General features: G+C 42.6%; 60 protein-coding genes and 1 other annotated feature (2 of these 61 running past the window's edge). Of the genes, 11 read left to right on the top strand and 49 right to left on the bottom strand.

Annotated elements, in window-relative coordinates:
• The 5 genes from J7E35_RS07030 to J7E35_RS07010 all read right to left on the bottom strand — a co-directional run.
• Nucleotides 1-314: the 5' portion of a 5-formyltetrahydrofolate cyclo-ligase gene (locus J7E35_RS07030; RefSeq protein WP_214778307.1), read on the bottom strand. It extends 256 nt beyond the left edge of the window; only the first 314 of its 570 coding nucleotides appear in the window; the start codon lies at nt 312-314; its stop codon lies off the left edge, out of view.
• Between the two features lie 157 nt (nt 315-471).
• Nucleotides 472-621 carry a 50S ribosomal protein L33 gene (gene rpmG, locus J7E35_RS07025; RefSeq protein ID WP_192470885.1) on the bottom strand — a complete coding sequence of 50 codons (150 nt, stop codon included), beginning with the start codon at nt 619-621 and terminating at the stop codon, nt 472-474.
• A 56-nt stretch (nt 622-677) separates the two neighbouring features.
• Entirely contained in the window at nt 678-1310 is a 633-nt protein-coding gene (locus tag J7E35_RS07020) for a hypothetical protein (RefSeq protein WP_214778305.1), read from the bottom strand.
• Nucleotides 1307-2521 (bottom strand): glycosyltransferase family 4 protein, encoded by a 1215-nt coding sequence (locus J7E35_RS07015; RefSeq protein WP_214778303.1) that lies wholly within the window; start codon nt 2519-2521, stop codon nt 1307-1309. The genes J7E35_RS07020 and J7E35_RS07015 overlap by 4 nt, the downstream gene beginning before the upstream one ends.
• On the bottom strand, nt 2518-2961 hold the full coding sequence (locus J7E35_RS07010; protein ID WP_214778301.1) for a DUF4912 domain-containing protein: 444 nt from the start codon (nt 2959-2961) through the stop codon (nt 2518-2520). Before J7E35_RS07010 ends, J7E35_RS07015 begins: the two co-directional genes overlap by 4 nt.
• A 329-nt stretch (nt 2962-3290) precedes the next feature.
• On the opposite strand from J7E35_RS07010, the gene J7E35_RS07005 reads away from it, so the two are divergent.
• Both J7E35_RS07005 and J7E35_RS07000 read left to right on the top strand, forming a co-directional pair.
• Complete coding sequence (locus J7E35_RS07005; RefSeq protein ID WP_192470881.1) at nt 3291-3665, top strand: hypothetical protein; 375 nt, start codon at nt 3291-3293, stop codon at nt 3663-3665.
• Nucleotides 3662-4141, top strand: coding sequence for a hypothetical protein (locus tag J7E35_RS07000; protein WP_214778299.1), 480 nt, complete (start codon nt 3662-3664; stop codon nt 4139-4141). Before J7E35_RS07005 ends, J7E35_RS07000 begins: the two co-directional genes overlap by 4 nt.
• Before the next feature lie 72 nt (nt 4142-4213).
• Here J7E35_RS07000 and phoU read toward each other — a convergent pair whose 3' ends face one another.
• The 8 genes from phoU to J7E35_RS06960 all read right to left on the bottom strand — a co-directional run bounded on the left by phoU (nt 4214) and on the right by J7E35_RS06960 (nt 13463).
• On the bottom strand, nt 4214-4873 hold the full coding sequence (phoU, locus tag J7E35_RS06995; protein ID WP_214778297.1) for a phosphate signaling complex protein PhoU: 660 nt from the start codon (nt 4871-4873) through the stop codon (nt 4214-4216).
• A 38-nt stretch (nt 4874-4911) separates the two neighbouring features.
• Nucleotides 4912-5685 carry a phosphate ABC transporter ATP-binding protein PstB gene (pstB, locus tag J7E35_RS06990; protein ID WP_251009402.1) on the bottom strand — a complete coding sequence of 258 codons (774 nt, stop codon included), beginning with the start codon at nt 5683-5685 and terminating at the stop codon, nt 4912-4914.
• A 63-nt stretch (nt 5686-5748) separates the two neighbouring features.
• Nucleotides 5749-6633, bottom strand: coding sequence for a phosphate ABC transporter permease PstA (gene pstA / locus J7E35_RS06985; RefSeq protein ID WP_214778293.1), 885 nt, complete (start codon nt 6631-6633; stop codon nt 5749-5751).
• Nucleotide 6634: 1 nt separating this feature from the next.
• A complete protein-coding gene (gene pstC, locus J7E35_RS06980; RefSeq protein ID WP_214778291.1) occupies nt 6635-7609 on the bottom strand; it encodes a phosphate ABC transporter permease subunit PstC in 975 nt (324 codons plus the stop codon).
• Between the two features lie 115 nt (nt 7610-7724).
• Nucleotides 7725-8678, bottom strand: coding sequence for a PstS family phosphate ABC transporter substrate-binding protein (locus J7E35_RS06975; RefSeq protein ID WP_214778289.1), 954 nt, complete (start codon nt 8676-8678; stop codon nt 7725-7727).
• Between the two features lie 220 nt (nt 8679-8898).
• A complete protein-coding gene (locus tag J7E35_RS06970; RefSeq protein ID WP_483297193.1) occupies nt 8899-11031 on the bottom strand; it encodes a peptidoglycan D,D-transpeptidase FtsI family protein in 2133 nt (710 codons plus the stop codon).
• A gap of 456 nt (nt 11032-11487) precedes the next feature.
• Entirely contained in the window at nt 11488-12708 is a 1221-nt protein-coding gene (locus J7E35_RS06965; RefSeq protein ID WP_214778287.1) for an MFS transporter, read from the bottom strand.
• Nucleotides 12709-12854: 146 nt separating this feature from the next.
• The gene (locus tag J7E35_RS06960) at nt 12855-13463 is read right to left on the bottom strand and encodes a superoxide dismutase (RefSeq protein WP_214778285.1); all 609 of its coding nucleotides are present in this window, start codon (nt 13461-13463) and stop codon (nt 12855-12857) included.
• Nucleotides 13464-13898: 435 nt separating this feature from the next.
• On the opposite strand from J7E35_RS06960, the gene J7E35_RS06955 reads away from it, so the two are divergent.
• Nucleotides 13899-14591, top strand: coding sequence for a Crp/Fnr family transcriptional regulator (locus J7E35_RS06955; protein WP_251009385.1), 693 nt, complete (start codon nt 13899-13901; stop codon nt 14589-14591).
• Nucleotides 14592-14786: 195 nt separating this feature from the next.
• Here the strand turns inward: J7E35_RS06955 and J7E35_RS06950 are convergent, their stop codons facing one another.
• Nucleotides 14787-15266, bottom strand: coding sequence for a DUF456 domain-containing protein (locus J7E35_RS06950; RefSeq protein WP_214778281.1), 480 nt, complete (start codon nt 15264-15266; stop codon nt 14787-14789).
• 65 nt (nt 15267-15331) lie between these two features.
• Nucleotides 15332-16963 carry a Na/Pi cotransporter family protein gene (locus J7E35_RS06945; RefSeq protein WP_214778279.1) on the bottom strand — a complete coding sequence of 544 codons (1632 nt, stop codon included), beginning with the start codon at nt 16961-16963 and terminating at the stop codon, nt 15332-15334.
• Between the two features lie 219 nt (nt 16964-17182).
• On the opposite strand from J7E35_RS06945, the gene J7E35_RS06940 reads away from it, so the two are divergent.
• The 3 genes from J7E35_RS06940 to ispG all read left to right on the top strand — a co-directional run bounded on the left by J7E35_RS06940 (nt 17183) and on the right by ispG (nt 19742).
• A complete protein-coding gene (locus J7E35_RS06940; protein WP_214778276.1) occupies nt 17183-17959 on the top strand; it encodes a DUF1189 domain-containing protein in 777 nt (258 codons plus the stop codon).
• 217 nt (nt 17960-18176) lie between these two features.
• On the top strand, nt 18177-18527 hold the full coding sequence (locus J7E35_RS06935; protein WP_214778274.1) for a LysM peptidoglycan-binding domain-containing protein: 351 nt from the start codon (nt 18177-18179) through the stop codon (nt 18525-18527).
• Nucleotides 18528-18653: 126 nt separating this feature from the next.
• Entirely contained in the window at nt 18654-19742 is a 1089-nt protein-coding gene (gene ispG, locus J7E35_RS06930) for a flavodoxin-dependent (E)-4-hydroxy-3-methylbut-2-enyl-diphosphate synthase (RefSeq protein WP_353049971.1), read from the top strand.
• Between the two features lie 51 nt (nt 19743-19793).
• Here the strand turns inward: ispG and J7E35_RS23215 are convergent, their stop codons facing one another.
• Complete coding sequence (locus J7E35_RS23215; RefSeq protein WP_353049967.1) at nt 19794-20348, bottom strand: DUF4190 domain-containing protein; 555 nt, start codon at nt 20346-20348, stop codon at nt 19794-19796.
• A gap of 219 nt (nt 20349-20567) precedes the next feature.
• On the opposite strand from J7E35_RS23215, the gene J7E35_RS06920 reads away from it, so the two are divergent.
• The gene (locus J7E35_RS06920; protein WP_214778269.1) at nt 20568-21137 is read left to right on the top strand and encodes a 5' nucleotidase, NT5C type; all 570 of its coding nucleotides are present in this window, start codon (nt 20568-20570) and stop codon (nt 21135-21137) included.
• Between the two features lie 55 nt (nt 21138-21192).
• Here the strand turns inward: J7E35_RS06920 and zur are convergent, their stop codons facing one another.
• The 3 genes from zur to J7E35_RS06905 are packed head-to-tail and all read right to left on the bottom strand — an operon-like array spanning nt 21193 to nt 23245.
• A complete protein-coding gene (gene zur, locus J7E35_RS06915; protein WP_214778268.1) occupies nt 21193-21606 on the bottom strand; it encodes a zinc uptake transcriptional repressor Zur in 414 nt (137 codons plus the stop codon).
• Nucleotides 21607-21618: 12 nt separating this feature from the next.
• Entirely contained in the window at nt 21619-22461 is an 843-nt protein-coding gene (locus J7E35_RS06910; protein ID WP_214778267.1) for a metal ABC transporter permease, read from the bottom strand.
• On the bottom strand, nt 22454-23245 hold the full coding sequence (locus tag J7E35_RS06905) for a metal ABC transporter ATP-binding protein (protein WP_214778266.1): 792 nt from the start codon (nt 23243-23245) through the stop codon (nt 22454-22456). The genes J7E35_RS06910 and J7E35_RS06905 overlap by 8 nt, the downstream gene beginning before the upstream one ends.
• Before the next feature lie 151 nt (nt 23246-23396).
• Between J7E35_RS06905 and J7E35_RS06900 the strand changes: the two genes are divergently transcribed.
• Nucleotides 23397-23651, top strand: coding sequence for a DUF2624 domain-containing protein (locus J7E35_RS06900; protein ID WP_192470862.1), 255 nt, complete (start codon nt 23397-23399; stop codon nt 23649-23651).
• 216 nt (nt 23652-23867) lie between these two features.
• Here the strand turns inward: J7E35_RS06900 and J7E35_RS06895 are convergent, their stop codons facing one another.
• Both J7E35_RS06895 and J7E35_RS06890 read right to left on the bottom strand, forming a co-directional pair.
• Entirely contained in the window at nt 23868-24758 is an 891-nt protein-coding gene (locus J7E35_RS06895; protein WP_214778265.1) for a deoxyribonuclease IV, read from the bottom strand.
• 23 nt (nt 24759-24781) lie between these two features.
• The gene (locus tag J7E35_RS06890) at nt 24782-26098 is read right to left on the bottom strand and encodes a DEAD/DEAH box helicase (protein WP_214778264.1); all 1317 of its coding nucleotides are present in this window, start codon (nt 26096-26098) and stop codon (nt 24782-24784) included.
• A 323-nt stretch (nt 26099-26421) separates the two neighbouring features.
• Here J7E35_RS06890 and J7E35_RS06885 point away from each other — a divergent pair, with 323 nt between their 5' ends.
• Complete coding sequence (locus tag J7E35_RS06885; protein WP_251040803.1) at nt 26422-26967, top strand: YqfQ family protein; 546 nt, start codon at nt 26422-26424, stop codon at nt 26965-26967.
• 237 nt (nt 26968-27204) lie between these two features.
• Nucleotides 27205-28158 (top strand): 4-hydroxy-3-methylbut-2-enyl diphosphate reductase, encoded by a 954-nt coding sequence (locus J7E35_RS06880; RefSeq protein WP_214778262.1) that lies wholly within the window; start codon nt 27205-27207, stop codon nt 28156-28158.
• Nucleotides 28159-28234: 76 nt separating this feature from the next.
• Here J7E35_RS06880 and J7E35_RS06875 read toward each other — a convergent pair whose 3' ends face one another.
• From J7E35_RS06875 to rpsU, 26 genes are all read right to left on the bottom strand, one after another.
• Nucleotides 28235-29350, bottom strand: a complete 1116-nt coding sequence (locus J7E35_RS06875) for a Nif3-like dinuclear metal center hexameric protein (RefSeq protein ID WP_214778260.1) — start codon at nt 29348-29350, stop codon at nt 28235-28237.
• The gene (locus J7E35_RS06870; RefSeq protein ID WP_214778251.1) at nt 29347-30057 is read right to left on the bottom strand and encodes a tRNA (adenine(22)-N(1))-methyltransferase; all 711 of its coding nucleotides are present in this window, start codon (nt 30055-30057) and stop codon (nt 29347-29349) included. The genes J7E35_RS06875 and J7E35_RS06870 overlap by 4 nt, the downstream gene beginning before the upstream one ends.
• A 275-nt stretch (nt 30058-30332) precedes the next feature.
• Nucleotides 30333-30698 (bottom strand): cytochrome c550, encoded by a 366-nt coding sequence (gene cccA / locus J7E35_RS06865; RefSeq protein WP_214778249.1) that lies wholly within the window; start codon nt 30696-30698, stop codon nt 30333-30335.
• 187 nt (nt 30699-30885) lie between these two features.
• Nucleotides 30886-32025, bottom strand: a complete 1140-nt coding sequence (locus tag J7E35_RS06860) for an acyl-CoA dehydrogenase family protein (RefSeq protein ID WP_214778247.1) — start codon at nt 32023-32025, stop codon at nt 30886-30888.
• 98 nt (nt 32026-32123) lie between these two features.
• A complete protein-coding gene (locus J7E35_RS06855) occupies nt 32124-32558 on the bottom strand; it encodes a hypothetical protein (protein WP_214778245.1) in 435 nt (144 codons plus the stop codon).
• 196 nt (nt 32559-32754) lie between these two features.
• The gene (rpoD, locus tag J7E35_RS06850; protein ID WP_192470854.1) at nt 32755-33885 is read right to left on the bottom strand and encodes an RNA polymerase sigma factor RpoD; all 1131 of its coding nucleotides are present in this window, start codon (nt 33883-33885) and stop codon (nt 32755-32757) included.
• 43 nt (nt 33886-33928) lie between these two features.
• A complete protein-coding gene (dnaG, locus tag J7E35_RS06845; protein ID WP_214778243.1) occupies nt 33929-35734 on the bottom strand; it encodes a DNA primase in 1806 nt (601 codons plus the stop codon).
• Nucleotides 35735-35749: 15 nt separating this feature from the next.
• Nucleotides 35750-36157, bottom strand: coding sequence for a DUF188 domain-containing protein (locus J7E35_RS06840; protein ID WP_353050341.1), 408 nt, complete (start codon nt 36155-36157; stop codon nt 35750-35752).
• A 518-nt stretch (nt 36158-36675) separates the two neighbouring features.
• Nucleotides 36676-37491 (bottom strand): pyruvate, water dikinase regulatory protein, encoded by an 816-nt coding sequence (locus J7E35_RS06835; protein WP_214778241.1) that lies wholly within the window; start codon nt 37489-37491, stop codon nt 36676-36678.
• Between the two features lie 30 nt (nt 37492-37521).
• Nucleotides 37522-38151 (bottom strand): transcriptional regulator CcpN, encoded by a 630-nt coding sequence (ccpN, locus tag J7E35_RS06830; protein ID WP_214778239.1) that lies wholly within the window; start codon nt 38149-38151, stop codon nt 37522-37524.
• Nucleotides 38152-38472: 321 nt separating this feature from the next.
• Entirely contained in the window at nt 38473-40548 is a 2076-nt protein-coding gene (glyS, locus tag J7E35_RS06825) for a glycine--tRNA ligase subunit beta (protein WP_214778237.1), read from the bottom strand.
• Nucleotides 40541-41431: a glycine--tRNA ligase subunit alpha gene (gene glyQ, locus J7E35_RS06820; RefSeq protein WP_192470851.1), complete on the bottom strand. Its 891-nt coding sequence runs from the start codon at nt 41429-41431 to the stop codon at nt 40541-40543. The genes glyS and glyQ overlap by 8 nt, the downstream gene beginning before the upstream one ends.
• Nucleotides 41432-41584: 153 nt before the next feature.
• Nucleotides 41585-41756, bottom strand: a binding site (T-box leader).
• Between the two features lie 98 nt (nt 41757-41854).
• Nucleotides 41855-42607 carry a DNA repair protein RecO gene (gene recO / locus J7E35_RS06815; protein ID WP_214778235.1) on the bottom strand — a complete coding sequence of 251 codons (753 nt, stop codon included), beginning with the start codon at nt 42605-42607 and terminating at the stop codon, nt 41855-41857.
• Nucleotides 42608-42638: 31 nt separating this feature from the next.
• Nucleotides 42639-42782 carry a YqzL family protein gene (locus J7E35_RS06810; protein ID WP_214778233.1) on the bottom strand — a complete coding sequence of 48 codons (144 nt, stop codon included), beginning with the start codon at nt 42780-42782 and terminating at the stop codon, nt 42639-42641.
• 170 nt (nt 42783-42952) lie between these two features.
• Nucleotides 42953-43882 carry a GTPase Era gene (gene era, locus J7E35_RS06805; protein WP_214778231.1) on the bottom strand — a complete coding sequence of 310 codons (930 nt, stop codon included), beginning with the start codon at nt 43880-43882 and terminating at the stop codon, nt 42953-42955.
• A gap of 1029 nt (nt 43883-44911) precedes the next feature.
• Entirely contained in the window at nt 44912-45292 is a 381-nt protein-coding gene (locus J7E35_RS06800) for a diacylglycerol kinase family protein (protein ID WP_214778707.1), read from the bottom strand.
• Entirely contained in the window at nt 45276-45746 is a 471-nt protein-coding gene (gene ybeY, locus J7E35_RS06795; protein WP_214778229.1) for an rRNA maturation RNase YbeY, read from the bottom strand. The genes J7E35_RS06800 and ybeY overlap by 17 nt, the downstream gene beginning before the upstream one ends.
• The gene (locus J7E35_RS06790) at nt 45743-47926 is read right to left on the bottom strand and encodes an HD family phosphohydrolase (protein WP_214778227.1); all 2184 of its coding nucleotides are present in this window, start codon (nt 47924-47926) and stop codon (nt 45743-45745) included. Before J7E35_RS06790 ends, ybeY begins: the two co-directional genes overlap by 4 nt.
• Nucleotides 47927-48200: 274 nt before the next feature.
• Nucleotides 48201-49160, bottom strand: a complete 960-nt coding sequence (locus J7E35_RS06785) for a PhoH family protein (RefSeq protein WP_214778225.1) — start codon at nt 49158-49160, stop codon at nt 48201-48203.
• Nucleotides 49111-50349, bottom strand: coding sequence for a sporulation protein YqfD (gene yqfD / locus J7E35_RS06780; RefSeq protein WP_214778222.1), 1239 nt, complete (start codon nt 50347-50349; stop codon nt 49111-49113). The genes J7E35_RS06785 and yqfD overlap by 50 nt, the downstream gene beginning before the upstream one ends.
• A gap of 15 nt (nt 50350-50364) precedes the next feature.
• Nucleotides 50365-50649 carry a sporulation protein YqfC gene (gene yqfC, locus J7E35_RS06775; protein WP_214739368.1) on the bottom strand — a complete coding sequence of 95 codons (285 nt, stop codon included), beginning with the start codon at nt 50647-50649 and terminating at the stop codon, nt 50365-50367.
• A gap of 117 nt (nt 50650-50766) precedes the next feature.
• A complete protein-coding gene (locus tag J7E35_RS06770) occupies nt 50767-51321 on the bottom strand; it encodes a hypothetical protein (RefSeq protein WP_214778220.1) in 555 nt (184 codons plus the stop codon).
• Between the two features lie 34 nt (nt 51322-51355).
• Complete coding sequence (gene floA, locus J7E35_RS06765) at nt 51356-52351, bottom strand: flotillin-like protein FloA (protein ID WP_102263637.1); 996 nt, start codon at nt 52349-52351, stop codon at nt 51356-51358.
• Between the two features lie 152 nt (nt 52352-52503).
• The gene (locus J7E35_RS06760) at nt 52504-53817 is read right to left on the bottom strand and encodes an NfeD family protein (protein WP_483297192.1); all 1314 of its coding nucleotides are present in this window, start codon (nt 53815-53817) and stop codon (nt 52504-52506) included.
• 397 nt (nt 53818-54214) lie between these two features.
• Nucleotides 54215-54661, bottom strand: coding sequence for a GatB/YqeY domain-containing protein (locus tag J7E35_RS06755; RefSeq protein WP_214778217.1), 447 nt, complete (start codon nt 54659-54661; stop codon nt 54215-54217).
• 17 nt (nt 54662-54678) lie between these two features.
• Nucleotides 54679-54852: a 30S ribosomal protein S21 gene (gene rpsU, locus J7E35_RS06750; protein WP_015595024.1), complete on the bottom strand. Its 174-nt coding sequence runs from the start codon at nt 54850-54852 to the stop codon at nt 54679-54681.
• Between the two features lie 211 nt (nt 54853-55063).
• Between rpsU and J7E35_RS06745 the strand changes: the two genes are divergently transcribed.
• The gene (locus tag J7E35_RS06745; RefSeq protein ID WP_214778215.1) at nt 55064-55996 is read left to right on the top strand and encodes a Na/Pi symporter; all 933 of its coding nucleotides are present in this window, start codon (nt 55064-55066) and stop codon (nt 55994-55996) included.
• A 97-nt stretch (nt 55997-56093) separates the two neighbouring features.
• Here J7E35_RS06745 and mtaB read toward each other — a convergent pair whose 3' ends face one another.
• The gene (gene mtaB, locus J7E35_RS06740; protein WP_214778213.1) at nt 56094-57446 is read right to left on the bottom strand and encodes a tRNA (N(6)-L-threonylcarbamoyladenosine(37)-C(2))-methylthiotransferase MtaB; all 1353 of its coding nucleotides are present in this window, start codon (nt 57444-57446) and stop codon (nt 56094-56096) included.
• Between the two features lie 5 nt (nt 57447-57451).
• Nucleotides 57452-57671, bottom strand: partial view of a 16S rRNA (uracil(1498)-N(3))-methyltransferase gene (locus J7E35_RS06735; protein WP_214778211.1) — the final stretch only. It continues 530 nt past the right edge of the window; only the last 220 of its 750 coding nucleotides appear in the window; the start codon falls outside the window, past its right edge; its stop codon occupies nt 57452-57454.

Genomic DNA, 57671 nt, shown 5'->3' with positions numbered 1-57671 from the left:
GGCTCCAATAAACCATAGTAGACTGATTCAAGTTCAGAAAATTGCTTCAGTTCCCTGAAATCCAATTTTCGTGACTTCGGTTCGCATTTTGGAACGACCATCCTTTTCCTCTGCTCCCAGCCCTTCCTGATGATTTGAAACGTATCTACTTCCGGAGCTTTCGAAACAGTAACCGCCACTGTTGAAGCTTCCATCCATTCGTCACTTTTAAATAGCTGCTGTGCAATCTTGTAAGACTGGTCTTCATATTGAGGCAGGCTAATCTCTGATAACATTGCTATAATGTTCTTTCTCAGATCTTTTTTTGCATCCATTCATGCTTCCCCCCAAAGGTTATAGGCTATTTTATGTATTGATCTCTGCACATCTGTATGAATTATATATTTTAACAATACCATTCCTGCCAGCATCGGAGAAATGATTTATAGGTTTTTAGACAAACAAAAAAGCAGCTGGGAAAAATCCCGCTGCTTATTTTGTTTCGCGATGTGTAGTCGCGCGCTTATCTCTAGAGCAGTATTTCTTAAGCTCAAGACGATCTGGGTTGTTACGCTTATTTTTTTTAGAAATATAGTTGCGCTCTCCGCATTCTGTGCAAGCTAATGTAATATTTACACGCATGTAATTTCCCTCCAAACTATTCGAGCTAGGTTCGTGCATACGACTTTTCTATAATATCACTTTTTGTCGTGAATTGCTAGTGTGTTTTTTAAAAGCATTGCATTCAAATGAACAACTGTATTTTTTTCATTTCCTTCGATCATCCAGCAGCTGCTTTTTTGTGTTTCACGGGGGTTCATTTTCAAATCGAGCGAAAACAGGCTTGCTGCAGTTCCCTTTGCCATTGGCTGATAATTAAGCTTACCTGATTTCCGGCAATTCCAAAGCCGTTCTGTGCTCACATTCCATATCGGCTGAACTGTACACTGCTTCATACTCCCATTGCTATTTAAACCATTTACGAGATAAACCCTTTTATCTGCAAAATGGAAGATGACATTTTCATTTGGTGAGACAAAGCTGAATTGTTCATTGGCGCTTTCTGCATGGCGCTGCATCAGGATTAACCTCGCTTCTTTGCCAACTTTGGAATGATTCGTCACATAAAGATCGAAAAAATCAACCCTTGAATGAACATTTGCCTGTTTGATTCTTATCGACAAATCTTCCTGCGGCAGGAGTTTCTCCGTCATATTCCCAAGCCAATACACTTTTCCATTCACCCATATGCCTGGACTAAAAATCAATGGTTTCCTGCTCCGTCCGAAGTTCTCTTCATTATCGATCTGGAGATAAGCATTTACCTTCATTTAATACCCTCCTTTTGGCAATTTTTTGATAGCGCTCTTATATACAGTGTATCTGTAGCCCTTGCATTTTGTGCCCAACTGAATTTTTCATTGATTGATTCCAAAGCGTTTCGGCCGATTTCCTCAGAACAGGCTTCATTTTCAAGAATCCATTCGATAATGCGGACAAGATTTTTTTCATCCCCTGGCTGCATGTAAAAACCTGTTTTATAATCCTCTATCAATGTTTGCATGCCCCCGGTTTTTGCCACGACTGTCGGGACACCTGCAGCAAGTGTCTCAGCAGCTGCAAGTCCAAATGGTTCATAACTGCTGGCAAAAACAGCGATATCAGCTCTCATCATCAAGCTGTTCCGGATATCTTCATTAACGAAGCCGATAAAATGGACAAACCCATCCAGTCCCAGCTCCTTAACCTTTTGCCTGTACCATTCTAATAAGGGCCCATTACCTGCTACCACAAAACATAGATCCTCGACCTTCATCTTCAACAGGTCTGCAGCCGCAATCAAGGTTTGAAATCCTTTTTCCTTAACGATTCTTCCTATGGAGTAAACCATTTTCTTTCCTTTTAAAAACGGATATAACTCTTCAATATCTAAAGGGGGCTGCTCCAATTTTTCTGACATTGCCCCATTCGGAATGACCGAAATCTTGTTATTGGGGACTTCAAATAAAGAGAGGATCTCAGCTTCCATAAAGTCACTGCATACAATAATTTCATCTGCATCACGGCAGAGTTCCTTTTCTTTCTTTGAAATAAATTGCTGAAGATCGGAAAAAATGCCTTTATTACGGCCAAATTCCGTGCCATGCACGGTTGCAATCAGTGGTATCTCCAATTTTTTGCTGAGAAACTTTGCAGCGGGTCCTGTCATCCAATCATGGGTGTGGACAAGATCGAATTTAATGTGGTTGGCGATATTCAATACTTCTTCAATGATTGCCACATTCAACCCGGCCATCCAGGAGAGGAAATCCGTGTCCTGGTCATTAATTGGATTTACCCGGTGGATATGTACATTTCCTTGATAGTCATATTCTCGGCTATCATCCGGTCTGCTCGTTAGAACGTGAATTTGCTGATTTCTGTTGCCAAGTTCAGTTGCCAGTGCATGTACATGTCTGGCAAGCCCGCCTATTATATGGGGGGGATATTCCCATGAGAGCATCAAAATAGTTTTCTCTTTTTGATTCTCGATGCCTTTCAATTGAAGATGCTCCCTTCAAGATTCTCATAATAGGTGTAGGTGCTTACCTTCCCAACCCATCCGGGTGAAGGTGGCTGCCCCGCCGTTAACTGGATCTTGCCATCCTGAATAATCGAATTTGATTTTAATAATGGCAAAAATGTCTCTGAACTGCGCTTAACTCCTAATTCAACATAATAATTACCTGTTGGCTTGATTCCCTTGAACACCCAGCTTGACACTCCTTGACGAAGAATGACCTCATGGAGGACTCTACTAGAACCATGCTCAATTAAGCGCAGGCCCTTGATGACCTGGTCTTCCGGTATATAAAAATATTCGCAGATGAACTGGACTTTTTCATCCTGCAGCTGCCAGTAAACCAGCAGCTTTCCAGGCGAAAGGCTTATCGCAACTAACTGGTCCTGAAGCTTGTATATTTTTTGATCCTTCTCTGTCACGATGCACCCCCAAATGAATCATTATATTAATGGAATTGAAAATATATTCGTTAAATTTATGTTAGCATGTTCCTCTGCCAGCCACAATGAACGCAAATTGTCGCAATTTGCAGCTTGCTGAATACTCTGTGCTTAACTCTCCAATTATTTTTCAATAGTCTATTAGGATTACAAATATGGAGGGAATTCGACAGCCTTTACAGTGACTGGAAATCATAATAAGACAAATCTATCATTTTTTTTCAGGAAAAAAATATAAATCGAATTTTCCTGCCTTGAATGGTAAACTAATTCTATGTGTTCTAATAACAGCTCGGGAGGAATAACAGATGGGCTATATAATCATCAGCCTTTTTGTCCTGGCCGCGCTTCTTTTCGCACTTTCTTTCTTTTTGAAAGATCCATACAAAGAATTGCGCGAAGAAATCGACCAGCTGACAATCCAGCAAATCCAGGATTTATACCAGATCAAGAAGAAGCTTAAGGTACTGGAGGAAGAACTGCTTGTAAACGATACAACTCTGGAAAAGCAATCTTCATTCAATACTGGCAAAAAGCAAATTCACGATATCATAAAAAATCAGGTATGGTCGCTTGCCCAGCAAGGGATGGATATAAACCAAATTGCAAAGCAATCATCTCTTACGAACCAGGAAGTTCAGGAGATCATTAATGAATTTGTTGATAAAGGACAGATCGTATGAATAAAAGAACAGCGCAAGCATTCGCGTTAGGACTCATTTTTGCAGCAATTTTTCTCTGGGCAGGCAGCAGCGTGATTGCTGAAAAAGAACCAAAGAAGAAAGTTGTTGCGGTGTCAGAAGCAATGAAGATACTTGAAGAAAAGGGCTATAAGGTGTTGAGCAGCGCCGAGTTTGCTGAACTAAACGAGAAAAAAGCAGAAGTTGTGAAAGAAGAAAAACCGAAAGAAGAAGCCACTGAAGAAAAGGCCGAGGAAGTTAAAGAGGAGAAGCCATTTACTCTCATTATCGCTGGTGGCATGTCACCTGGTGATGTCGCGACGATGCTGGAAAGTCAAGGGATCATCGATGATGAAACCAAATTCGAGCGGTTCCTTATTGATAAGGGTTACCACACAAAGGTACAAATCGGCAAGTATGAACTGAAAAGCGGCCTGGATTATCACCAAATCGCGAAAATCATCACGAAAAATCGATAATTACGCAGCGCCCTCTCTGGAGGGTCTTTTTTTGTACAAAAAAGAGAGGGAATCCCCCTCTCTTTCGAATGCTTATTGATTCAGATCGTACCGCTTCCCTTTTACCAGATAAAATACATTTTCAGCGATATTCGTAACGTGATCTGCTGAGCGTTCAAGGTAACGGCTGATAAATGAAAGCTGAGTGATTTGCGCCAGCTGTTCTGGCTTGGTTTGAGCAAGGCTCAAAAGTTCCTTTATTGTCTCTCCATAAAGGTCGTCAACCTGGTCATCCATTTGTGCTACTTGTCTTGCTTTGCCAAGGTCCTCTTCGTTATAGGCTTCTAACGATAACTTTAGCATCTCAACTGAGATCTTGTGCATTTGCTTGATGTGCTCAATGGGTTTAACAAGCGGTTCTTTACCAATCCTGATTGTAGACTTGGCAATATTGACGGCAAAGTCCGCCATTCTCTCGATATCCGTCGCAATTTTGATCGCAACAATCAACCGTCTTAAATCCACAGCAACTGGCTGCTGCTTAGCGATCAATAAAATCGCAAAATCATTGATTTCTTCTTCCAGTATATTAGCTTCCGCATCATCTTCAAGGATTTTCAAAGCAAGTTCGATATCCTTGTTTTCAAGGGCTTCCAGCGACTGGTTAAGTGCGTTGACCGCAAAGTTTCCAAGCTCCAGCAATTTTCCGTGCAATGTCTTCAGGTCTTCTTCAAACTTCCCTCTAACTACCATGCATCCTCATCCTTCCAATGAAATTTCAAGATTAAAAATCAACCGAATCGTCCAGTAATATAATCTTCTGTCCTCTTGTCTGATGGATTGGAGAAGATCTTATCCGTCTGGGCAAATTCAATGACTTCCCCATTCAGGAAGAATGCAGTCTTGTCAGAAATACGGGCAGCCTGCTGCATATTATGTGTAACGATTATGATACTATAGTCTTTCTTCAATTCCTGTACCAGTTCCTCGACCTTCAAGGTGGAAATCGGATCAAGTGCAGATGTAGGTTCGTCCATCAGGATGACATCCGGTTCAATGGCCAGAGCACGTGCGATACAGATACGCTGCTGCTGCCCGCCTGACAAGCCGTATGCATTCTGGTTCAAACGGTCTTTAACATCATCCCAGATTGCAGCACCTCTTAAGCTCTTTTCAACAATTTCATCAAGGATTTTCTTATCGCGGATTCCATGGATCTTAGGGCCATAAGCGATATTATCATAAATGGATTTAGGGAATGGATTCGGTTTTTGGAACACCATGCCGACACTCGTTCTTAAATCCTCAACCTGATAGGCTTTATCAAGGATATTTCTCCCTCTGTATAAAATCTCTCCGGAAATCTTTACAGTAGGGACCAGCTCAACCATTCTGTTCAATGTTTTGATGTATGTCGATTTACCACAGCCGGACGGCCCAATAATTGCTGTTACTTCATTCTCATTGATCGCCAGGTTAATATTTTTCAACGCGTGACCTTCTCCATACCACAGATTAAGATCCTTTGTTTCATATACAACCTTTTGAGCATCCTCTTTCACCATGTTTGCATTTACAGTCGTATTCGCCTTATCTGTTACTACTGACATATGTTAAAACCTCCCAGACTAATATCTCTTTTGGAATTTATTACGGATCAAAATGGCAATTGAGTTCATCACAAACAAAACGAGCAACAGAATGACAATCGTTGCAGCTGCCAGGTTAGCATACTCAGCAACCAGTGCAGAGTCAATTGTCCAGTAATAAATTTGTACTGGCAATATCGTGAATTTGTCAAAGATTCCATCTGGAATAGGTATTAACAGTGCAGGAATGCCTATAACGACAAGTGGTGCAGTTTCCCCAATAGCACGTGACAGAGCAAGAATAACTCCAGTGAGGATTCCAGGCAATGCAGCTGGCAAAACGACATTCTTGATTGTCTGCCATTTAGTAGCGCCCATGCCAAAAGATGCTTCCCGGAGGAATTGGGGAACAGCCCGAATCGCTTCCTGGCTTGCCACCACAACGACTGGCAGTACGAGCAATGCCATCGTCAATCCGCCGGCCAGTACAACTGAACCTAAATCTAGGGTCCTAGCAAACACAGTCAAGCCAAGAATCCCGAAAACAACGGAAGGAACCCCTGCCAGATTAGAGATGTTCGTCTTAATGAATGAAGAAATACGGCCTTTTGTTGCGTATTCTTCAAGATAAATCGCTGTTCCAATTCCAAGAATCATCGTTACTGGAGCCACTACAACCATTAGCCAAAGAGTTCCGGTAATCGCTCCCCAGATACCGGCTCTTTCAGGGTCAGTAGATAGTCTATTCATCAGGAAATCGACATTGATCCATGGTAATCCATCTTTTAAAACACGGTAGATTAAGACAACCAAAACGATCAGGCCGAAAAGCGTGGCAAGCAAAAATAGTCCTTTTGCAAAGTTGTTTGCAAATAACCTGGTACCCATTTTTTTCTGGACTTGAGTCGAATCTACATATTTCATCTTAATATTCCTCCCTGAACTTGCGAGAGATATACTGAGCGATAAGGTTCATGATCAGTGTGAACACAAATAATGTCATAGCAACAGCATAAAGACTGTAGTATAAGGTTGTGCCGGCAGCCGCCTCGCCGCCAGTGACTTCAACAATATACGCCGTCATAGTCTGCATCGATTGTGTAACATCGAAGGTGAAGTTCTTTGAACTGCCGCTGGCTATCGCCACAATCATCGTTTCGCCAATAGCCCTGGAAATTCCAAGCACAAATGAGGCAATGATTCCTGAAATTGCTGCCGGGATGACAACCTTCCATGTTACCTCGAGCTTGGTGGCACCGAGAGCCAAGGCACCTTCCCTCATGGCGTTCGGTACAGAACTCATCGCATCTTCCGATAAAGATGCAACCATCGGAATGATCATGATTCCCATTACGATACCCGGGCTCAATATATTTGTCGGTTCCAGGCCGGGAATAAATGATCTCAAAAGCGGTGTTACAAAAGTAAAAGCAAAGAAACCATAAACGATGGTCGGGATCCCTGCTAAAATTTCAAGGATGGGCTTTAATAACCTTCGAGTCTTCTCAGAGGCATACTCACTTAAGAAGATCGCAGTCATGAGTCCCACCGGAATAGCTACAAGCATTGCAATTACAGTGGAGATGAGAGTGCCTGTAAGCAAAGGTAATACGCCAAATACTGCATTTTCACCCAGAGGCTTCAATTTAGTGCCTGTGAAGAAGTCTATAAAAGGAACAGCCCTAAAAAAGGCAATCGTTTCGGTCAATAATGTAAGTACAATTCCAATTGTCGTAAAAACTGAGATTGCTGCAATCCCAAATAATATCTTTGGTATTAATTTTTCAGTTGTATTTGTGATGCTTTTAGTTCTTTTCTTTTCCTGTATGATTTCACGAACATTCAACTCTTGGCCGTGATTTCGGACAACGCTTTTTGCCACGCGAATAACCCCTTTCATCCTTCTCATCCAAGGAAGGACTTTTCCTTATAGTACCCAAGGGAAAATAAAGTAACATATTTACACGCAAGAAGATGAGAAGCTTAGACCTCTCATCTCCTCATGTGCCTGGTTTTTACTTCTTCATGCCATTTAATGTATCAAGAACAGCTTTTACATCTTCGTCAGCTAAAGGTGCGAAGCCAGTGTCTTTCGCAACATCCTGTGCATTGTTCATTGTGTAAATAGCATAATCAAGTACTTGTGGTTTTTCTTTCGCATTGTTCACGTTTAAGTAAGTGAACACCGGACGTGTGAATGGTGCATAGTCGCCATCTTCTTTGATTGTGTCAAGAGACGGCTCTACAGGGCCATTGCCGAAGTCCACTTTTACTGCAGAAAGCTTATCTTTGTTGCTTTCATAGTAACCATAACCAAAGAAACCAATTGCATTTTTATCTTTTGATACTAGATCTACAAGTGTTGAGTAGTCTTGCTGCAGATTGATACCTTCAACTAAATCTTGTTCTTCTAGGATATTTTCGAACATAAACTCGTAAGTACCGTGGTTTTCGTTGGGGCCGTATGTCTTGATTTCTTCATTCGGGAATTCGGCACGGACATCAGACCATTTTTTCTTTCCAGCGCTAGCAAGGAAAATATCTTTAACTTCTTGTTCGGTAAGCTCAGTAGCCCAGTCATTGTCTTTATTGATGACGATTGTAATCCCATCAAGTGCAACTTTCATTTCTTGTACTTCTATACCAAGTTTTTCAGCTTCTGCTTTTTCTTCTTCCTTAATCTGGCGAGAAGCATTGTTGAAGTCTGTTCCATCTTCTGCAAGGAATTTCTTGAAACCGGCCGATGTTCCGGAGCGGCTTACTTCAACGGAGACATTTTCTTGTTCTCCCATATAGTTTTCAGCCATTCGTGCCATGAAAGGATAAACTGTTCCTGATCCGTCGATGACCACGCTGCCTTCTAGTTCTTCGCCATTTCCACCTTCGTTATCTCCACCGCCGCATGCAGCAGTGAATACCATAACAGCTGCCAGCGTTATAAACAGGCTCATCTTTTTAAGACTTTTCATTCTTTTATTCCCCCTACGAGATGTGGATGTTATGTCCTACAGAAATAAGAATACTTTCTTTTTTTTAACGTTGTTTTAACTGAATGTAAAGGTTTTGTAAATTCGGTTGATTTTTGTGTAATTTTGTCGAATTAGATAAAAGAGGGTTGTCCAGTTGCTGATAGTATACCCAGCATGAACAAAAAAAAAACTGCCTCAAAAGAGACAGTTAAGACCTTCATTATTCTTCTGTTTCATCTTCAATTTCTTCTAAAAGCTCCGTTCCTTCTTCTTTTTCTTCAATTTCCTGAATTGGCTGTTCGGGATTCATGTTTCCTTCAAGACGTTTCTTTTTCAATTCAAAATACGTATCAAGGACCCGTCGTCCTATATCATTATTCGCATGGTGCCCCTGGTTGCCTTCATATGCCCACGGAACCATGACAGCCATCGCAATTTCCGGGTTTTCATATGGTGCATATGCAACAAGACTCAAATTCATTACTTCCGGCGGCTTCTCATAATTCTTTCTTTTCGGGCCATCATAAAAAGCTTGTGCGGTACCCGTTTTGCCAGCCGGTTTGTAATTGGCAGTATGAAATGCCCCGTAGGCTGTACCGCCCCTCTCCTGCATGACCCTTCTGAAACCCTCCTGGACTCTGTCAAACCATTCTGGTTTGGCGTCCACTTTATTGAGGATGACTGGGTCCATTTCATTCAGTACAGGACCTACCTCATTATTTTTCATGACAGGTTCACGAATTTCCTTTACAATCCTTGGCTGAAGTCGCGTACCGCCATTCGCAATGGTAGAAACATATTGTGCCAATTGAAGTGTCGTGTACGTATCATACTGGCCAATCGCAAAGTCAAGCAATAGACCAGGTCCTCTCTCTGCCCCCTTGAAACCGACCATTTCATTTGGCAGATCTATCCCTGTCCTAGCACCAAGGCCAAATTGACTGAAATAGTTCCTCATCGTGTCAAAGGCTTTTGGCTCAAGGTACAATGGCTGATCATATCTGTAATTCCCTTTTCCGATGTTGATTGCTGTCATGAACATATATACGTTAGACGACACCTTAAGGGCATTGCGGTCGTCAAGGGTACCCAATCCAGCTTTCCAGGACTTTTTCGGATTTGTTTTGGCTATCTTAACCGGTGTATCATAAAACTGTGTACCCGGGCTGATTGCCCCGGTGCTGAATCCTGTTAAAACGGTTGCTCCTTTAACAGCAGATCCAACATTATAAGAAGTTGTAAAGTTACCGCTGGCAAAATCCTGCATCGACGTTTTACCCGTTTCTTCATCTTTAACCATTTGCTTTCCAGCAAGTGTTAAGACTTCTCCAGTATTAGGATCCATTAATACAACAAATGCCCTATCCAGGAGTCCTGTTCTAGGTTGCTGCTTCGCATTTGCCAACTCTTCTTCAATAATTTTCTCAACAGCTAGCTGTAGGTCCATGTCAATTGTCAGGACCAGGTCCTTTCCACGCTGTCCTTCGGTGATCATCTGTGTGTCCAGGACGTTTCCGCCCTTGTCTGTAATGTTTTTCACCTTTGCCTTCTGACCGTGCAGCACATCTTCATATTGCTGCTCGATATAACTTAAACCAACCCTGTCGTTCCGGCTGTACCCTCGCGCCAGATAATACTCCAGCTTTTCCCTCGGGAGCCCCTTCTCGGAATCACTTACTTTGCCCAAAATCGATTTTAGTGTTTTATCATAGGCATACTGACGCTCCCAGTCGGTGGTTGTGTCGACGCCTGGAAGCATATCCAGGTTTTCACTGACAATAGCGAACTCTTCAGGTGTTACATTTTTTTTGACGATTTGCGGCGATAGTGCATATCCGCTCATCATTTCACGCAAAATAGCGAGTATTTCCAAATCTGTTTTCGTTAGTTCATTCAGTTCTTTTTCGGTGATTCGTTCAAGCTGGAGATTATAAAGAGCCTTATCATCCAGCTTCTTTTCATCATACTGTGCCCATTCAGTTTCTTTGATTTTTTCTCTGGCACGTTCTTCATTTCTTAAGATCCAATAATCCTTTTTATCCCTTTCCCTGACTTTCTCTAAATCATCTTTGGAGTCCTTTGATATCAGTTTTGCAAGTCGTTCTGCGACCATGAGCATTTCCTTTGTATCAGTACTCTGGCTCTTTGTATACGTTATAGCCTTACTAGCTATATTATCTACGATTGTTTTCATGTTCCGGTCATACATTTTCCCTCTTGGAACAGGATTGTTCACGGTCACATCTTCCGTTCGTTCAATTTCCCGTTTAAAATCCTCTCCGTAAACAATCTGAACAATTCCCAGTCTTAAAATCAGCATCGAAAATAACACAAAGACCGCGAAAAACAACATATTCAGCCTGAATGGCACATGCGTCTTCTTTTTCTTCTTATTCAAGCCTCTCCCACCTCTTCAGTCTGTATGTCTAAAATATGCACTATATATTATATTATCGAAAATTGGCGTCTTTTTCTATCAATAAACTTTTTCAGAAATATTTTCCATATTAGTTGTAAAAATAGAAAGCTCGAGCTCCTCGTTCAGCCTCCTAATGCGCTATATGGATTATGGATATCCACAGCTAAAACAGCTGCCATTTTATTATGAACAAAAAGCGCAAGCGCCTTGATCAGCCCCGACACGCGCTGGAGGGCCGACCGATGAAGTCGTTCTTTGACGTCATTGGGCGGACCGAAGCGTCGCGAGGGGCTAGGCGCTGGAGCTGGATTACAATAACTTATATAGTTATCCACAACTAATTAATTTTATAATTTCCTAAAGAACAAAAAAAACCGGGAGTCATCCCGGTTATGCTGGAGCTTTCAACTGAATTTTCCTGATAAAAAGGTAAATCAAAGTATGTCCGCTCCCAAGAATGACAAGGAGGACCGGGATTGCCTGTTCTTCGTTGAAAATATGGATCGCTGCCAGGAATAATAATATTGAAGCAACCCGGCCAAGATTCAAAAATAATTCACGGACAACTATATATTCGATTCTCATTTCAGCCGCCTTCCAGCCGCGTCCAATAACGTCATAGGTCATTGAAGCATACGGGACGAGTAGCAATGGATAAGCGACTGCAATCAGAGCCGCATACAGCAGCAGACGGAAATAGCTGACCTGGAAAACAATCAGGAATATTGCCAGGAAAAGGATGATTCCTCCCACCAGAATCGCTTTTTTCCTGTGTTCCTTTTTCAGCATTCTCGAGACAAAATAATAGGCCAAAAATGAAATTCCCGAATTGATCAGTCCGTACGTCCCCAACGCCATTTCACTGTCTGTGGCTATGAATACAAAAACTGAAACAATGAAAACAAACACGCCCTCTCTCAGTCCTTGAAAAAAATGAGCATTGGTAACCATTCGCCAATTTTTATCATGTTTTCTTTCAGCTATAATCCGCTGAAACCAGTACTTCCCACGGGCTGGCCTGCGTTTAAGGAAGAAACTCAGCAATACCGCGATTGAAAAAAGTCCCAACGAAAGTCCAAAGACTACTGTATAGCCCGTCAACTTTTCAAGCCTGGATATGATAAACCCAGCGGCGATCGGCCCAATCATGCCGCCGACGGAACCGAGGATGCCAAGAAAGCCATTAAAGAAATCACGTGTTTCAGGTTCAGTGATTTCAAAAGTGAGGACATTATAAGCAAGCCAATAAAAACCATAGCCAATTCCCAGAAGCACACCCAATAGCAGTAAAAAATCGGAAGCTTTCGTTCCTACCAGCAAAACTGTTACATAAAACAAGGCCAGGAAAATGACACCGATTCGAAGGACAATGACCCTGTCTACTTTCTTAGCCCACCTTCCCGCAAGAATAAAGGTGAGCGGCTGGGCCACGACAATCGATAAATTATACATTGCGAGATCAGCAATTTCGCCGGATTGCTTCCATAAATAAATGTTAACAAAGGTATTCGAAAGGGCAATGCTCAATGAGTACAATCCCCCAATAATCAATAGGAGCGCTAAATCCTTTGTCAGTTCAATGTCTCCTAATAATTTGTTTACTTTGCTCATGATCGACTCCCCTTTTCTCTTGGGTAGTTTCTAACAAAGTAAAGGGGGTTATTCAGTTTTTCCGGAGGGTCTTTTTCAGGATAGAGCAGCCGAAACAAAAAATGAGAGGCTGCATTCAATTGCAGCCCCTCTAAACGATCATTAGATTATTTTGCAGAAGCGTAACGCTTGCTGACTTCTTCCCAGTTAACAACGTTCCAGAATGCACCAATGTATTCCGGTCTTCTGTTTTGGTAGTTCAGGTAGTATGCGTGCTCCCAAACATCAAGTCCAAGAATTGGAGTCTTGCCTTCCATTAATGGAGAGTCCTGGTTTGGAGTGCTAGTCACTTCAAGTTCACCATTATTAACAACAAGCCAAGCCCAGCCAGAGCCGAAACGAGTAGTTGCAGCTTTAGAGAACTCTTCCTTGAAGCCTTCGAAGCCGCCGAACTTAGAGTTGATCGCATCAGCTAATTCTCCAGCAGGCTCGCCGCCTCCGTTTGGAGAAATGACTTGCCAGAATAGTGAGTGGTTAGCATGTCCGCCGCCGTTGTTGCGGACAGCAGTGCGTGCTGCTTCAGGAACAGCATCCAGGTTAGAAACTACTTCCTCAACTGTTTTTGACAGAAGTTCTTCGTTTCCTTCCAAAGCATTGTTAAGATTTGTTACATAAGTGTTGTGGTGCTTTGTGTGGTGAATATTCATTGTTTCTTTGTCAATGTGTGGCTCAAGTGCATCATATCCATAAGGTAATTGTGGTAATTCAAATGCCATTTTTAACATCCTCCTATGTATCGTGTTTCACTCCCAGAACAAAACCTTTCACATAATTCTGTTATTAGAATTGTTCTAAAAGTGCTTCTTGTTTAGATTACCAAAGAACGGTAATCGTTTCAAATAAAATGCTTTCATATAACGTGTTTAAAATCCCCTTTTCTTCGACGTTTTATACACTTATTTTCATTAAGTCCATCATCAACGAAAATGAGCTTCCAAAATCGAGTTGGGGTCAAGCTGATAAAATACCGAAGGAGCCCCATTCGAGAAAGTTTCAGAAAATCGTCAATATTGCTCAAATGCAGTCCTGTCAACGATATAAGTCGCATCTTAACCATAACCATTCCAATTATTACCAATGTATCATTGACACAGTAACAACAATTCTTTTAAATCAAAAGTATAGAAAGGCTTAATAAGGAGACGACCTTGATGGACAAAAATATATCATTATACAGTTTAATTTTGCAAAATTTTATTGACAGGGAAACAATCCAAAAAATCAAGCCGGATTCGATCCTTTTTCAAGAGGATGAAAATGTTGAAAATGTTTATATCCTCCTGAGTGGAAGTGTTTCAGTTGGCCGTATCCATATGAAAGGGAAGGAATTCATCCTTAAAATCCTGAATGGCGAAGAAATGGTCATTGAATATGAACTGTTCAAACATAATCCGCGTTATCACTTTTCAGCCAAGACACTAACAGAATGTGAAATCCTCATGATTAAAAGAGAGCAGTTCGAGGAATTCATTATCAATGATAGAACCGCTATGAATGCAATGGTCAACTGGCTCAGTACCAGATATCTCAAAGCCCAGATGAAGTGTCAGGACCTGATTATGAACGGGAAGAAAGGCGGTTTGTACTCCATATTGATCAGGTTATGCAATAGCTACGGAGTGATGACAGATGAAGGGATCCTGATCGATTTACCCCTGACCCACCAGGAGCTGGCAAATCTCACGTATGGAACGCGTGAAGTTATCCAAAGGATGCTCAAGGAACTGCGCGAGAAAGACATCATCGCTTATGATCAGCTTAAATTCACGGTAAAGAACCTCGCTTATCTAAAAAGAGAAGTCGATTGCCAGAATTGTTCATTTGAAATTTGCGGGCTAAATTAAAAAATCGTGCTTATGTCAGGGCGGAACTCGGCAAAAGGGTATGATTAGCACGCAAATGCACCCTTATGGGAGACGAAGCTGCTGCATAAGGGTACTTTTATGAAATTTCTATAACCAACTATTAACAGTAAATATCATTAAGGACCGATAATGCCCTGCCTTATAAAAAAATCGTGCTCCAGAAGCACGATTTTTTTATATAAGGATGAAGAAATATACGAGCATGATTGTCATGATGATTCCTTTTGTCACCACACTGCTGACGAAACCGACGACAGAACCAAAACCAACCTTGATTGCTTCATTTAGATTCTTTTTATTAACCAGCAATTCAGCTAGGGCCGCTCCTAAAAATGGACCAATCAGAATTCCGACGATCGGAATGACAAAAGGACCGACAAGCAAACCGATTGTGCTTCCCCACATTCCTGCCTTGCTGCCGCCATATTTCTTTACACCTATTATATTGGCAATATAATCAGCCCCAAACAGAAGGGCAACAAAAAGCCCTTGGATTGTCCAAAATAGCCAGTTAAAAGGCTCGAATGAAAAAAACAAACCGTAAAGAATAAAACCGCCCAACATTAAAAGTACCCCTGGCAAGATTGGAACAACCAAACTGGCAAAAGCTCCAACGAATAATAACCCAATGATTACCCAATAAACTGCATCCATCCAATCCATCCTTTTATCTAAGAATATAAAAAATAAGCAAAGGTTTCCCTTTGCTTATTTTACCACTATTTCTGTTCTTCCAAAACGTACTCAGCGATGTTTACTGCATGGTCGCCGATTCGCTCCAGGTTGCTGATGATGTCAACGAACACGATACCCGCCTGTCCAGTGCACTGTCCCTCATTCATGCGAAGAATGTGCTGCTTTCTAAGCGTCCGTTCCATGCTGTCAATCTCATCTTCTTTTGTTACTACTGTTCTTGCAGCGTCAAAATTCTTCTGATCCAATGCTTGAAGCGCCTCTTCTACGGTACTTACAGTCAGGTTGAACATAACTTCCAGATCTTCCATTGCCGTGTCAGTCATCTTCACTTTATTGGCCTGCTGGTACTCGATTAATTCAATAATATTTTCGAAGTGGTCTCCGATTCTTTCAATATCTCGTACTGTATCGATCAGCATGCTATGCTCTTCAGATTCATGCTCTGACAACGAGCTTGTTGCCAGGTTTACAAGATAATCTGTGATCTTACGGTCAAGATTATTGATTGCTTCCTCAAGCTGATAAGCATTATTAGAATGCTTTGTATTTTTAGTTTTTAAGAATTCATTCGTTTCTTCAAGTCCTTTTAGCGCGAACTTACCCATTCGCAGGACTTCTTCCTTCGCCTGTCCAAGCGCGATGGACGGTGATTGCTCGATGAAAACGGGATCAAGGTGTTGAGCCTTGTAATCAACGATGGAATCTTCACCTGGAATCAATTTAGTCACAATCAATGCCAAAATGGCGATGAAAGGTAACTGGATCAATGTATTTGTTGTGTTAAAGATACCATGAGCAAATGCGATGGACATCTCAGGATTTAAGTTAAGATTATCTCTCAGGAGTTCAATCAGCGATGTGAACGGCCCCAGGATTATCAGAAAAAGGGTAGTTCCTATAAGATTGAATAAAACGTGTGTTGCAGCAGCTCTCTTAGCAGCCACTGATGTACCAATCGCAGCCAAAACAGCTGTAATGGTTGTACCGATATTATCTCCAAACAAGATTGGCAATGCTCCCTGTAAATTAATCATAGATTCAGCATGCAAGCTTTGCAAAATACCAATCGTAGCACTCGAGCTTTGAACAATGACGGTAAACAATGTACCGATCACTACACCCAGAATGGGGTTTGAACTCATTTCCACTGTAAGGTCATGGAAAGCTTCAAGGCTTCTCAGTGGTTTCATCCCACCGCTCATAAGTTCAAGGCCAAAGAACAATGCCCCGAAACCAAATACGATTTGTCCAAAATTATGAACTTTTTTGCTCTTGAAGAAAAATAACATGATGGAACCAACCGCTATAATCGGCAAAGCGTACTCACCGATGTCGATCCCAATGATAAAGGCAGTGACAGTTGTACCGATATTCGCACCCATGATGACCCCAATAGCCTGCCTTAGCGTCATAAACCCGGCACTTACAAGCCCCACAGTAATAACAGTGGTTCCACTACTTGTTTGTAAAAGAACTGTAACAAATATACCTGCTAGTACACCCATAAGTGGATTAGTGGTAAAGCGGTCTAGAATATCACGAAGTCGGTCACCAGCTGACTTCTGCAAACCATCACCCATGAATTTAATGCCGTATAAAAAGATTCCAAGTCCCCCAAAGAACTCAAACAGCATTTCTTGTAAATTCAACTCCATTTTTTCAACCCCTAGATTTATTTCGACAAACATCTACAAACATGCTTATTATGAAGGAATTATTAATCAAAAGTAAACAATTTAAGCTTCGAATTTACAATACCTTAACATTTCTATGTTATGTTACAGAAATGTTACAAAAGGAATATCAAATGGTTGTTATTCTACTATATGAACAGATAAAATAGAGATTGTAACTCTATCAAAGGACGTGTATTCATGAATATTCTTGCACAAATTGCAAAAAGCATCTATTCACCCAAGGTTATTGCAGGTACGAGGTTCCAGGGAATAGGCAAAACAATCTTGTTTGTTTTCACGCTGACCCTTATATCCATTCTGCCAGTTGTCTATTATATGTTTGTGGGGATATCTGAAGCTGTCGGCACAGCCAAGCAATCTATCCAAACAGATCTTCCCTCCTTTACGATTGAAGATGGAACTCTGCACTCAGACATTAAAGCACCTTTAACCATCAAGAATGGAGGTTTCACGTTAATTTTTGACCCTACCGGCGCGATTGACCAGGAAGATATGACCAGCATGGATGCTAACTTCGCAATGCTCCAGAATCACATCGTCCTTGCTGCCGGCGGTGAAACCAATGCTGTTCCTTACTCACTGTTCACAAATGAATCTATGACGAAGGAAGATATCATCTCACTGATCGATACGGCTGAATCCTCGCTTCCTGTTTTGCTGGGACTGGTATTTATTGTCGTCTATGTTTTTTCCAGCGGTATGAAATTCATTGAGGTGTCTCTACTAGCCCTATTTGGCCTGCTATTGAAAAATCTCTCCGGCAGAAATCTTCAATACAGACACTTATGGAGAATGGCCGCATATAGTACAACACTCCCTACTATATTTTTTACGATCATGGCCTTCTTAAAAACAGAAGTGCCCTTCAGTTTCTCCGTTAATTGGTTCGTTGCCTCAATGATGCTTCTGTTAGCTATTAAAGAACTTCCAGGCAAGACTCCTGCCGAAAGTTAAAAATACGCCGCCTTTGGCGTATTTTTTTGCTTTCATGCCTTATTATATGTTTTTTCTTTTTCTGCCCCATTATTTTGCCTACATAAACAAATACATTCTCTCAAAGTGAAACGACCCTCTTTTAAATTCCTTTTAAAAATATTTCTCTATCAAAATTGTTCTTAATCCTATTTCAGCTGCATAAATAATGATATAAGCATTAAAGGAGGAAGGTCCTATGAAAAAACTGGCAGGTTTATTAGTTTTTTTGATAGTAGCTTACGCAGTCTACAATGATTTGAGCATTGGGACTCTTCCAGCGGCAAAAATGCAGGAAACTGAAATATCGAATGAACAAAAGGAAGAGAAGGATGAGAAACAAAACACACAGGAAATCCCCTTTTTTGAGCATGAAGTACTGCCGGGTGATACAGTATTATCAGTCATTGACAGGTATTTGGACAGCCCGCTGGACGTTCCTGTCTCACAGGCAGTGGAAGATTTTAAAAGGTTGAACGATGGAACAGATCCCCAAAAGATCAAATTCGGCAACACCTATAAATTCCCGGACTACAGCAGCCAAAATTAGCAAAGCCTAACAATTGAAGTCTTTCCTTGTCAATTTGAGCAAAAGATTGATAAAATGGGGTTATGCATCTTTAGGAACATATTCATGAATTCCATTTTTCAAAGGAGCGAATCACTGTTGAGTGAAATTATACATCGTACCAAAACCCGTCCAATAAAGGTAGGGAATTTAACCATTGGAGGCAACAATGAAGTTGTCATCCAGAGTATGACCACAACCAAGACGCATGATGTCGAAGCGACTGTCGCTGAAATCAAGCGCCTGGAGGAAGCTGGCTGCCAGGTTGTCCGTGTTGCTTGTCCGGATGAAAGAGCAGCGAATGCTATATCTGAAATCAAAAAAAGAATAAATATACCTCTTGTCGTTGATATCCATTTTGATTACCGCCTTGCGCTTAAAGCAATTGAAGGCGGAGCTGATAAAATCAGGATCAATCCGGGTAATATCGGCAAGCGTGAAAAGGTAGAGGCTGTTGTAAAAGCCGCTAAAGAGCGCGGGATCCCGATCAGAATCGGTGTAAACGCTGGTTCACTTGAGAGACGGATTCTGGAAAAATACGGATATCCTACAGCGGATGGAATGGTAGAGAGTGCTCTGCACCACATCAAAATCCTTGAGGACCTTGATTTCCATAATATCATCGTATCGATGAAGGCATCTGATGTTAACCTGGCGATTGAGGCTTATGAGAAAGCAGCAAAGGCTTTTGATTATCCGCTTCATCTAGGCATCACGGAATCAGGGACTTTATTCGCAGGGACTGTCAAAAGTGCTGCTGGCCTTGGAGCGATCCTAAGCAAGGGAATCGGCAACACTGTCAGGGTATCATTAAGTGCCGACCCAGTTGAGGAAGTCAAGGTCGCAAGAGAACTTTTAAAATCGTTTGGACTTGCAGCAAATGCTGCGACATTAATTTCTTGCCCAACATGCGGACGGATCGAAATCGATTTGATCAGCATTGCCAATGAGGTTGAAGAGTATATTTCAACGATTAAGGCGCCGATCAAGGTTGCTGTCCTTGGATGTGCTGTCAACGGACCTGGCGAAGCACGTGAAGCTGATATCGGCATTGCTGGTGCAAGAGGAGAAGGACTTCTTTTCAGAAAAGGAGAGATTGTCCGCAAAGTGCCAGAAGCAACAATGGTAGAAGAACTTAAGAAAGAAATCGATAAAATTGCTGAAGAAAAGATTCGCGAAGCTGCCCTTCAGAATTAACCATCGAAAATGCCCGGGAGATCAATCCCGGGCATTTCTTTTTGTTCACCGTTAGAAGAACGGCAATATAAAGATGCCGACTAAAATTGAGATTGTCCCTATCCCAATTGCCCAGCTTCCGATAGCGGATCCTCTTCTGCGAGCCATGAAGCCAAGGACAATTCCGGCGGCTCCGAAAAGAACAGGTAAAATAAACAGCGACAAGATCGATAGGGCAAGAGCTGAGTAAGCAAGCCCTTGTCCACCAGTTGTACTTTCTTCTTCTGACCTTCCTGATATCGCAGGCGGAGCAGGAGCAGCAATTTCGGCCGCAGTTTCTTCCTGGTACTGTTCATTACGTCCAGGTCGGGCGATTGCAGTCATCTCCTGGTAGTGCTCATCACGTCCAGGTCCAGCGATTCCCGTCATTTCCTGATAGTGATCCTCGCGTTCAGGCCCGGCTATCGCCGTCATTTCCTGGTAATGCTCATCACGTGCAGGAGAGTACAGTTCAGTTGCTGTTTCTTCCTGGTATATTTCATCACGCGCATCCCTGATCGTGATGACATCCTGCTTAGGTTCAGTAATATATTCGGTACCTCTCTGATTTCGTTCTTGGTCTGCCACTTTAATCCCTCGCTTTCTTAAGTGGAGCATTTATTATTGTTTACGAGTGAGAAGGATTTCATCATGGCAATGTTTGTCTAAGGCTTTTTGATATTTAGAACCCTGAATGACACTTATAACAAGTAAATATTCAAGAACGCAGATTGAGTAAAGTAAATCTTTTGCGCGCATTCACTATTTGGTAAGATTAAAGAAAGATCATGTTGAAGGAGCAGATTGATGAAAAAACGTTTTGGCATAGACATCGATGGTACAGTCACTTGTCCCACTACATTTGTACCTTATTTAAATGAAGGCTTCAATTTGAATATTACACTTGATGATATCAAGCAATATGACTTTATGCCCCTTGTATCCGTATCTGAAAAAGAGTTTGCTGCCTGGTTCAAAAAAATGGAACCTGAAATTTATTCTAATTCACCATTAGCAGAAGGAGCCAGGGATATTTTAAAGAGCTGGGAGAATGAGTATGAATTATATTTCATCAGTGCCAGAGGAACACATTTACTAGACCTGACCAAAGAATGGTTTTCTGTTAATGAACTTAGATATCATGACATCCATCTGATCGGCTCACATGATAAAATCGAGGCAGCACGTAACTATGATGTGGATATATTTTTCGAGGATAAACACGATAATGCAGTCAATTTGCACGAGGAGTTAGGGATTCCTGTTATCCTTTTCAATACTCCTTATAACCAGGAACCGATTCCTGAAGGAGTTATACGCGTGAATAATTGGCAGGAAGCAAATAATTGGGTGGAAAATTGGATTAAAAATAATTAAAACGGCCATTTGCATGGCCGTTTTTCAGTTTATTCGTCCTATAGTTTCGTTACCGTTATTGAACACAATCCGGACAGCGACCATATATTTCAAATTTATGACCGGATATATCATAGCCTTTGAAGCTTGCCTCGATATTTCTCATTGGACAGGTTTCAATTTCCTTCGTTTTACCGCAGTCAAGACAAATAAAATGATGATGATGCTCTTTATGTGAGCAAGTGAAGCGGAAATGCTTTTCACCCGAGAGCTCTGTCATTTCGAGAATCCCCAGTTCAGCGAACACGCTCAGGTTCCGGTAGATTGTATCGAAGCTCAAGCCCGGATAATTGCCCTTCATCTGTTCAAGTACATCCCGAGCAGTCAAATATTTGTCATTATCGGAAAATAGCTGAAGCATATCTTCGCGTTTCCCAGTATGTTTGTAACCCTGTTCCTTAAGCAGGTTCATTGCTTCATTCACATTCATGAAATCACCCCGTTAGATGGATCTAGTTGCCGAGCGTTTTTTCAGCCAAATGGCCAGCACAAGGATAAGTACTGCAATCATCACAATCGTTCCGCCTGGAGCAAGGTCCAGATAGTAGGACAGGAACAAACCGCCTAATACTGATACCTCACCAAACAGAATGGAATAGAAGATGGTTTGCTTGAACCCCTTCGCGAACCGGATGCTCGCTGCAACTGGCAGTGTCATCAGGGAAGAGACCAGCAAGATTCCAACGATTCTCATCGATGCTGCAATCACCAGTGCCACCATGACGATGAATATAAAGTGAAGCGTCCTTGCGGCAATTCCAGTTGCCCTTGCATATTCTTCATCAAATGATAATAGGAAAAGTTCTTTATACAATAACACAACAAGCGCTATTACAAGGATGCTGAGAATCAGGATTGTCCATAAGTCAGCCCTGCTCACCGCACTCACGCTGCCGAATAAATAGCTGAACAAATCAGTATTGAAGCCATCAGCAAGTGAAATGAAGATGACCCCAAGCCCGATTCCCCCGGAAAGGATAATAGGAATCGCCAATTCCTGGTAATGTTTATACACGGTACGCAGCTTTTCAATGAATAATGATCCGCCAACTGAGAACGCCATTCCCATATAAAGTGGATTCAAGCCGCTGAACAGCATAAACTTTTTCTCTAGCAGAAGGCTTGCGGCAATTCCCGCCAATGTGACATGGCTGAGAGCATCCGCTATGAGGGACAGCCGTCTTACTACGATGAAAACGCCGAGAAGCGGGGCAATCACCCCAATGATCATGCCGGTCAAAAAAGCATTCTGCAAAAATTCATATTGCAACAGTCCGCTAATCATGAAGATGCCCCCCTCCGTGATGATGGTGATCGTGAGTCAGGACATGGACATCATGACCGTAAATTTCTGAAACATCATTGATCTTCAGCTGTTCGAATTCCTCAGCACTTCCATGGAAATGCATATTTTTATTCAAGCAGGCTACATTTGTAACCTTTTCTGAAATTGTACCAATATCATGGGTTACCAGAAGCAAGGTAATCCCTTTCTCCTTATTGAGTGTTTCGAGCATCTCGTAAAAGGAATTGACATTCTGGACATCTACCCCTACTGTTGGTTCATCCAAAATCAACAATTCGGGTTCACTGACAAGTGCCCTTGCAATGAATACCCTCTGCTGCTGACCTCCAGATAGTTCTCCAATATTCCTGTCGAGGAATTTCCCCATCCCGACGGAGTCGATCGCATGCTTTATTTTTACATGGTCACTCTTCTTCAGAAAAGTGAAAAGGCCAAGCTTCTTTGTCAGTCCACTGGCCACTACCTCAAAAACGGTCGCAGGGAAGCCAGTGTTGAAAGAATTGGCTTTTTGAGATACAAAGCCAATTTTATGCTGTTCTTTAAATTTGCTGATATCCTGTCCGAACAGACGAATTGAGCCGTGCTGCGGCTTGATCAGGCCAAGCATCAGCTTAAGAAGTGTTGACTTGCCGGAACCGTTCGGGCCGACGATCGCTAAAAAACTGCCCTTTTCGATAGACAGATTTATATTTTCAAGAACATTTTCTTTATCATATCGATAATTAAGGTCCTGTACTTGGACGATGTAATTATTCGTGTCCATTTTATCACCCGCAAAATAAGAATCATTCCGATTTACATTTAGTAGTATATATCTTACCGGCCATATTGTAAATAAAAGAACTCACAATCCCATAAAATTGTCACGAATCCAGAACTAGGCACATACCCTACTATGAAGGAGTGATGATCTTTTGGCTATTTTTGAAAACATCATTAACCATAAGATAGGCAACATCACGGCTGATGAACTGCTGAAGTACGCCTCTCAATTTAATATTTCCATTACAAAGGCACAGGCAGAGAAAATCGCCGGATACTTACGCGGTAAAAAAGTAAACATCTTTATTGATTCAGAGAGAACGGCATTGATCAAACAAATCGCAAGAATCACCAGCCCTGAAACAGCAAAAGAAGTCAACAAGCTGTTCGTTAAATTCACCAAATAAGTGATGTGTCCGTCATGACCCCTATGACGGACATTTTTTCCTTTTCCCGGCCATTTCTGTCCGTCATCACACCTATGACGGACATTTTCTCCGTTTTCTCTGCCATTTCTGTCCGTCATACCTGTTAGTACCATTCCATATCGCGGATCAGCCATAACCGGCCACCTATTTTTAATCCGCAAAAAATAAGCTGTGGATCTCGTCCACAGCTTTGTTTTAGCCATTCTTGATCATATCAAGCAGACTTTCTTCGAATTGTTTGCTTTTCAGCATGGCAATCTCTTGTTTGTAAGGTGCCTTTTTACTGTTCTTGTCCTCACCGACAAATGGAGTTTCTAGAATTTTAGGAACATGCGTCAGTTGCGGATGATGGACAATATAATTTATTGCGTCAAAGCCGATATGGCCAAAGCCAATATTCTCGTGGCGGTCTTTCCTCATCCCGACCTCGTTTTTGCTGTCATTGATGTGAAGTACTTTCAGTCTGTCAAGACCGATGATTTTGTCAAATTCATTCAAAACACCATCAAAATCTTCAACGACTGCATAACCAGCATCATGTGTATGGCAAGTATCGAAGCAGACGGACAGCTTCTCGTTATGGGTTACTCCATCGATGATCATTGCGAGTTCTTCAAAGGATTTTCCGCACTCGGATCCTTTTCCAGCCATCGTTTCAAGAGCGATTTGAACCTTATCATCGCTTGTAAGAACTTCATTAAGTCCTTCGATGATTTTTTCAATGCCTTTTTCTGTTCCGGCTCCAACATGCGCACCTGGGTGCAGCACGATTTGCCTGGCTCCGATTGCTTCTGTCCGGTCGATTTCGCTCCGCAAGAACCTTACTCCTAAATCAAATGTATCAGGATTCTGCGTGTTCCCGATATTGATGATATAAGGAGCATGGACGACGATTTCATTGATGCCGTTTTGCTCCATATGCAGGCGGCCTGCTTCAATATTCAGGTCCTCAATTTTTTTCCTTCTTGTATTCTGAGGTGCCCCCGTATAGATCATAAAAGTATTTGCACCATACGAGACAGCTTCCTCACTGGCAGCGAGCAGCATTTTTTTGCCGCTCATGGAAACATGTGATCCAATTAACATCTTGTGATCTCTCCTAAATCCCTTTATTTATTTCTCTTTTGAATACGGTTTTCCCGTTTCTTGATTTTATCCATCTCATATTTCATCTTCTTTTTATATCCTGGTTTTACCTTGCTAGGCTTTGAAACGAGCGACTTTGCCTTCGCCTCGCCAGTAGTTTCTTTTTTCTTTCTGTTCTGGCGCCTGTTCCGCTCTTCGATTTCGGTGAATTCACCTTTTTTCAAATCAATGTTTTTAAAAGAGATGCCCATCTTTTCAAGACGGACCAGTGCATCTTCATCTCTCTGCTCATAAACCGTTAAGGCAATACCTGATGATCCGGCACGTGCCGTCCTTCCTACCCTGTGGATATAAAAATCCAGATCAGTAGGCAGCTCATAATTGATGACATGGCTGATTCCCTGAATATCAATTCCTCTTGCAGCAAGGTCAGTAGCTACAAGATACTGGAACTCAAGATCCTTGATCTGCTTCATGACACGCTTACGTTCGCGCGGGCTCAGGTCTCCATGGATACGGCCAACCTTCATTCCTTTTTGGATCAAACCATCGGCAATTTCATCTGCTTTTTTCTTTGTATTAGCAAATACAATCCCCAGATATGGATTGAACGCTAGAAGAGCTGAATGAACAAGCCCGATTTTATCACGATGCCTTGCTGGCAGAAGAATATGTTCAATCTTCTCTGCCGTAGCCTGTTTAGGATCGATTTGTACAAATTTTGGGTTTTCCATGTACTTTTTCAAGAATGGTTTTAATTTTTCAGGAATTGTTGCTGAAAAGACAAGCATTTGCAGCTTTTCTGGCATACGGGACGCAAACTGGTCAATATCCTCGATAAAGCCCATATCCAGCATTAAGTCTGCCTCATCGATAACGAGCATGTTCGCCGTATGCACAAATAGCGCATTTTCCTTGACCAGGTCGTTAATCCTCCCCGGGGTGCCAATGACGATTTGTGGCTGTGTCTTTAGCTTCTCAATCGTTCTTTGTTTGTCCGTTCCGCCAATATAGCAGCGGGCTGTGATCTGTTCTCCCTGAGGAGCGTGTTCAGCAATTTTAAGAACTTCATGATAAATTTGATTGGCAAGCTCACGTGTTGGTGCAGCGATTACTGCCTGTACCTCATTGCGTGATGGATCAAGCTTATCCATAATTGGCAGTACATAGGCATGCGTCTTTCCTGTACCGGTCTGGGATTGCCCGATGGCACTCTCACCCTTCAGGATTGTAGGGATAAGACGTTCTTGAATTTCGGTCGGCTCATAAAAACCTAGTTTATTGATCGCATCTATAATGAACGGTTTCAATTCATAACGATTAAATTTTGTTTCACTCATTGAAAATCTCCTTCTTTCGCCCTGTTCCCTGAATAATCGGGGATTACAGCTCGTTCCGTAAGCTGATTTTTTCAGGTTCATCCTGTAATTATAATAAAGATTGCAGAAAATCTCCAATCAGTACTATCTTAACCTTTCCTTATAAAAAAACAAACCTGTTTCAACAATATCCTAATTTCTTAAACCAAATCTGACTTATTGCATACTCTAATAGGAGATGAAATATTGGGAAAGGAGGGGTCACGATGCTACAAGGACCCCGTATGAATACCCGCGGAATGCATAATCGCTTTCAGGGCCCCAGTATGATGGGAGGTCCCCGGATGGGCCAGCACCAGATGTATTCGAATCCATTTGGTCCTGGACCTATGATGCCACAGGGCCAGATGCCGCGGATGGCAGGCAGGAATCCACGCTCCAGACAAGGCGGCGGACTTCTTTCGAAGATACTGGGAAAAGGCAATAGCCAGCGGAATAGTGCAGCCGGTTTATTATCCGGAGGAAATACAGCAGCACGAGGAGCAGGCTCAGGCGGCGGTATTCTGAAAACTCTCGCTGATCCATCTGCTTTAAATGGATTTCTCACCAACACTCAAAAAGTTCTAAACACAGCACAGCAATTCGGACCGATGATCCAGCAATATGGTCCTCTCGTCCGAAATTTGCCTTCAATGTGGAAACTGTACAGAGGCTTGAAGGACCTTCCGGATGCTGAAGAGCAAACTGCTGAAACAGAAACGAAGGAAAAAATAGAGAAAAAGCAAAAGACAAAAAAATCCAAAAAGACCGTTCAGAGTTCCCCGACACAAAAAAAGCCTTCACAAAAACAAAGCAATAATGCAGCTTCTTCGCCTAAATTGTTCATATAAATAGGCTCTTTTCTCAAACTTTGTTCCTATGGACTACAAACAGGATTGAATGAGCTATTTTTCTTCGCAAAGTTGACTCTTTACGAAAACAGCCTTTCGAAACACAGCCTTACGAAAAACAGCCTATATATACGATAACAGTTCATTCATTCCTTCTGGTAAGTCGCTTTTGAATTCTTTCTGCAAGTCTTATATAATAAAAGGAAGAATCAAAGGTACTCTTAGGAGGATGACTCAATGAATGTAATTAAAATATCGCCACGCGGTTATTGCTATGGTGTTGTGGATGCCATGGTCATTGCACGCAATGCTGCATTGGATAAAAGCCTGCCGCGTCCAATATATATACTTGGGATGATTGTCCATAATAAGCATGTCACTGATGCCTTTGAAGAAGAAGGCATCATTACATTGGATGGAAACAACCGAAAGGAAATCCTTGAAAAAGTTGAAGGCGGAACAGTTATTTTCACAGCACACGGCATTTCACCAGAAGTCAGGGACCTTGCCAAGGATAAGGGGCTTGTTTCGATTGACGCAACATGCCCTGACGTGACAAACACCCATAACCTGATCAGGGAAAAAGAAAAAGAAGGATTTGAGGTCATTTATATCGGCAAAAAAGGGCATCCCGAACCTGAAGGAGCAGTAGGTGTCGCACCAGGGATCGTTCATCTAGTGGAAACAGCAGCAGATGTGGATGCTTTGAATCTGCAGGCTGAAAAATTGATCGTCACCAACCAGACAACGATGAGCCAGTGGGACGTTGCCGACATCATAAAGAACGTTATAGAAAAGTACCCACATGCGGAAGTCCATAGAGAAATTTGCATGGCTACACAAGTCCGCCAGGAGGCTGTCGCCGAGCAGGCTAAAGAGGCTGATGTGTTAATTGTGGTTGGCGACCCTAAAAGCAATAACTCAAATCGTCTCGCACAGGTATCAGAAGAAATAGCCGGAACGAAAGCATATCGAATTGCTGATATTACCGAGCTGGATATCGAATGGATAAAAGAGGCTGACACAGTCGCAGTTACATCTGGAGCATCGACTCCAACACCAATAACAAAAGAGGTCATTACCTTCCTCGAACAGTTTGACAAAGAAACTGAAGAAACCTGGGTAAAAGAGAAAAAGGTACCTCTTCATAAAATCCTGCCAAAGGTAAAGAAGACCGAGGCAAACGTATAATATGAAAGCAGCCTGAAATTAATTCAGGCTGCTTTCTTGTTTTCTTCAAAAATCTTATACCACACTCGACTTCTTGCTAGATAAAGGTGAATGGATCTGTCCCTATTTCAGATGGAATGAACTTCACACCAAACCCTTTTTCTCTACATAGTCCTTCCATCACAGTGGCCACTCCCATTTTCATGATCTTTTCGACATTATGTCCCGGATCAATCAAATTCAATCCGGCCATAAGGGCATCGTGTGCTGTGTGATAGTAGATATCCCCGGTAACATAAACGTCTGCTCCGCGAAATTTCGCCTGTGAGTAATACTTATTTCCGTCACCGCCAAGGACAGCTACTTTTTTCACCTTCGCGTTTAAGTCCCCGACGACGCGGACTTTATCGACTCCCAAAGCTTTCTTTACTACTTTGGCATATTCTGAAAGGGTCGTCTCTTCGACTTGCCCGATTCTTCCAAGTCCAAGTTGTTCCCCGGTATTATCAAGTCGATATATATCATAGGCGACCTCCTCATAAGGATGGGCCTTGATCATAGCCTGGATGACCTTTTTTTCAATACTTTGCGGAAAAACAGTTTCTACCCGCACTTCATTGACTGCTTCAAGCTTTCCTTGTTTGCCGATGTGAGGCTCCGTATTTTCCCCCGGCAGGAAACGTCCTTCCCCCGCTCCGGAGAACGAACAATGGCTATAGTTGCCAATCGCTCCTGCCCCTGCATTTCCTAAGGCATCTCGCAATCGCTCTGCATCTTCCTCAGGCACGAAAACGACAAGCTTTTTCAACTCGTCCTCATAAGTTGGCACCAGCACTTGAGGGTTCTTTAAACCTAGAGCAGCAGCCAGGAGGTCATTTACGCCTCCTTTTGCCACATCCAGGTTAGTGTGTGCCGCATAAACTGCGATGTCATGCTTGATCAGCCTGGCAATCATTCGTCCGGCAGGAGTGTCCGTCGCGATTTTTTTCAATGGCCGGAATATCGGCGGATGGTGGGCGATGATTAATTGAGCGTTAAGGGCAATCGCCTCCTCCACCACTTCCTCTGTTACATCAAGAGCCACGAGGACGTTCTCGACTGGTTGGTTCAGCGCACCGATTTGCAGGCCGACCTTATCGCCTTCCATTGCAAATGCCCTGGGTGAAAATTGTTCAAAAAGCTGAATTACTTCATGTCCATTCACTTTTTTCACTGTAACGCCTCCTCTGCCATCTTCATTTTCGTTTTCAGTTCCTGTCTCTTGCTTTCTGTCTCATCATTCTGCACAGCCTCATCCAGCTGCTTTAAGATTCGGTCCCAATTTCTCTTTTCTGCACTCCACTTTTCTTTGAACACTGCAGTCTTTTCCTTTAGTAAAAATGGACCAAACAATATTCCAAGTTCCACATCGAGATCCTGATAAGGCTTCAGCGGTTCACCCTTTTCCGCTACCAGAACCTCATAAATTTTCCGATCTTCTTCAAGGATTTCTTCTTTAACCAGTTCCCACTCATTGTCAATCAGCCATCTGCGTACTGCAAAGCTGCCAACATTAGGCTGGAGGACAAGCCTGCTCACTCCTTCTAGTTTCGATTTCCCTTGTTCCAGGATCGTGGATATCAATGTACCGCCCATACCCGCAATGGTTATACAATCTACCTCTCCAGCTTCAATAACTTCAAGGCCGTCCCCTTTTCTGACGGAAATCTTATCTGTTAGGTTTTCCTCCTGAACTTGCTCAAGGGCAGATTGAAACGGCCCTTCTGCGACCTCACCAGCAATCGCCATCGGGACGGTGCCCTTTTTTACAACATTACAAGGAAGATAGGCATGATCAGAACCAATATCGGCCAGTCTCGCCGCCTGGGGAATATTTTTTGCAACGGCTTCAAGCCGGTCTGAGAGTTTTTCAGTATTCATAAATGTCACCCACTAAATCGTATTTTGCTTTTTTAAGTATATGAAACACCATGACTATTGTCCAATTATCCAGGAAGGCTCTTTTCGTAAGCTTTGCTTTCTCCCCCAAAAGGTTACGAGTACTAAAGAAATCTTTTTTCAGAATTCTCCTCGAAAAGAGCCCCGGCACCTTTTTTACGCGATGCTAGAACAAGTACGAAAAGCAGCAATCAGTGCGGAAACAGCCTCCGGTAAAATAGCAAAGGCCCTTCGCGTGAGCAAAGAGCCTTTAAAGATTACTTCAATTCGTTGACGATCCATTCAGCCATTTGATCTTCCTTGCCAGCAGCCAGGCCAGGAGGCATTGCTCCTTTACCATTAACTAGGATGTCTTTGATTTCTTCCTGGGAGTACTTGCTGCCTACGCCTTTCAATGACGGACCTGAAACGCCCTCATACTGGTTTCCGTGGCACATCGCGCAGGATTGCTGGTAAAAATCCTCAGGGTTTGCTTCAGCAGTTTCTTCTGTCTTTTCACCGCCGCCTTCTTTTTCCTTAGCAAGATCCTTGGAATCCCCAATACCTTTGAAAGAAAGCAGGAACATCAAGCCGATCCCCATCACCATGATCAACACGAACGGGATAATTGGATTACGATTCATCATATACCCTCCTTTATGTACAACATCAAATCTTAAATAATGATTTCACACAGATATTATTTTACTTGAAAAACGTTTACAGGGAAAGTAAAAAAGCAAACTTTGTCACACTTGTTCACAATTTAGACAAAAAAACTTCATCGATTGATGAAGTTTTTGCTGTACAAAGCATATTTAGGTTGCCCTTTTAGCAGCCAATTAATCTTGCAATTACCATTCTTTGGACTTCTGAGGTGCCTTCACCGATCTCCAGAAGCTTCGCATCCCTCATGTAACGTTCTACTTCATACTCACGCATATAACCGTAGCCGCCATGTATCTGGACAGCCTGGTCAGCCACTTCCATCGCGATCTCTGACGCATAAAGCTTGCACATCGAAGCTTCCTTGGAGAATGGGCGTCCTTGATCCTTCAGCCAGGCAGCCTTATAAACCATATTGCGGGCCAGTTCAATTTTCATTGCCATGTCGGCAAGCTTGAACTGTATGGCCTGGAACTGTGAGATCGGTCTGCCGAACTGCTGTCTTTCCTTAGCATACTGGAGTGCTTTTTCATAAGCAGCCTGAGCCACACCGACAGCCATCGCTCCTATGCCAATCCTGCCGCCGTCCAAGGTTACAAGGAATTGCTTGAAGCCCTCCCCTTTCTTTCCAAGCAGGTTCTCAACGGGAACATGAACATCCTCCATTACCAGCTGAGTAGTATTCGATGCATTCAATCCCATCTTTTCATAATTGTCAATCACAGAAAATCCCGGAGCATCAGTTGGTACGATAATCGCACTGATTTCCTTTTTACCATCCACATTACCAGTGATCGCCGTCATCGCGAGATGTTTGGCATAGCTAGCATTCGTGATAAAGTTCTTGCTGCCATTGATGATGTATTCTCCGTCCACTTCTTTGGCTGTTGTCTGTGTTCCTCCTGCATCCGAGCCTGCATTTGGTTCTGTCAGTCCGAAAGCCCCCAGGGACTCGCCTGTACAGATAGGTGCCAGGTATTTTTGTTTCTGCTCCTCTGTACCAAATAGATTGATAGGAGCGCCTCCAAGAGATATGTGGGCCGAGTATGTAATCCCAGTTGAGGCGCAGGCCTTGCTCAATTCCTCGGTCACAATCGCAAAGCTGACTGTATCTGCTCCTGCCCCGCCGTATTCCTCTGGGAATGGCAAGCCCAGCATCCCTAGTTCTCCCAGTTTTTTGAAAATTTCTGTCGGAAATTGTTTTGTTTTATCTCTTTCAATTGCTCCAGGAGCTACTTCTTCCTCCGCAAATTCTCTAATCGTCCTTTTAATCATTGCCTGTTCTGATGTTAAATCAAAATTCATTTCCATCCCCCTTAAAACATTGAATGCGTTTACATTCTTCATTATAAAGGTGAATAAACAATTTTCTCAACATTTAAAAACTTTTAAATTGTTTAAAATTATATAAATATAGTAATAGACAGGACGATTAACCCTATGATACCTGAAAGTTTGAAGCTCACCATCCTCCACCTCGTCCCTGCTGCAATCCACAATAAACAGTTAAGACCCGCTACGATGTAAAGCATGAAGGGATGGTCTGGAAATATTATTTCAGCTGCCTGAACAGATGTGATTAATAAAAGAAGTGCAGAAGCGAGTAATGGGATCAAATCAAAAAATGATTTTTTCACCATGTAAAGGGCCGCTGAAAGGGTACTAATTCCCAAAAAAATGATGAAGGCAGTTTGCAAAAAAAGCGACAATTCAGTAAAATAAAATAAAAAAACCGAAAGCGGTAACAACCCAACTAAAATAAAACTAAGTATTCCTTTAAAGCCTCTCGGTCTTTTTCCATCAGGCACATCACCTTCAGACGATCCTTCTGTATACAAGTTCAAAAGGAAGTCACAATAGTGCTCCGGCAGCATCCTGCTTTGTTTCCAGTACTTAATCTCATTGGTGATGATTTTCCTGCGATGGTCATCCATATTTCGGCACATCCTGTCTTATTGGTTATCCTTGATAAAAGTTCATAAAAAAAGGAATAATTTACTTTTATTTTAAAAAGTAAATTATTCCTTGGCAATCCTATTCTAAAAAGTCTTTCAATCGTTTGCTGCGGCTTGGGTGCCTTAGCTTGCGAAGTGCTTTAGCTTCGATTTGACGAATACGCTCGCGTGTAACGCCAAATACTTTGCCCACCTCTTCCAGAGTGCGTGTACGTCCATCATCAAGACCGAAGCGGAGTCTTAGGACATTCTCTTCACGGTCAGTAAGAGTGTCCAGGACATCCTCCAGCTGTTCCTTCAAAAGCTCATAAGCAGCATGTTCTGAAGGAGATGTAGCATCCTGGTCCTCGATGAAATCCCCAAGGTGGGAATCATCTTCTTCCCCGATTGGTGTTTCGAGGGATACCGGCTCCTGGGCAATTTTCAGGATTTCACGTACTTTTTCGGGGGACAGGTCCATGTCTTCACCGATCTCTTCAGGTGTCGGTTCGCGTCCTAAGTCTTGAAGGAGCTGCCTTTGAACACGAATCAATTTATTGATTGTTTCCACCATATGGACAGGAATCCTGATTGTCCTTGCCTGGTCAGCGATGGCACGAGTGATGGCCTGACGAATCCACCAGGTAGCATAGGTACTGAATTTAAATCCTTTACGGTAATCGAACTTTTCTACAGCCTTGATCAAGCCCATGTTTCCTTCCTGAATCAAGTCAAGGAATAACATGCCACGGCCAACATAACGTTTCGCGATACTTACTACAAGTCGAAGGTTGGCTTCGGCGAGTCGCCTTTTGGCTTCCTCATCGCCCTGTTCAATTCGTTCTGCCAGATTGATCTCTTCTTCTGCAGAAAGCAGGTCAACTCGGCCAATCTCTTTTAAGTACATCCTTACCGGGTCATTGATTTTTACTCCCGGCGGGACACTTAAGTCATTCAAGTCGAATTCTTCATCGTCTTTTGCAAGCTGTTTGATATCAGGGTCTTCTGCTTCATCGCTTTCGCCTACGAGTTCAATCCCTTGTTCACCAAGGAACTCATAGTATTCATCCATCTGATCGGAATCAAGGTCGAAGCTTGATAGCCTTTCTGCGATATCATCATAAGCAAGGACACCTGTTTTCTTGCCAATTGCCGTTAACTGGTCTTTTACTTGTTCAACTGTCACTTCATTTTCGGTGACTTCTTTAGAACGGGCTGACTTTTCAGCCATATGTCCCCCTCCTTCCAAAAATCAAAAACAATCAGCATAAGCTCTATAAGGTCTTGCGCAAGTGGATTATTTCCGTGGCGATTGCCGCAGCGCGCAAGAAATCGTTTTGTCGTTCTGCCTGTTTTTGTTCTGCCATTTTTTCCTTTATTTTTAACATTTTTTGATAATTCAAGACCTGCTTGATATAATCAGATAATTCCTGGTCACTGATCTCCTCGTTAAGAGGCATCATTTCTATATCAGCAACGACCCTTTTTAGCTTATTATCCTGAAGATAATTTAAGAACGCTCCTGGGTCAGGATCATGTCCTTTTTCATAGTATGCAAATAAATAAGTAATAATAGCCTGGTGTTCGTCAATATTCAATGTACTTCCTGCAAGCATTTCCTGTACCTTATAGGCTATATCGGCATCTCTCATCATATGATAGATCATTCGCCTCTCGGCCGTATGGTAGGCAGGCTTTAAGTCTGACTTCCTTGTATAGCTTACAGGTCTTGATTCTGGCCGCGGTTGATTTTGCTTTTTTGGAGCGGATGCCTGAACCAACTGATTGAGCTGCTGAACCAGCGCATCAAGGGAAAGCGAAAACTCATTCGCAAGCTGTCTCAAGTACAGATCCTTTTCTACTGCTTTATCTAGAGTGCTGATTTCTTTTAGTACTTCTTCGATATATTGAAGGCGATCTCCTTCATTCTGGAGGTTTTTCCCACGGCGATAATATATTAATTTAAATGCCATCAAAGTGGCACTGGAACCAATTATATCGTTCCGAAATTTATCCTCGCCATGTATCTTTATGAAATCGTCTGGATCCATTCCATCAGGCATCATTGCGACCCTGACAGTCACCCCTGCTTTCGAAAGCATGCCTGATGCCCTAAAGGCTGCTTCAATGCCGGCTTTATCCGAGTCGTAACAAACTGTTACAGCTTGAACATTTCTTTTCAGCAAGGAAATATGTTCCTCTGTCAAGGATGTCCCCATCGTGGCGACACCATTTTCTACGCCTGCACGATTAGCGGAAATAACATCCGCAAAGCCTTCAAAAAGTACAGCCTGCTGCTGTTTCCGAATCGATCCGCGGGCGAGATGAAAATTATATAAAGTTTTACTTTTATTGAAGATTTGCGTTTCGGGACTGTTCAGATATTTGGGCTCTTCGTCCCCCATTGCTCTCCCTGAAAACGCAATCGTATTACCCTGATGATCCAGGATCGGAAACATGATCCTGTTCCGGAACCTGTCAAAGTAGGTACCATCGTTTTCCCGCTGAATGACCAATCCTGCTTTCACAATCAGTTCCAGCGAAAATCCCCGTTTTTCGAGCAGCTTAACCGCAAAATCCCATGAAGGCAGTGCATAGCCTATTTGGAAGCGGTCAATTGATTCCTGGGTGAACCCTCTGTTAAGAAGGTATTCCAGGGCATCCTGACCCTCTTTTGTGTTTACAAGCAAATGATGGTAGAATTTACGCAATAGTTCATGCGCTTCAATCATTTGCTTTGATCCTTCAGGTAGTTGTGGATTTCTGCCTGCAGCCTGCCCTTCAAGCTTCAGTTCAATGTTAGCCCGATCAGCTAGCTTCACTGCAGCTTCTTGAAACGACAGTCCGTCAATATCCATCAGAAAGGAAAATACATTCCCGCCGGCTCCACAACCAAAGCAGTGATAAATCTGCTTATCAGGTGAAACGGAAAATGATGGAGAGTTTTCCCCATGAAAAGGACAAAGCCCAAAGTAGTTCCGGCCTTGTTTTTTCAACTGGACATAATCACCAATGACATCGACTATTTCAACCGCTTGCCGGATTTCATTTACTTTCTCCTCGGCAATCCTCTCTGCCATAAGCATGACCTCTAACTAGTTGTGATTCGTTGAACATACCTTACAATTCAATAAAAGCATGTTCAATCCCTTTATAAACTTTTCCCTGTCTTTTTCAGTAAAGGGTTTTGGCCCTTTTCCGTAGGATCCCTGCCTTCTTGCCCTGGCAGAAAGATATCTCAAGTCAAGAGCAGTCTGAATGTCCTTTTCTTCAAATAAATTTCCCCTTGGAGAGATGGCATAAACCCCTTTCGCAATAAGGGTAGAGGCAAGACCAATGTCCTGCGTCACCGCAAAATCACCTTTTTTCACGTGGTTCATTAAATAAAGGTCTACAGCCTCCTTATGAGAATCGACAAAAACCCAGTTCTGCCCTTGAAGATCATTCTTCATATGGGCATATGAAGCCACAAAAACAGCTTCGATGGAAAACTTCGAAGCGATTTCGACAATTTCCTTAATGACCGGGCAAGAGTCTGCATCAACAAAAAGGGTCTGACTGTTGATTTTACTAGTATTAATTCTACATCACTCCGCATATTCCTTCTAAGGATTAGATTTTTTCAAGGGAATTTTGTCGAATTTTTTCGCGGCCAATGTCTTGACAACTGATAGTAAATAGTTTATTCGTAATCTGTCCAGTCTAAACCTAAACAGATACATTTTTATCACAATTTTTTATTATAGTATAAGAAAGGCTATTTTTCCATTATTTTTTCTTGGCTAATGCATTATTAAGGCTCTTTTCGTATACTTCGCAGCTTTCACAGTCAAAAGTAAAAACCGCCACTAGGGTTTTTACGAGTATAAAAGCAAGCTTTATACAGAAGCCTGATCGAAAAGAGTCCCGGCACCTTTTATAACGCGATTACTAAAGCATGTACGAAAAACAAAAATCAATGTAAAAACAGCCTTCAGTAAAGAGAACTGTCAAAAAGAAAAGCACATAAAAATATGTGCTACTAGTCCATCTTCTTGTTACGGACCATATTCAGGATGACATTTGCCGTTTCTTCAACCGCTTTGTTTGTTACATCAATGACTGGACACCCTATCTTTTCGACAATCCCGTCGAAATATTCGATTTCTTCCTTGATTCTTTCGATATTGGCATAAATCGCCTGGTCGTTCAATCCGAGTGAAATTAATCTCTCACGGCGGATTTGGTTCAACTTATCCGGTGTGATCCTAAGGCCGAAACATTTTTCCTTTGGTACAAGAAACAATTCTTCAGGCGGGTCAACTTCCGGAACCAGCGGTACATTCGCGACTTTGTAGCGCTTATGGGCCAGGTATTGAGAGAGTGGGGTTTTGGATGTTCTCGAGACTCCCACGAGAACAATATCCGCTTTCAGTATTCCTCTTGGGTCGCGGCCATCATCGTACTTTACTGCAAATTCTATTGCTTCGACTTTTTTAAAATAATCTTCGTCAAGTTTCCGGACAAGACCAGGTTCGTATAACGGGGTCTCACCGCTTAGGATTTGAATTTGCTTCATGAGCGGGCCAATGATGTCGCAAGCATATATCCCCTCTCTTGCAGCAGACTCCTGAAGGTAATCGCTGATATCAGGCTTGACCAGTGTATAAGCGATCATCCCTCCATCATGCTTCGCTATCGAAATAACTTCATCAATATGTACTTTATCCTCAACGTAAGGGAACCTTTTAAGTGAAACATCCAAGTGTTCGAATTGGCTGATGGCAGCCTTCGTAACGAGCTCTGCTGTTTCTCCGACTGAATCAGAAACCACATAAATAATAGGTGTTTTACTCATCTTTGATCAACCCCTTCTCTATTTGCTTCATTATTCCTCAGCCAAGGCCACAAAAGCCTTTGTGATGTTTGTCTTGGTCAGCCTTCCTACCAGCTCGTACCCATCATCTGTATCTTTGATGATTGGAAGGGCATCTATCTGCTTTTCAATTAATTCCTTGGCAGCATCAATGAGCAGGTCATCACGGCGGCAAACAGTTATATTTGGCATTCTTGTCATGATGATATTCACCGGCAAAGTCGTCAGCTCCTGCTTCCCAATGCTTGCTCTTAATAAATCTTTGCGAGAAAGGACACCTACCAGCTTTGAAACTTTATCGACAACAAATAAAGTGCCTACATCTTCAAGGAACATCGTTACGATCGCATCGTATACAGATACATTTTCAGGAACAACTACAGGGATGGACTGATATTCCCTGACGAGAATTTTTTTTAGATTCTCTGAAAGAAGCTGATTTCCAGATTTGCCTGTGTAAAAATAACCTACACGAGGTCTGGCATCCAAATATCCCGACATCGTCAGGATGGCAAGGTCTGGCCTGAGGGTAGCCCTTGTCAGATTTAATTTTTCAGCTATATGCTCTCCAGTGATTGGTCCGTTATCCTTTACGATTTGCAGAATCTGTTCCTGGCGTTTATTCAGTTCGATTGTCCTCACCACCCATCGGGAGTTTTTTATATATGCTGTTTTCGCTATCGTTATTAAGCACCAAGCTATATATCTGTTTTTTTCTGGATTTAATGTAGTTAGCAAGGTTGTATTGGTCAATGGAAGCATCATTAGGTAGACGATACAGAGCCTCAGTGCTAAAAAGCCTGATAAAATCATTATATACTACGCTAGGTAATAAACAGGAATAATTATTATGAACTAATTAACATTTCATGACGATTTTTTCTTCCCCTAGCATAAGGTACTTGTTAAAGCGCCTTCCTGTCCAGGAAGGCACCCAATAAAATCAGTTTATTTTTGCATGTTTTACTTAACGACAATATCATTTACTTTTGCGAGCTTCATGATCAGCACTGCCAATGCAGCCATTTGATTCAAACGGTTATCGCGGACATCCTGGTTATCAGACATTACCATTGTATGCTCAAAATAATCATTGATTTCAGGTTTAATGTTAACCAAAAGCTGATAATATGACGCGGCATCCATACCATCCTCGGCCTTCTTTCCTAGCTCCAGATACTTTTCATACAGCCGTTGTTCATACTCATTTTCAAAACGTTCTGGATCAATATCACCAAGTACATCTTTCTTACTTGCGATGTTAAGAACCCGGCTCAACGCTTCCATGCTTTCTTTAAAGCCCTCACTGCTGCTAGCAGCCTGCAGTGCTTCTGCCTTTTCGATCAGTCCCGATACAATACCAATCTCTCCTCCCAGTACGGCATCAATTAAATCGTAGCGGATTGCTCGCTCCTGTAACAAATGCTTAACTCGTAATTTAAAGAATTGGATAAGGTCATGGTAAACTTCTTCGTCATTACGCTTTGTAATTCCTGCTTCCGTAACGAGATTCAGAGAAAGGCCGACAAGATTCTCAAGTGAAATGTTCCACTTTTTCTCAATCAAGGTCTGCACGATTCCCGTCGCCTGTCTTCTCAATGCATAAGGATCCTGAGATCCACTAGGAATGATTCCAAGCGAGAAGAACGAAACGGTTGTATCGAGTTTATCGGCTATTGCCACCAACGCTCCCGCTGGAGATGCAGGAACTGAATCATCAGCATTGCGAGGCATATAATGCTCATTGATTGCCGTTGCTACTTCTGGGCTTTCACCTTTTTGCAAGGCGTACTTTTCACCCATTATTCCTTGCAGTTCAGGGAACTCATAGACCATTTGTGAAACCAGATCGAATTTGCTGATTTTGGCAGCCCGGTCGGCAAACCTTATTACATCAGGCGAAAACTCCAGTCTTTCAGCAATCAAGCCTACAAGCTTGCGAACTCGTTCTGACTTTTCAGCAATTGTTCCGATCTCTTCATGGTATACAACATTTTTCAATTTTTCCAATGCGGCAGCAATCTGCATTCTTTGATCTTCTTTATAGAAAAATGCAGCATCCGCCAATCGCGCTCTTAGAACTTTTTCGTTTCCGCGGGCAACCTTTTCAATATGAAGGTGGTCACCGTTCCTGACTGTGATGAAATGAGGCAGCAAGTCTCCGCTCATGGATTTCACTGGAAAATACCTTTGGTGCTCTTTCATCGAAGTAATCAGCACTTCGCCTGGGATTTCCAGGAACTCCTCCTCGAATCGTCCATATAACGCAGTTGGATATTCGACGAGGTTATTGACTTCCTCCAGCAGACCTTCATCAACAGGAACGACCCAGCCGTTCTCTTCCTCAATTTTTTCAAGCTGCGAAATTATAGCATCCTTCCGCTTTTGCGCATCAGCCACAACGTACTGCCCCAACAATGCTTCTTCATATTCCTGGGGTTCGGATAATTGAATTTCACCTTCTCCTAGGAATCGATGGCCTCTTGTTATGTTGCCAGTTTGGACACCAGCGATTTCAAAAGGAATGATTTCATTTCCGAACATCGCAACAAGCCATTTGATCGGCCTGACATAACGAAGCTCAAGGTCTGCCCAGCGCATGTTTTTCGGGAAAGTTAATCCGGCAATGATTGCTTTCATTTCAACGAGCAAGTCAGAGGTTTCCTGCCCTTTAATGAATTTTTTAACATGGGCATATTCAACACCGTTGATTTCTTTAAAATATATATCCTCTACCGTTAACCCCTGGCCGCGTGTGAAACCTACCGCTGCTTTGGACCACGCACCCTCCTCATTAAGGGCAATTTTTTTAGCGGGGCCCTTTGCTTCTTCCTCGCTGTCTTCCTGACGCTCATCAACATTCAGGACAAGTAACGCTAGCCTGCGCGGTGTGGAATAAAGCTTGATTGCTTCAAAACCAATATTGTTCGTGTTCAGCCAATTCTCCACCTTGGACGCCAGCTGGTTTATAGACCCGGTAATAAATCTTGCAGGCATTTCTTCCAAACCGATTTCAAGTAATAAATTCCGTTTAGTCATTTTCCACCTGCTCCTTCCGTTTAATGATTGGGAAGCCCAACTTTTCTCTTTCTTCATAGAACGTTTTCGCTACTTTCTTAGCGAGGTTTCGAATCCGGGCAATATAACCGGTCCTTTCTGTCACAGAAATCGCTCCGCGTGCATCAAGGATATTAAAAGTATGAGAACACTTAAGGACATAGTCATATGCAGGATGGACAAGGCCTTCATCCATCTGGCGATTTGCTTCTTTTTCATAAATATTGAAAAGGTTAAACAGCATGTCTTTGTCAGATGTTTCAAATGTATACTTGGAATGCTCGTATTCCGGCTGTCCAAATATGTCCCTTACTGTAAAACCGTTTGTCCATTCAAGATCAAATACATTTTCTTTATCCTGGATATAGGACGCCAGTCGTTCGATTCCGTATGTAATTTCCACGGAGACTGGTTTGCAGTCTAGTCCGCCTACTTGCTGGAAATAAGTGAATTGCGTGATTTCCATGCCATCAAGCCATACTTCCCAACCCAGGCCTGCACAGCCCAGGGATGGATTTTCCCAGTTGTCTTCCACAAAACGGATATCATGTTCAAGAGGATCAATACCCAATGCTTTTAGAGAATCAAGGTAAATTTCCTGAATATTGTCCGGTGAAGGCTTCATGATCACCTGGAATTGATGATGCTGATAAAGCCTGTTCGGATTTTCTCCGTAGCGGCCGTCAGCCGGGCGTCTGGATGGCTCAACGTACGCCACATTCCATGGTTCAGGGCCAATTGCCCTTAAAAATGTGTAAGGACTCATCGTACCTGCACCCTTTTCGGTGTCATATGCCTGCATAAGGACGCATCCTTGTTCAGACCAGTGTTTTTGCAATGTTAAAATCATATTCTGGATATTCATCTTTACACCTCCGAATTTTTTAAATCGTGTTTTACTATGCTCTTTTCAAAAACTCTTGCTTTGCTGCCGCAAAGGCGTTTAGGCATCTAATTACGAAAAGAATAGACTGTATTGAAATTAAAAAAACTCTCGCCCCCTATGCATCCAATCATGCATAGGGACGAGAGTTTACCCGCGGTTCCACCCTACTTGCTGCAAAAAGCAGCCTCTTTAAAAGTGATGTCGCTCCGGAATGCCTTCCTTAATTTCTGCAATCCGGCTCACACCATACCCGGACTCGCTAATACAGAGGGATTTAAGTACTCTTTTCCTTCACTGCAACATATGTAATTATCATCAGAGCTTTTTCTTGATGATGACTTTCTTAAAACAGGAAAAGCTTTTGATTTGAATAATAGCGAAATCAAGAAACAATGTCAATAGTTACAGTTGGTCCCTGAATGAATCCATTTGGTCGAGGAATTTCCTTGTTTTCAAATAAAGTCCTGAATATTCATCATAATAAGCGGAAATGACTTTTTTCAGCTCGGCTTTTGTCTCTGGCTTAACTGAAATATTGCCAAGCCGGCTTAGGTCAAGCAAGTAGAACAAGCGTAGCAGCCTTACAGTTCCTGGCGAGATTCTGATCCTGTAGGGATCAATCTCAAAACAGCGATGGCACAGCAGACCGCCCTCTCTGATTGAAAAATTGAATTCACCCTCTGTATTGCCGCAATTTGCACACTTGTCCAAAACGGGATATAGGCCCTGGACATTCAGCATTTTCATTTCATATATGAAAGTCAAAATCTCCATATCGTAGCCTTCATTCATAAAGCTGAGCGTCTGAAAAAGCAATTCGAACATAAAAGGATTGGATTTCTTTTCCTCTGTTACTTTATCTGTCAAATCAACAATATAGCTGGCATGTGCAGTAAGGAAAATATCCTCCCGGATCGACCGCATGGAAGAAATCATTTCCCCCTGCTGCAAACTGCCCAGCCCTGAACTTGCCTGAAAAAGAAACTGTCCGTAAGTAAAAAGCTGGGTGACAGCAGAAAGCCTGCTATTAGGCTTTTTAGCACCTCTTGCCATCACACCAACTTTACCAAATTCCCTTGTATATAGCGTAACTATTTTATTGTTCTCGCCATAATTTGTCGTTCTAATGACAATGCCTTCACATTTCTGCAGCATTTGTTGTCACCATCCATTACTACAGACAAACCTATGAGATTGGAAAATCAATTTCTGCTAGTTCATCCTCCTGATAACCGGGTATTTCTTGATCGTCTTTCTCTAATTCCTTAAAGAGAAGATATGTGTCAATGTTACCTGTCTGAGAAAACACCTTCCAGGTAAAGTCCAACATCGAAAACCCCACCTTTCATTTTTTCACTAGCAACTCATCTATCCCAAATCCTTATGAATATCATAGCCTGTCAATCAGATTTTCATGTCACGTAAAAATTGTAAATCCTATTTATGAATAATATTTACTTTCCGTTAATATGTTAATGAGGGAGCATTTACCAAACAGGCTTAATACTCATCTTCCCTGAAACCAAAATCACGAAGCTGCGTGGCTTTGTTTCTCCAATCCTTCTGTACCTTTACCCACAATTCCAGAAATACTTTAGTACCGAGCAGATTCTCGATATCATGTCGTGCCCTTTTGCCGATTTCCTTCAGCATACTGCCCTGCTTGCCAATGATGATGCCTTTCTGGGAGTCCCTTTCTACAATGATTGTAGCCATGACATGCACCATTTCCTTTTCAGGCTGGCGTTCCATTTTTTCAATTACTACAGCAAGTGAATGAGGAATTTCTTCCCTTGTCAAATGAAGCGCTTTTTCCCTGATCAGTTCAGAAACAATAAAACGTTCGGGATGGTCTGTGACCTGGTCAGCAGGATAAAACTGTGGCCCTTCCGGCATTTTCTCCTTGATTTGCTCGAGGAGCTTTTCAACATTGTTGCCTTCTAATGCAGATATCGGGACAATTTCAGCGAAATTGAACTTTTCATTATAGGACTCAATTAGTTTGAACAACTCATCCGGATGAATCAGGTCGATTTTATTAATGACTAGGAAAACTGGTGTTTTTACATTCTGAAGTTTCTCAATGATAAATTCCTCGCCGCGGCCATATCCTTCCTGGGCATTTACCATAAACAAAACCAGATCGACTTCTTTTAAAGTATTCTGTGCTACCTTCATCATGAAATCGCCCAGACGATGCTTCGGTTTATGGATTCCTGGTGTGTCTATGAATATCAGCTGTGAATCTTCAAGCGTAAGGACACCCTGGACCTTATTCCGGGTCGTTTGCGGTTTATCGCTCATAATCGCAATCTTTTGCCCGATCACCCTGTTAAGAAAGGTCGACTTCCCTACATTTGGCCTTCCAATGATGGAAATGAAGCCTGATTTGTGCGATTTACTGTTACTGCCTTGATTATTAAAATTCATACTGTATTTCCCTTCTCCATTTTATTTTAACTTATTTTCAGTGTGATTTCATCGTTTGTAGCAAAAATGAAATATAAAATTTTAAATTTTCTAAAAACATACAAGCACTGTTTTACACTGTGATGATATTTTACTTAAGTTTTTCCCTGTTTTCAAATCGGTTCAAACATGTGCGCCATTTTTGTAAGGTCATTTAGCTCTTTACACACTTTCTAAGCTTGCTTGACATGGCCTCAAAGATTGCAATGACAATGGGTACCTACATTGTCATTACTGTAGAAATGACCATCTCCTTTTGGCTGGCGCTCTTTTTAATTCTCATGGAGAAAAGTTGTTGTGGCTGCAGAAAGAAGAGTTATAAAGACCACCCGGTGCTGATAAAATGATTAGATGGTCTTTAGAAGTACCATAAAGACAATCAAGTTCAGAAAAAGAGCCTCGGATGGTCTTTAGGAGAGCTATAAAGACCATCCACTGCGAAAAAATTGAGTGGGATGGTCTTTAGAAGAGCTATAAAGACCATCAAGGGCAAAAATAGAGCCTGGGGTGGTCATTAGGAGAGTTATAAAGACCATCCAGCTTTGAAAAATTGCCTGGGGTGGTCTTTAGGAAGGCTATAAAGACCATTCAGAGCGAAAATATTACCTGGGGTGGTCTTTAGAAGAGCTATAAAGACCATCAAGGGCAAAAAAAGTGCCTGGGGTGGTCTTTAGAAGAGCTATAAAGACCATCCAGAGCGAAAATATTACCTGGGGTGGTCTTTAGAAGAGCTATAAAGACCATCCTCCTCTGAAAAAGTTCCTGGGATGGTCATTAGGAGAGCTATAAAGACCATCCAGAGCGAAAATATTGCCTGGGGCGGTCTTTAGAAGAACCATAAAGACCATCCACTGCGAAAAAAGTGCCTGGTATGGTCATTAGGAGAGCTATAAAGACCACCCAGCTCTGAACAAGTGCCCGGGGTCGTCATTAGCAGGCAGAAACCTAGTATATCCATCCCCAAAAAAAGTTGCCCTGCAAATGGGGCAACTACAAAGCTAATATTCTTGGCAGAAAAATGATTAAACCAATCATGACACTGGCAATCGCAAAAACCAGGACAGCACCGGCGGCGATATCCTTTGCCTGCTTGGCAAGCGGGTGGTATTCTTTCGTATACAAATCAACTGTTCTTTCAATTGCGGTATTCATCATTTCCATCGAGATCATTCCGCCTATGGATAAAATGATAGCGATCCATTCGTATTTGCTTATCGAAAATATAAACCCAGCTAAAATCACAAAAATCGAAATCCCTATATGGATTTGGACATTTCGCTCTTTTGCGGCCGCTGCTGCGATTCCCTCGAAACCAAATTTGAATGAGGAAGCAAGTGGATGCTTCCTCTGGTTATCAGCGTCCAAGCCCATACCCATCCAGGATTTCTTTTTGTCTGTCAAACATCTGTTTTTCATCCTGCTCATTCATATGGTCATAGCCTAATAAATGCAGGAGGCCATGGACCGCAAGGAAACCAAGTTCCCGCATGAATGAATGGTTATATTCTTCTGCCTGTTCCCTTGCTTTCGGAATGGAAATGATGATGTCACCGAGGATCCTCGGAATACCCTCCCCAACAATCTCCAGTTCTCCTTCCCCCATTTCCTCCAGGGCAAAAGAAATGACATCTGTCGGGCGATCCTTGTCACGATATTCTCGGTTTATTTCCTGGATTCTTTCATTCGATACGAATGTAACGGAAAGTTCACTGCCTTCCTCGACATTCTCCTGCTCGGCCGTATAGTTCAACAATTTTTCAATTTCACTTATTTCATGCTCTGACAATTCATTTATTTCATCCAAAAAATCAATTTCTAAACTCATGCCTGCTTCACCTTCTGCTTATTCATTTCTGGATATTCGATTCTCGAGTGGAATATTCCCTTTAACGTTTCACAAAGTGTATCAGCTACCGTATCCAGCTCCCTCAACGTGATATCACATTCACCCAGCTGGCCATCCTGCAGCCGGTCCCTAATAATATTGTGTACCAGATTTTCAATTTGTTCATGTGTAGGGTGCGCCATCGATCTTACAGCGGCTTCCACACTATCCGCGATCCCAATGACAGCTGACTCTTTTGTTTGCGGCTTAGGCCCCGGATAACGGAAATCTTCTTCTTTAACCTCATGCCCGCTTTGCTCCGCCTTATGAAAAAAGAATTTTAATAACGTTGTACCATGGTGCTGTTCTGCGATATCAATGATTTCTTTTGGCATCCGGTGCTTACGGAGCATTTCTGCGCCATCGGTAGCATGGGCGATTATAATGTTTTTACTCGTCAACGCCGGCAGTTTATCGTGTGGGTTATCCATATTGATCTGGTTTTCAATAAAGAATTGCGGCCGTTTCGTCTTCCCGATGTCATGATAATAGCAGCCGACCCTGGCCAGAAGCCCATTAGCTCCAATCGCTTCACACGCCGCTTCTGATAAATTGGCCACCATGACACTGTGATGGTAAGTACCCGGAGCTTCTGTAAGAATTTTTCTTAAGAGCGGGTGGTTTGGATTGGAAAGCTCGATCAGCCTTAATGTTGACAGGATGCCAAACCCCGCTTCAAAAAATGGCAATAATCCGATTGTCAATACGGCTGAAACGATACCGGAAACAAATGCTGCAATAAAATAAAAACCGTATTCCAGACCAGAATACTGGCTGTTCCTTAAAAACAGAATCGATAGGATCATAACCAGGTTAACCACCGATACAAACATCCCCGCCTGAAGGATTTTTGAACGCCTATTCTGTTTCTGCAGGAACAAAATGGCCGCCAGACCGCTGATTAAAATATAGATCCCGATTGTAACATTCAGCGTTCCAGTAATTCCTTCATTAAAGATGATGGAACCTGTAACGGCCAGGATCGCCATTTGAAACAATGCCAGTCTTTCATTAATCAGCATCTTAATCAGCATTGCTCCCATTGCCGCCGGGAACAGATAGCCAATCTCCGAGTATTCGAATTCATCAAACAGACTGACCAGCTTCATCAACAAGATTGAAGTTATGAATATGATGCTGAAAATCAAAAGATTCTTCTGCTTTTTATCAGCATTTTCCATTTCATTGAAAATGACATACAGAGCAAAAAGTATTAATGCTACAAGCATTGCCAGCCCGATAAAAGGCTTATAGGAGTTTTCACTTTCTAACAGACCTACAAGCTGGAGCTTTTTATAAACATCCCTGCTGATGAGCTGACCTTCATCCACGAGAATCTGCCCCTCAAGGATCCTTACAGGTTCAACACTGTCCATAGCCTGCTGGCGCTGATCCTCAGTTGCTTCAGGGTCGTAGAACTCATTCTGGACGACTGCATAGCGGCCGAGTTCGATAATAGCTTTCTTTAAACTGCTGCTCAAACTCGTATACTTCAATTCTTCCTCAACATTTAACTTCGCATTCTCCACTTCATCCGCGGGGACACTGTGCTTCATCGTATTATTTACAGCCGTAACCGTTAGGTCCTTGGCAACCAGCAGCTCTTCCTTCGGTGCTTGAAGCAGAGCAACGAATACTTCATCAGATAAGCTCTTTGTTTCACTCTCGGTCAACTTCGTTTTTAACATGGACAGTTTTTCTTCCTTCGAAGGACCTTCAGGAACAGGCTTATCTTCCACACCTGCCTCTTCAGCTGCTTTTTTCTTCTGGTCGATCTCTGCCTGCACTTCCTCATTGACTTCTGAAACCGAACTGAAAATGGAAGTGACTAAATCAACCCTGTTCTGTGCATATTCACTCTTGACTCTGTAGACATCATTGACTTTCTCAACCGCTTCCCTGCGGTTCGCTTCCGTGCTCTCTTTATCCTCAATTGTAATAGGCGAACGGATGGTTTTTTCCGCCAAAGAGTGTAATTCCAAATTAAGCTTTTCAGGTTTTACATTGCTGTACATCGCTGAATACATCACAACGCCTATCAGCAAAAATAATAAAACCCGGAAAATCTTTATATTCAACAAGTTCAATATGGCAGTTAATTGGACCTGCAGCTTTTCCATTTACAGCCCCTCCTACTAGAAAAGCGTAAGCGCCTTGACCAGGCACTTCTCAAAGCGAAATATGGACTTTTTATATAATAAATTTTTCAAAAAACAATTGGAGCAAGTTTGAGAATAACTGGGAAATATATTAACTTTATGTACCATCATATCAGTTTTCCCCGGAATTTTCACCTCTATTTGGAATTCCTGCTGTCAATATCAGTTCTGAAGCAGTTTCTTCCTCAGTAAAGGCAAAAGTCCGCCCTCGTTTTACCAAGAGCGGACTGAAATGTTATTCGGTTTTACCATAGGCCTCTATGATTCGGCCGACAAGTGGATGTCGCACTACATCAGCCTGTTCAAGGTGTATAAAGGATAGTCCGGAGACATCCTTCAGGACTTTTTCTGCTTCTACCAGCCCTGATTTAGCACCTTTTGGCAAATCAATCTGTGATGTATCCCCAGTTATGATCATTTTAGACCCAAATCCGAGTCGAGTCAGGAACATCTTCATCTGGGCTTGTGTTGTATTCTGTGCCTCGTCCAGGATCACAAATGCATCATCTAGTGTTCTTCCTCTCATATAGGCAAGAGGCGCAATTTCAATCGTTCCTCTTTCAATCAGGCGCAATGTATGTTCCGTGCCAAGGATATCGTGAAGGGCATCATATAATGGGCGAAGATAAGGATCCACCTTCTCCTTCAAGTCTCCCGGAAGGAAGCCAAGGCTTTCTCCTGCCTCTACAGCCGGTCTTGTAAGGATGATTTTTGACACAGTACCATTTTTAAGTGCCGTGACTGCCATTACGACCGCAAGATACGTCTTACCAGTACCAGCTGGTCCAATACCGAAAACCAGGTCGCGGCTTTTGATAGCATTAACATAGTGTCTTTGGCCAAGGGTCTTGACTCTGATCGATTTACCCTTAACATTTTTGCTGATTTCTTCATCATATAGATCCTTGAAGTATTCCAAAGTACCTTTTTCAGCCATTTGTATAGCGTAAACAGCTTCTCTCTGGCTAATGCTGATTCCTTTGCGGATCACGGCCAGCAGATTCACCAAAACAGCCTGGGCCAACGCCACCTTGTCCTCAGGTCCGGAGATTCCTACTGACTCTCCCCTGGTCACAATCGAGACACCAAGCTCCTGTTCAATCAACTTTAAGTTCATATCTGCATTGCCGAATAATGAAATAGCTTCAGTTGGGTTCGCTAGTTGTATTTCCATCGTTTTTAAGTCTGCTGTCATTCTCAGTCTCCTTGATAATTGGTTGTCCTTCTGCTATATCTTCAATGATCGTAAAATGTGTGGTTAGCTTTACTTTATCATTCTCGATTGACTGATGTAAAATTTTTTCCCCTTTAATGATAGCATTTTCAGGAAGGTAGTTTTTTATATCCTTTCTCGCCAAATCTTTTGCACTTTCGATCGCTTCCTGCCTCGAATAAATACGTGTTACCTGTTCCCGCTCCCGGATGGTCTTTTTTTCAACCTTTAAAGGGAGTTCCCACTTAAAAAATCTCACAGGCTGTTCAGTCACTTCGGTTTCATATTCACTGAATTCAGGTTTCCCGAATCCCCATACTGGCAAACCCCTTCCCGCGACTACTAGTGAATATTTCTTTTTTTCATTCCCGTTATAAACCTGAAACGTACTCTTCAACGGCAATTCCACCTTCGTTGAATACCAAGTCTCACCGAGAATTTCTCCAGTGGCTGCCACAACTTTCAGATCATCTTCCTTTCCATACAGACCGGAAACAAGAAGCTGGCCTGGCATAACATAGTCATTCACTTCAACCACCGGTTCGCCCTTTTCCACAAAAATCTTGACAATGGCAGCCTTTCTTTTAGCTACCAGGTGCCTCGGCCCTATTACTTCTGCTTTTTCCGGCTCACTCTTTTCTACAGCCTGGAAATGATAGGTCGTCCCTTTTAACTCCACACCAATCCATGTCAGGGCCCCAACTTTATCTGTCAGTTCCTTCTGGATACTTTCCACACTGTCTATAGATAACTGCAATTTGCCGATTCCAATCCCCATTCTGTCCAATTCCTTGCGAATCTGGTGTTCAGTTGCCGGGCTCGCCCCTTTAATCTCTATACCCCATACCATGTTCGAAAGAAGCATCATCAAACCAAAGAATAAGAATGCCCCGGCCAAAAACCCACTGTTTGTCCATAATTTTTTTAAAAAGAAAGGGCCCCCTGCCCTCTCTAAAAACCTTATTTTACAGTTGCTGTCCCTTGCTGGAACCCTAAGCTTTTTTACATCCTGGAGATCGACATAAAAGGTGACGGCCTCTGATCCATGTTTTTTGACGTTCCATATTGAAACACCATTACGTGTCAGCTGATTTAAAAATCTTTCTATTCCCTTTCCAGTCAACTTTACTTTTACTGTGCCAGAAAAGGTGTGCATCCATTGGTTTTTCATTCGTCTCCCCCTCAATCAATCATTTATATAAATAACCTGATCTATTTTTCCTTCAAGCAAGATTTCCTCAGGCAATATTGTCTTAATCACAAACGCTTTTCCCTTGACGAGAAGCTGGCCCCCTTTTATCATCAGGCGCACTTCGCCATCTGAAAATGCCAGCAGACCCCGGTGATTCTCTATATAAATATGGACATGCCCAATCATCGTGATTCTAGGGAGATCCATCATGACATCTTGAGGAAGATCCATTTTTTGTGTCATCCATTTGCGTACATACTGGCCCCATTTTTTTGCCATAAAAAAAAGAACCCCCTTTCATCTCATATGTATGAGAAAAAAGGAGGTTCTAGCACCATTTTTAACTTTATGGATACGCATTCTTTCAAAACCACTGCAAGCAGGCTAATTCTTTGACTAAGTTCTCCTGACAGGGTTGTATGCCCTTTTCGCCCTTGGTTTGCCAAGGATTTCGGCCCAAATTATTCCTTCTACCAGAGTGTCCCTGTCTGGCTCGAAGACAACTTCCGGTACTTTTTCCTCTCTCTTTTGCTTCAAACGGCCCGATGATTCACCAGCTGACATCCTGCCTTTACTTGATCTCTCTTTGTTCATCTGCTCCTCAGACTGATGCTTTCTTTCCAGATAAACCTTTTGAAGATCATTAATGATTTCAACACCAGTTTCACCAGGGACCTGTTTTTCTGATTCCCGGCTTCTATCTGATTCTCTGCGATTATCCTTTCCAATTTCAGATCGAGACTGACCTCTTGCCTCTGCCGGCTGTCTCCTGGCAGGGGCAGGACGAGGCTGCCTTGCTGGTCCAGGCTGCTGCACAGGACCGGGCGGCCTGACCGGGCGGCGCTGCGGCTGTTGGCCGTCCGGCCTCTTTTTGTTGAAAAGACTGGAGATTACCCCGATCAGAATAAACAGGGCTATAGGATTACTGAACAATTCAAATAAAATTTCCATGAGGAGCCCCCCTTTCTTTTAACGGGTTCTCGCATCAATTATTATTTTTGTCATCTTTTTTATTGTTTGAAAGCTTGCCAATGGATCCTCTCATATCTGTATCTGCTTCGATATTCTGGATATTCATATAATCCATTACGCCGATGTTTCCTTCACGTAGCGCTTCTGCCATTGCCAATGGTACAGTTGCTTCCGCCTCGACAACTTTCGCTCTCATTTCCTCAACGCGCGCCTTCATTTCCTGTTCTTGTGCTACAGCCATAGCGCGGCGCTCTTCCGCTTTCGCCTGGGCAATCTTCTTATCAGCTTCCGCCTGCTCTGTCTGGAGCTCGGCACCGATGTTCTTGCCGATATCAACGTCCGCGATGTCAATCGATAAGATTTCGAACGCTGTACCCGCATCCAGACCTTTTGAAAGGACTGTTTGCGAAATCATATCCGGATTTTCCAACACTTTTTTATGATTGTCAGAAGAACCGATTGTCGATACAATTCCCTCACCTACACGGGCAACGATTGTCTCTTCACCAGCACCCCCGACAAGTCTGTCGATGTTCGCTCTTACTGTAATCCTGGCTTTCGCCTTTACTTCGATACCATCCATTGCCACACCAGCGATGAATGGTGTTTCAATTACTTTCGGATTAACACTCATCTGTACCGCTTCCAGTACATCACGGCCTGCAAGGTCAATTGCTGCCGCTCTTTCGAATGAAAGCTCAATATTCGCACGGTGTGCAGCAATCAGGGCGTTTACTACCCTGTCAACATTACCTCCGGCAAGATAGTGACTTTCAAGCTGGTTCGTTGTTACATTTAGGCCTGCTTTGTGCGCCTTGATCATCGGATTGATGACCCTGCTTGGGATAACCCTTCTTAATCTCATACCAATCAGCGTAAAAATGCTGACCCTGACACCTGCTGCTAATGCTGAAATCCAGAGCATTACCGGTACGAATGTCAGCAATACACCAAGGAAAATGATCCCAAGTGCAATAGCCACTAAAACAAATGCTGTACTTGCATCCATATGAACTGCCTCCTAAAAATATTATTCCATGGTCTTTGAATCTTCTCATTTTACAAATTCAATTCAAAGACCATTGGTATTTATCTCTACTTGTTGCTTCACCGATTCGTCGCGGCAAGAATGCCTAATGAACAATACAATGAAAGAACAAATTAGATATCTCTAATCTCCCTGACCACAATTCTTGAACCTTCCGTTTTTACAATCCTAACTCTCTTATCCTTTGCAATAAACCCACCCTCACTGACTGCATCAATGCGTTCATCCTCAACAACGATCGTTCCAGAAGGTCTGAGGGGAGTAAGCGTAATTCCTTCTACCCCAATAAGTTCCAGGCGGTTTTTATTGGATACATAACCCTTTTCAGTGCTTGTTGAATCTGTCAGTATGATTCTTCTGAAAAATTTCATCTTTTTTCCAAACACCCTTATCATTAAAATAGATAAAACGATGGACGCAGTCAAGGCAATCAATAACGATATTCCCATATGGACCACATTATCCGATGCCATAAAAAAGCTTCCAATGATTGCTAATAGCCCAATTATTCCGGCTATTCCTCCAGGTATGAATAACTCAAGCAATATTAGCCCAACACCAAGCGCGAACAGAATCAATGTCTCAAAACCTGCCAGGCCGGCAACCATGTGCCCATAGAAGAATAGGAGCAAAGCGGACAAGCCGGCAATTCCCGGCAGACCAAATCCTGGAGAATACAGCTCAAGAACCAGCCCTAAACTGCCGATTGTCATCAAAATCGGGATAACGACTGGATGCGTTATGAATCTCGCCAGTTTTTCAGCGAAAGTCTCGTTCACATTCCGGATCTCTGCATCCTCATAGCCTAGTTTTTGCAATAACTCATCGAGATTTTTAACAGTCCCCTCGGAATAGCCAACATCGAGAGCCTGCTCTGCAGTCAGGGTAAGAAGCTCACCTTTGCCTGCACCAAGCTCCGGAAGGTCGATGCTGTCATCTGCCATCGCCTGGGCATAGATCGGATCCCGTCCGCTTTCAACCGCTGCTGCTTTCATGGCAGCAAACCAATAGGACTCCGCTTTTTTCCCAGCGGTATTGCCCTGCTGGTCGATGATTGCAGCCGATCCCATTGTAGAACCGGGAACCATATAAATTTCATCAGTATTCAGGGAAATATATGCACCTGCGGATAATGCCTGCTTATTGACGAATGCCACAGTTTTTAAGTCAGTGCCTGTCAGCAGCTTTCCAATACCGCCAGCTGCGTCAACCGCCCCGCCAGGTGTATTCACATCAAAAATGATTGCTTCCGCACCAGCCTCTTCTGCCTCTTTAACAGCTCTCTCCAGGAAGGCAAGCAGGCCCTTCTCCACTGTTTCTTCAATCGGCACCACATAGACCACTTTTTGATCAGCATCTGCCGTGAACGGATAGATCCAGCTAGCCAGTGACAAGAGGATGATGATGCTCGCAATCACTGATTTTATTTTCAAATCGGCACCTCCATTCATAAATATAAGGCCATAGTGGTAATACGCAATTGAACCCCAAAAGGTTTCATTGATTTCCAACAGATTTTCAACTTATTTACCTCGGACAGAAAAGTTACAATTTATTGTTAAGATGGCCCGTCATACTTCTACATCCTGGTTATTGAATGTGCAATGTGACCTTTTTGAGGCTCCGGTCTCGTCTTAGGCCTATAGAATGTTTCTATGTAACATTTTGTGGTACCAAGCCCTCTTTCTGGCTGATAGAAGGAGGTGAACCGAGTGAGTCACCATCAATATGTATATTAATCAACATAACACAAAGCATCATCGCAGGACACATTTTAGTATGCGCTAAAAAGGCCGCAAGAATATCCTGCGGCCTTCGAGCTTTTTATGAAAGGTGTTGTTGTACAAGTTTATTAACGAGAGATCCGTCTGCTTTACCTTTAACTTTAGGCATAAGGACAGCCATTACTCTACCCATATCGGCTTTAGATGCCGCACCGGTCTCTGCGATAGCTTCTTTGACGATTGTCGTCACTTCTTCTTCGCTAAGCTGCTGTGGCATGTAAATTTCGACATGCTTTAATTCTGTTTGTATCTTTTCAACGAGGTCTTGACGACCAGCTTTTTCAAATTCCTGGAGGGAATCTTTGCGTTGTTTCACTTCACGAGAAAGTACAGTTAACTCTTCTTCTTCGGATAGTTCCTGCTTGCCGAACTTGATTGCTTCGTTTTGCAGGGATGCTTTGACCATCCGAATCGTCGTGAGTCTGTCCTTTTCTTTGTTCTTCATCGCTTGTTTCATATCATTATTTAAACGCTCGAGCAGGCTCAAGTTGATTCCACCCTCTCTTAGAACTTGCGTTTTCTAGCAGCTTCAGACTTTTTCTTACGCTTTACACTAGGTTTTTCGTAGAATTCGCGCTTTCTAGCTTCTTGGATAGTACCTGATTTAGATACAGTACGTTTGAAGCGTCGAAGAGCATCTTCAAGCGATTCGTTTTTACGAACGACAGTTTTAGACATTCTCTTTCCCTCCCTCCGAGCACAACACACTAACACCAAAACACATGGGAAACCATGTACCTTGCAATTATAATATATCACTGGCAGGAGGTCAACTGTATTTAGCCCTTGTTTTTACATTATATACTTTTGCAGGATATCATACAGACTGAAAAATTAATTAGCATGTCCCGCACTCCTTTTCATACATTTAAATGGGAGGGGGAGTCCTATGGTCTATCTATTATTTTTCCTATTGTTTCTCGCTGTGTTCATTGGCGGAATGACATTGCTTCGGAAAGGCTTGTTCGAACTTTCCGCAAGCAGAATGAAGAACTGGCTGACCATCATGACTGATACACCACTTAAAGGATTGATGGCCGGAACCATAGTTACAGCCCTTTTGCATAGCAGTTCAGCTGTCATGGTGATTACTATTGGATTGATTTCTGCCGGCCTGCTGAAATTCTCACAATCCATCGGGATTATCCTTGGATCAAATATAGGGACAACCTTCACCCTTGAAATCATCACTTTCAACATCGATGCATTTATCGTGCCATTCGCTGTTATTGGTGCGATTTTAATGGTATCGCGAAATAAAACATGGCAAAACATCGGTGCAATTTCTTTTGGGATTGCTGCTGTTTTCGCTGCAATGCGCGGTTTCACTTTCCTTGCTGACCCTGTGACCAGCTTGCCAATTGTTGAGGCTGCACTCGCAAATCTGAACAACAGCCATTTAATCAGCATCCTGACAGGCACGATTGTAACAGCCATGATCCAATCAAGCACCGCGATGACTGGGATCATCATGGGATTTTTATCTGAAGGAACATTAAGCATGGATTCAGCAATTGCGGGGATGCTCGGTGCGAATATTGGCACATGCATTACCGCCATGCTGGCGTCCATAGGTGCCGGCAAAGAGGCCAGGCTTACAGCGTTTGCGCACGTGTGGCTGAATATCGCAGGCGCGGCAGTCTTCTATCCTTTCATCGACCATGTTGCTGCACTTGCTCCCATGACTGCCGCAAGACCCGAGGTCCAGCTGGCTCATGTCAGTGTCGTTTACAACATAATCGCTTCATTGCTCGTTCTTCCTGTTGCCGAGAAATTCGGCAGGATGATTGAATTCCTTCATGGGAAAGAAGAACGTAATTAGTGGTTGAAAACTTACTCTAATAACTGGTCGTTATCTAACTAAACCGGCCCTTAAATTTAAAAAAGAGCTGGCATTTTGCCAGCTCTTTCCCATTCCACTATATAACAGCTTGTTCAGCTACAATTTCATCTTCAAGTATTCGGACAAATTGCCCTTCATTGTAAGGATAGCCTGCTTTCACAATCTTGACCTTCACAATTTTACCGATCATCTCTTCAGCAGCAGGGAAGACTACTTTCAAATAGTTGTCTGTATAACCTACATAAAGTCCGCTGTCTGGCTCTTCCTTATAGATTTCTTCAGGAATCACTTCAAGCACTTCATTTTCAAATTGTGAGGCATATTCCTTTGCAAGCTGATTGGAAAGCTCAATCAATCTATGAACACGTTCGTTTTTCACTTCTTCGTCCACCTGGTCTTCCATTCTCGCAGCAGGAGTGCCTGTCCGTTTTGAATAAGGGAAAACATGCAGCTCTGAGAATTGATGCTTCTTGATGAAATTATAGGTTTCCATAAATTCTTCATCTGTTTCACCCGGGAAACCGACAATGATATCAGAGGTAACTGCAAGACCTGGCAATACTTCCTTTAGCCGGTCTAGACGCTCTCCGAAAAATTCCATAGTGTATTTACGGCGCATGCGCTTCAACACTGTGTCAGATCCAGATTGGAGCGGGATGTGCAAGTGGCGGACGATAATATTGGATTGGTCGATTACCTCGATCACTTCGTCTGTTATCTGACTCGCTTCAATAGAAGATATTCGCAGACGCTTTATACCCTTGACTTGTGCTTCGAGATCTCTAAGCAATGCAGCTAGGTTGTAGTCTTTCATGTCTTCACCATATCCGCCTGTATGGATACCGGTAAGGACGATTTCCTTGTAGCCGGCATCAACAAGCTGCTGAGCCTGGCGAATGACCTCCTGTGGATCACGGGATCTCATCAAACCGCGTGCCCATGGAATAATACAGAAGGTGCAAAAGTTGTTGCAGCCTTCCTGGATTTTCAATGAAGCTCTTGTACGGTCTGTAAATGCAGGTACATCAAGTTCCTCATAGACACGGTTCTTCATGATATTGCCAACAGCATTGATAGGCTGGCGCTCTTGTTTGTACTGTTCGATATACCCAAGCATTTTTACGCGGTCCTGTGTACCGACGACGATATCAACTCCAGGAATCGCCATGATTTCTGCTGGAGAAGTCTGTGCATAGCAGCCGGTAACACAAATAACTGCGTCCGGATTCTTACGCACAGCCCGGCGGATGACCTGGCGGCTCTTCTTGTCCCCTGTATTCGTTACCGTACAGGTATTGATGACATAAACATCTGAAGCAGACTCAAATTCTACTCTCTCGTATCCTTGTTCCTTAAATAACTGCCAAATGGCTTCTGTTTCGTAATGGTTAACCTTGCAACCTAATGTATGAAAAGCAACTGTAGGCATTATCTTCACCCCAATAATTCAAAATGATAGGAAACAGCAGACAATGTATATAGCGGTGCTGTTTCTGTACGCAAAATGCGCGGCCCGAGACCACAAGCTAAAAATCCATTTCTATTTAAAAGGTCAACTTCATCCGAGGTAAGTCCTCCCTCCGGCCCAAATACAATCAGAAGGCTATCACCTTCCTGTAATTTCGCAAGAGTTGAAGAAAGGACCGAAGCTTCG

This window comes from Bacillus sp. ISL-45 (genome assembly GCF_018613195.1).
In the GTDB taxonomy this organism is placed as follows: Bacteria; Bacillota; Bacilli; order Bacillales; family Cytobacillaceae; genus Mesobacillus.
Note: the sequence above shows the minus strand (reverse complement) of the source record. Positions and strands in the feature narration are given on the sequence as shown.

Excerpts from the sequence above, each read along its gene's own strand:
- yqfC (WP_214739368.1), bottom strand. The coding sequence starts at position 50,649 with ATGGCAAAAAAATGGGGCCAGTATGTACGCAAATGGATGACACAAAAA.
- J7E35_RS07000 (WP_214778299.1), top strand. The coding sequence starts at position 3,662 with ATGAATAAAAGAACAGCGCAAGCATTCGCGTTAGGACTCATTTTTGCA.
- J7E35_RS06810 (WP_214778233.1), bottom strand. The coding sequence starts at position 42,782 with ATGTTGGACTTTACCTGGAAGGTGTTTTCTCAGACAGGTAACATTGAC.
- J7E35_RS06910 (WP_214778267.1), bottom strand. The coding sequence starts at position 22,461 with ATGATTAGCGGACTGTTGCAATATGAATTTTTGCAGAATGCTTTTTTG.
- J7E35_RS07020 (WP_214778305.1), bottom strand. The coding sequence starts at position 1,310 with ATGAAGGTAAATGCTTATCTCCAGATCGATAATGAAGAGAACTTCGGA.
- J7E35_RS06970 (WP_483297193.1), bottom strand. The coding sequence starts at position 11,031 with ATGTTGTTTTTCGCGGTCTTTGTGTTATTTTCGATGCTGATTTTAAGA.
- floA (WP_102263637.1), bottom strand. The coding sequence starts at position 52,351 with ATGGATGCAAGTACAGCATTTGTTTTAGTGGCTATTGCACTTGGGATC.
- J7E35_RS06960 (WP_214778285.1), bottom strand. The coding sequence starts at position 13,463 with ATGGCATTTGAATTACCACAATTACCTTATGGATATGATGCACTTGAG.
- yqfD (WP_214778222.1), bottom strand. The coding sequence starts at position 50,349 with ATGAAAAACCAATGGATGCACACCTTTTCTGGCACAGTAAAAGTAAAG.
- J7E35_RS06905 (WP_214778266.1), bottom strand. The coding sequence starts at position 23,245 with ATGGACACGAATAATTACATCGTCCAAGTACAGGACCTTAATTATCGA.
- glyQ (WP_192470851.1), bottom strand. The coding sequence starts at position 41,431 with ATGAATATCCAGAATATGATTTTAACATTGCAAAAACACTGGTCTGAA.
- rpsU (WP_015595024.1), bottom strand. The coding sequence starts at position 54,852 with ATGTCTAAAACTGTCGTTCGTAAAAACGAATCGCTTGAAGATGCTCTT.
- J7E35_RS06945 (WP_214778279.1), bottom strand. The coding sequence starts at position 16,963 with ATGGAGTTGAATTTACAAGAAATGCTGTTTGAGTTCTTTGGGGGACTT.
- pstB (WP_251009402.1), bottom strand. The coding sequence starts at position 5,685 with ATGGTGAAAGAGGATGCTCAAAAGGTTGTATATGAAACAAAGGATCTT.
- J7E35_RS06770 (WP_214778220.1), bottom strand. The coding sequence starts at position 51,321 with ATGGAAATTTTATTTGAATTGTTCAGTAATCCTATAGCCCTGTTTATT.
- J7E35_RS06935 (WP_214778274.1), top strand. The coding sequence starts at position 18,177 with ATGAAAAAACTGGCAGGTTTATTAGTTTTTTTGATAGTAGCTTACGCA.
- J7E35_RS06745 (WP_214778215.1), top strand. The coding sequence starts at position 55,064 with ATGGTCTATCTATTATTTTTCCTATTGTTTCTCGCTGTGTTCATTGGC.
- J7E35_RS06955 (WP_251009385.1), top strand. The coding sequence starts at position 13,899 with ATGGACAAAAATATATCATTATACAGTTTAATTTTGCAAAATTTTATT.
- cccA (WP_214778249.1), bottom strand. The coding sequence starts at position 30,698 with ATGAATCGTAATCCAATTATCCCGTTCGTGTTGATCATGGTGATGGGG.
- J7E35_RS06950 (WP_214778281.1), bottom strand. The coding sequence starts at position 15,266 with ATGGATGCAGTTTATTGGGTAATCATTGGGTTATTATTCGTTGGAGCT.
- J7E35_RS06895 (WP_214778265.1), bottom strand. The coding sequence starts at position 24,758 with ATGTTAATTGGATCACATGTTTCCATGAGCGGCAAAAAAATGCTGCTC.
- J7E35_RS06885 (WP_251040803.1), top strand. The coding sequence starts at position 26,422 with ATGGGCCAGCACCAGATGTATTCGAATCCATTTGGTCCTGGACCTATG.
- J7E35_RS06785 (WP_214778225.1), bottom strand. The coding sequence starts at position 49,160 with ATGACAGCAGACTTAAAAACGATGGAAATACAACTAGCGAACCCAACT.
- glyS (WP_214778237.1), bottom strand. The coding sequence starts at position 40,548 with ATGACTAAACGGAATTTATTACTTGAAATCGGTTTGGAAGAAATGCCT.
- rpmG (WP_192470885.1), bottom strand. The coding sequence starts at position 621 with ATGCGTGTAAATATTACATTAGCTTGCACAGAATGCGGAGAGCGCAAC.
- era (WP_214778231.1), bottom strand. The coding sequence starts at position 43,882 with ATGAATTTTAATAATCAAGGCAGTAACAGTAAATCGCACAAATCAGGC.
- J7E35_RS06940 (WP_214778276.1), top strand. The coding sequence starts at position 17,183 with ATGAATATTCTTGCACAAATTGCAAAAAGCATCTATTCACCCAAGGTT.
- J7E35_RS06835 (WP_214778241.1), bottom strand. The coding sequence starts at position 37,491 with ATGAGTAAAACACCTATTATTTATGTGGTTTCTGATTCAGTCGGAGAA.
- rpoD (WP_192470854.1), bottom strand. The coding sequence starts at position 33,885 with ATGGCTGAAAAGTCAGCCCGTTCTAAAGAAGTCACCGAAAATGAAGTG.
- pstC (WP_214778291.1), bottom strand. The coding sequence starts at position 7,609 with ATGAAAGGGGTTATTCGCGTGGCAAAAAGCGTTGTCCGAAATCACGGC.
- recO (WP_214778235.1), bottom strand. The coding sequence starts at position 42,607 with ATGCTGCAGAAATGTGAAGGCATTGTCATTAGAACGACAAATTATGGC.
- J7E35_RS06800 (WP_214778707.1), bottom strand. The coding sequence starts at position 45,292 with ATGGGCTTGGACGCTGATAACCAGAGGAAGCATCCACTTGCTTCCTCA.
- J7E35_RS07005 (WP_192470881.1), top strand. The coding sequence starts at position 3,291 with ATGGGCTATATAATCATCAGCCTTTTTGTCCTGGCCGCGCTTCTTTTC.
- J7E35_RS06965 (WP_214778287.1), bottom strand. The coding sequence starts at position 12,708 with ATGAGCAAAGTAAACAAATTATTAGGAGACATTGAACTGACAAAGGAT.
- ybeY (WP_214778229.1), bottom strand. The coding sequence starts at position 45,746 with ATGAGTTTAGAAATTGATTTTTTGGATGAAATAAATGAATTGTCAGAG.
- J7E35_RS06880 (WP_214778262.1), top strand. The coding sequence starts at position 27,205 with ATGAATGTAATTAAAATATCGCCACGCGGTTATTGCTATGGTGTTGTG.
- J7E35_RS06790 (WP_214778227.1), bottom strand. The coding sequence starts at position 47,926 with ATGGAAAAGCTGCAGGTCCAATTAACTGCCATATTGAACTTGTTGAAT.
- J7E35_RS06975 (WP_214778289.1), bottom strand. The coding sequence starts at position 8,678 with ATGAAAAGTCTTAAAAAGATGAGCCTGTTTATAACGCTGGCAGCTGTT.
- J7E35_RS06890 (WP_214778264.1), bottom strand. The coding sequence starts at position 26,098 with ATGAGTGAAACAAAATTTAATCGTTATGAATTGAAACCGTTCATTATA.
- J7E35_RS06870 (WP_214778251.1), bottom strand. The coding sequence starts at position 30,057 with ATGAATACTGAAAAACTCTCAGACCGGCTTGAAGCCGTTGCAAAAAAT.
- phoU (WP_214778297.1), bottom strand. The coding sequence starts at position 4,873 with ATGGTAGTTAGAGGGAAGTTTGAAGAAGACCTGAAGACATTGCACGGA.
- dnaG (WP_214778243.1), bottom strand. The coding sequence starts at position 35,734 with ATGGCAGAGAGGATTGCCGAGGAGAAAGTAAATGAAATCCGGCAAGCG.
- pstA (WP_214778293.1), bottom strand. The coding sequence starts at position 6,633 with ATGAAATATGTAGATTCGACTCAAGTCCAGAAAAAAATGGGTACCAGG.
- mtaB (WP_214778213.1), bottom strand. The coding sequence starts at position 57,446 with ATGCCTACAGTTGCTTTTCATACATTAGGTTGCAAGGTTAACCATTAC.
- zur (WP_214778268.1), bottom strand. The coding sequence starts at position 21,606 with ATGAATGTGAATGAAGCAATGAACCTGCTTAAGGAACAGGGTTACAAA.
- J7E35_RS06860 (WP_214778247.1), bottom strand. The coding sequence starts at position 32,025 with ATGAATTTTGATTTAACATCAGAACAGGCAATGATTAAAAGGACGATT.
- J7E35_RS06920 (WP_214778269.1), top strand. The coding sequence starts at position 20,568 with ATGAAAAAACGTTTTGGCATAGACATCGATGGTACAGTCACTTGTCCC.